Origin of the sequence: Pseudomonas sp. SG20052 (genome assembly GCF_031766055.1) — a bacterium.
In the GTDB taxonomy this organism is placed as follows: Bacteria; Pseudomonadota; Gammaproteobacteria; order Pseudomonadales; family Pseudomonadaceae; genus Aquipseudomonas; species Aquipseudomonas mandelii.
Window position 1 is genome coordinate 228,933 of the sequence record NZ_CP134498.1, and the last position, 57,671, is coordinate 286,603.

Annotated in this window: 50 protein-coding genes, 1 tRNA gene and 1 pseudogene (2 of these 52 cut by a window edge); 25 read left to right on the forward strand and 27 right to left on the reverse strand. The window is 59.9% G+C overall.

The window, feature by feature from the left end; genetic code table 11:
* On the forward strand, window positions 1-229 hold the 3' portion of the coding sequence (locus RHP74_RS00995; protein ID WP_311097243.1) for a hypothetical protein. The gene continues 14 nt to the left of window position 1, outside the view; the window shows 229 of its 243 coding nt (coding positions 15-243); its start codon lies beyond the left edge, outside the window; its stop codon occupies window positions 227-229.
* Window positions 230-258: 29 nt separating this feature from the next.
* On the opposite strand, the gene RHP74_RS01000 is transcribed toward RHP74_RS00995, so the two are convergent.
* A tRNA-Arg gene (locus tag RHP74_RS01000) sits at window positions 259-335 on the reverse strand.
* A 349-nt stretch (window positions 336-684) separates the two neighbouring features.
* Between RHP74_RS01000 and gabD the strand changes: the two genes are divergently transcribed.
* The 3 genes from gabD to RHP74_RS01015 all read left to right on the forward strand — a co-directional run bounded on the left by gabD (window position 685) and on the right by RHP74_RS01015 (window position 4,940).
* On the forward strand, window positions 685-2,127 hold the full coding sequence (gabD, locus tag RHP74_RS01005) for an NADP-dependent succinate-semialdehyde dehydrogenase (protein WP_311097245.1): 1,443 nt from the start codon (window positions 685-687) through the stop codon (window positions 2,125-2,127).
* Between the two features lie 185 nt (window positions 2,128-2,312).
* A complete protein-coding gene (gene gabT, locus RHP74_RS01010) occupies window positions 2,313-3,590 on the forward strand; it encodes a 4-aminobutyrate--2-oxoglutarate transaminase (protein ID WP_010464866.1) in 1,278 nt (425 codons plus the stop codon).
* A gap of 135 nt (window positions 3,591-3,725) precedes the next feature.
* The gene (locus RHP74_RS01015) at window positions 3,726-4,940 is read left to right on the forward strand and encodes a response regulator (RefSeq protein ID WP_077747475.1); all 1,215 of its coding nucleotides are present in this window, start codon (window positions 3,726-3,728) and stop codon (window positions 4,938-4,940) included.
* A 71-nt stretch (window positions 4,941-5,011) separates the two neighbouring features.
* Here the strand turns inward: RHP74_RS01015 and RHP74_RS01020 are convergent, their stop codons facing one another.
* The gene (locus RHP74_RS01020; protein WP_010464862.1) at window positions 5,012-6,001 is read right to left on the reverse strand and encodes a sensor domain-containing diguanylate cyclase; all 990 of its coding nucleotides are present in this window, start codon (window positions 5,999-6,001) and stop codon (window positions 5,012-5,014) included.
* 255 nt (window positions 6,002-6,256) lie between these two features.
* A complete protein-coding gene (desA, locus tag RHP74_RS01025) occupies window positions 6,257-7,441 on the reverse strand; it encodes a delta-9 fatty acid desaturase DesA (protein ID WP_077747476.1) in 1,185 nt (394 codons plus the stop codon).
* 146 nt (window positions 7,442-7,587) lie between these two features.
* On the opposite strand from desA, the gene dibA reads away from it, so the two are divergent.
* The 6 genes from dibA (at window position 7,588) to RHP74_RS01055 (ending at window position 13,746) form a co-directional block, all read left to right on the forward strand.
* Entirely contained in the window at window positions 7,588-9,507 is a 1,920-nt protein-coding gene (gene dibA / locus RHP74_RS01030; RefSeq protein ID WP_311097249.1) for a phosphodiesterase DibA, read from the forward strand.
* Window positions 9,508-9,711: 204 nt separating this feature from the next.
* Entirely contained in the window at window positions 9,712-9,894 is a 183-nt protein-coding gene (oscA, locus tag RHP74_RS01035) for a sulfur starvation response protein OscA (RefSeq protein WP_010464855.1), read from the forward strand.
* Window positions 9,895-9,969: 75 nt separating this feature from the next.
* On the forward strand, window positions 9,970-10,983 hold the full coding sequence (locus RHP74_RS01040) for a sulfate ABC transporter substrate-binding protein (protein WP_311097251.1): 1,014 nt from the start codon (window positions 9,970-9,972) through the stop codon (window positions 10,981-10,983).
* A gap of 69 nt (window positions 10,984-11,052) precedes the next feature.
* A complete protein-coding gene (cysT, locus tag RHP74_RS01045) occupies window positions 11,053-11,871 on the forward strand; it encodes a sulfate ABC transporter permease subunit CysT (RefSeq protein WP_007899634.1) in 819 nt (272 codons plus the stop codon).
* A 12-nt stretch (window positions 11,872-11,883) separates the two neighbouring features.
* Window positions 11,884-12,753, forward strand: coding sequence for a sulfate ABC transporter permease subunit CysW (gene cysW / locus RHP74_RS01050; RefSeq protein ID WP_010464848.1), 870 nt, complete (start codon window positions 11,884-11,886; stop codon window positions 12,751-12,753).
* A gap of 3 nt (window positions 12,754-12,756) precedes the next feature.
* Window positions 12,757-13,746 carry a sulfate/molybdate ABC transporter ATP-binding protein gene (locus RHP74_RS01055; protein ID WP_010464846.1) on the forward strand — a complete coding sequence of 330 codons (990 nt, stop codon included), beginning with the start codon at window positions 12,757-12,759 and terminating at the stop codon, window positions 13,744-13,746.
* A gap of 92 nt (window positions 13,747-13,838) precedes the next feature.
* Here RHP74_RS01055 and RHP74_RS01060 read toward each other — a convergent pair whose 3' ends face one another.
* Window positions 13,839-14,357 (reverse strand): DUF962 domain-containing protein, encoded by a 519-nt coding sequence (locus RHP74_RS01060; RefSeq protein WP_010464844.1) that lies wholly within the window; start codon window positions 14,355-14,357, stop codon window positions 13,839-13,841.
* Window positions 14,358-14,441: 84 nt separating this feature from the next.
* Here RHP74_RS01060 and RHP74_RS01065 point away from each other — a divergent pair, with 84 nt between their 5' ends.
* Window positions 14,442-15,128 (forward strand): Crp/Fnr family transcriptional regulator, encoded by a 687-nt coding sequence (locus RHP74_RS01065; RefSeq protein WP_077747479.1) that lies wholly within the window; start codon window positions 14,442-14,444, stop codon window positions 15,126-15,128.
* Between the two features lie 70 nt (window positions 15,129-15,198).
* The gene (locus RHP74_RS01070) at window positions 15,199-15,564 is read left to right on the forward strand and encodes a response regulator (protein ID WP_311097259.1); all 366 of its coding nucleotides are present in this window, start codon (window positions 15,199-15,201) and stop codon (window positions 15,562-15,564) included.
* A 156-nt stretch (window positions 15,565-15,720) separates the two neighbouring features.
* Here the strand turns inward: RHP74_RS01070 and RHP74_RS01075 are convergent, their stop codons facing one another.
* Complete coding sequence (locus tag RHP74_RS01075) at window positions 15,721-16,725, reverse strand: AraC family transcriptional regulator (RefSeq protein ID WP_010464838.1); 1,005 nt, start codon at window positions 16,723-16,725, stop codon at window positions 15,721-15,723.
* A gap of 100 nt (window positions 16,726-16,825) precedes the next feature.
* Here RHP74_RS01075 and RHP74_RS01080 point away from each other — a divergent pair, with 100 nt between their 5' ends.
* From RHP74_RS01080 to RHP74_RS01110, 7 genes are all read left to right on the forward strand, one after another.
* A complete protein-coding gene (locus tag RHP74_RS01080) occupies window positions 16,826-17,899 on the forward strand; it encodes a fatty acid desaturase (protein WP_102595596.1) in 1,074 nt (357 codons plus the stop codon).
* 384 nt (window positions 17,900-18,283) lie between these two features.
* Window positions 18,284-18,865: an alpha/beta hydrolase gene (locus RHP74_RS01085; RefSeq protein WP_010464834.1), complete on the forward strand. Its 582-nt coding sequence runs from the start codon at window positions 18,284-18,286 to the stop codon at window positions 18,863-18,865.
* A gap of 59 nt (window positions 18,866-18,924) precedes the next feature.
* Entirely contained in the window at window positions 18,925-19,857 is a 933-nt protein-coding gene (locus tag RHP74_RS01090; protein WP_083375298.1) for a sigma 54-interacting transcriptional regulator, read from the forward strand.
* A 174-nt stretch (window positions 19,858-20,031) separates the two neighbouring features.
* Window positions 20,032-20,814, forward strand: coding sequence for a MetQ/NlpA family ABC transporter substrate-binding protein (locus tag RHP74_RS01095; RefSeq protein ID WP_010464830.1), 783 nt, complete (start codon window positions 20,032-20,034; stop codon window positions 20,812-20,814).
* 685 nt (window positions 20,815-21,499) lie between these two features.
* Window positions 21,500-22,603 (forward strand): efflux RND transporter periplasmic adaptor subunit, encoded by a 1,104-nt coding sequence (locus RHP74_RS01100; RefSeq protein WP_083375297.1) that lies wholly within the window; start codon window positions 21,500-21,502, stop codon window positions 22,601-22,603.
* Window positions 22,600-23,667 carry an efflux RND transporter periplasmic adaptor subunit gene (locus tag RHP74_RS01105; protein WP_010464827.1) on the forward strand — a complete coding sequence of 356 codons (1,068 nt, stop codon included), beginning with the start codon at window positions 22,600-22,602 and terminating at the stop codon, window positions 23,665-23,667. Before RHP74_RS01100 ends, RHP74_RS01105 begins: the two co-directional genes overlap by 4 nt.
* The gene (locus RHP74_RS01110; protein ID WP_010464825.1) at window positions 23,664-26,717 is read left to right on the forward strand and encodes an efflux RND transporter permease subunit; all 3,054 of its coding nucleotides are present in this window, start codon (window positions 23,664-23,666) and stop codon (window positions 26,715-26,717) included. The genes RHP74_RS01105 and RHP74_RS01110 overlap by 4 nt, the downstream gene beginning before the upstream one ends.
* 114 nt (window positions 26,718-26,831) lie before the next feature.
* Here the strand turns inward: RHP74_RS01110 and RHP74_RS01115 are convergent, their stop codons facing one another.
* From RHP74_RS01115 to RHP74_RS01175, 13 genes and pseudogenes are all read right to left on the reverse strand, one after another.
* Entirely contained in the window at window positions 26,832-27,461 is a 630-nt protein-coding gene (locus RHP74_RS01115) for a bifunctional 2-polyprenyl-6-hydroxyphenol methylase/3-demethylubiquinol 3-O-methyltransferase UbiG (protein WP_169857473.1), read from the reverse strand.
* 175 nt (window positions 27,462-27,636) lie between these two features.
* Window positions 27,637-27,993 (reverse strand): DUF6124 family protein, encoded by a 357-nt coding sequence (locus tag RHP74_RS01120; RefSeq protein ID WP_311097269.1) that lies wholly within the window; start codon window positions 27,991-27,993, stop codon window positions 27,637-27,639.
* 542 nt (window positions 27,994-28,535) lie between these two features.
* A pseudogene (locus RHP74_RS01125) lies at window positions 28,536-29,181 on the reverse strand (methionine ABC transporter permease).
* Entirely contained in the window at window positions 29,171-30,292 is a 1,122-nt protein-coding gene (locus RHP74_RS01130) for an ATP-binding cassette domain-containing protein (RefSeq protein WP_311097271.1), read from the reverse strand. The pseudogene RHP74_RS01125 and the gene RHP74_RS01130 overlap by 11 nt, the downstream one beginning before the upstream one ends.
* Before the next feature lie 2 nt (window positions 30,293-30,294).
* A complete protein-coding gene (locus RHP74_RS01135; RefSeq protein WP_172792016.1) occupies window positions 30,295-31,104 on the reverse strand; it encodes a MetQ/NlpA family ABC transporter substrate-binding protein in 810 nt (269 codons plus the stop codon).
* 143 nt (window positions 31,105-31,247) lie between these two features.
* Complete coding sequence (locus RHP74_RS01140) at window positions 31,248-32,606, reverse strand: LLM class flavin-dependent oxidoreductase (protein ID WP_311097274.1); 1,359 nt, start codon at window positions 32,604-32,606, stop codon at window positions 31,248-31,250.
* Complete coding sequence (locus RHP74_RS01145; protein ID WP_311097276.1) at window positions 32,606-33,799, reverse strand: SfnB family sulfur acquisition oxidoreductase; 1,194 nt, start codon at window positions 33,797-33,799, stop codon at window positions 32,606-32,608. The genes RHP74_RS01140 and RHP74_RS01145 overlap by 1 nt, the downstream gene beginning before the upstream one ends.
* Window positions 33,800-33,822: 23 nt before the next feature.
* Window positions 33,823-35,064, reverse strand: coding sequence for an SfnB family sulfur acquisition oxidoreductase (locus RHP74_RS01150; RefSeq protein ID WP_077747492.1), 1,242 nt, complete (start codon window positions 35,062-35,064; stop codon window positions 33,823-33,825).
* Window positions 35,065-35,387: 323 nt separating this feature from the next.
* A complete protein-coding gene (locus tag RHP74_RS01155) occupies window positions 35,388-36,152 on the reverse strand; it encodes a hypothetical protein (RefSeq protein ID WP_102593417.1) in 765 nt (254 codons plus the stop codon).
* A gap of 491 nt (window positions 36,153-36,643) precedes the next feature.
* Window positions 36,644-37,399, reverse strand: coding sequence for an L-cystine ABC transporter ATP-binding protein TcyN (tcyN, locus tag RHP74_RS01160; protein ID WP_010464805.1), 756 nt, complete (start codon window positions 37,397-37,399; stop codon window positions 36,644-36,646).
* Between the two features lie 4 nt (window positions 37,400-37,403).
* The gene (gene tcyL / locus RHP74_RS01165) at window positions 37,404-38,069 is read right to left on the reverse strand and encodes a cystine ABC transporter permease (protein WP_010464804.1); all 666 of its coding nucleotides are present in this window, start codon (window positions 38,067-38,069) and stop codon (window positions 37,404-37,406) included.
* Entirely contained in the window at window positions 38,069-38,869 is an 801-nt protein-coding gene (tcyJ, locus tag RHP74_RS01170) for a cystine ABC transporter substrate-binding protein (protein ID WP_010464802.1), read from the reverse strand. Before tcyJ ends, tcyL begins: the two co-directional genes overlap by 1 nt.
* 248 nt (window positions 38,870-39,117) lie before the next feature.
* Window positions 39,118-40,116 carry a D-cysteine desulfhydrase gene (locus RHP74_RS01175; RefSeq protein ID WP_311097285.1) on the reverse strand — a complete coding sequence of 333 codons (999 nt, stop codon included), beginning with the start codon at window positions 40,114-40,116 and terminating at the stop codon, window positions 39,118-39,120.
* Window positions 40,117-40,306: 190 nt separating this feature from the next.
* On the opposite strand from RHP74_RS01175, the gene epsC reads away from it, so the two are divergent.
* A complete protein-coding gene (gene epsC, locus RHP74_RS01180; protein WP_010464798.1) occupies window positions 40,307-41,233 on the forward strand; it encodes a serine O-acetyltransferase EpsC in 927 nt (308 codons plus the stop codon).
* A 427-nt stretch (window positions 41,234-41,660) separates the two neighbouring features.
* A complete protein-coding gene (gene betT, locus RHP74_RS01185) occupies window positions 41,661-43,616 on the forward strand; it encodes a choline transporter BetT (protein WP_169857611.1) in 1,956 nt (651 codons plus the stop codon).
* Between the two features lie 18 nt (window positions 43,617-43,634).
* On the opposite strand, the gene RHP74_RS01190 is transcribed toward betT, so the two are convergent.
* Window positions 43,635-43,895 (reverse strand): hypothetical protein, encoded by a 261-nt coding sequence (locus tag RHP74_RS01190; protein ID WP_311097287.1) that lies wholly within the window; start codon window positions 43,893-43,895, stop codon window positions 43,635-43,637.
* Between the two features lie 135 nt (window positions 43,896-44,030).
* Window positions 44,031-44,771, reverse strand: a complete 741-nt coding sequence (locus tag RHP74_RS01195) for an SDR family oxidoreductase (protein ID WP_083375285.1) — start codon at window positions 44,769-44,771, stop codon at window positions 44,031-44,033.
* Window positions 44,772-44,895: 124 nt separating this feature from the next.
* Here RHP74_RS01195 and RHP74_RS01200 point away from each other — a divergent pair, with 124 nt between their 5' ends.
* On the forward strand, window positions 44,896-45,786 hold the full coding sequence (locus RHP74_RS01200; protein WP_311097289.1) for a LysR family transcriptional regulator: 891 nt from the start codon (window positions 44,896-44,898) through the stop codon (window positions 45,784-45,786).
* A 163-nt stretch (window positions 45,787-45,949) separates the two neighbouring features.
* Complete coding sequence (gene mgrA, locus RHP74_RS01205) at window positions 45,950-46,987, forward strand: L-glyceraldehyde 3-phosphate reductase (RefSeq protein WP_010464790.1); 1,038 nt, start codon at window positions 45,950-45,952, stop codon at window positions 46,985-46,987.
* A 144-nt stretch (window positions 46,988-47,131) separates the two neighbouring features.
* Here the strand turns inward: mgrA and tauD are convergent, their stop codons facing one another.
* The 7 genes from tauD to RHP74_RS01240 form a co-directional block, all read right to left on the reverse strand.
* Window positions 47,132-47,974, reverse strand: a complete 843-nt coding sequence (gene tauD, locus RHP74_RS01210) for a taurine dioxygenase (RefSeq protein WP_010464788.1) — start codon at window positions 47,972-47,974, stop codon at window positions 47,132-47,134.
* 138 nt (window positions 47,975-48,112) lie between these two features.
* On the reverse strand, window positions 48,113-48,946 hold the full coding sequence (tauC, locus tag RHP74_RS01215) for a taurine ABC transporter permease TauC (protein ID WP_304818582.1): 834 nt from the start codon (window positions 48,944-48,946) through the stop codon (window positions 48,113-48,115).
* Window positions 48,943-49,737 carry a taurine ABC transporter ATP-binding subunit gene (gene tauB, locus RHP74_RS01220; protein WP_010464784.1) on the reverse strand — a complete coding sequence of 265 codons (795 nt, stop codon included), beginning with the start codon at window positions 49,735-49,737 and terminating at the stop codon, window positions 48,943-48,945. The genes tauC and tauB overlap by 4 nt, the downstream gene beginning before the upstream one ends.
* A gap of 16 nt (window positions 49,738-49,753) precedes the next feature.
* Window positions 49,754-50,731, reverse strand: coding sequence for a taurine ABC transporter substrate-binding protein (gene tauA / locus RHP74_RS01225; protein ID WP_311097292.1), 978 nt, complete (start codon window positions 50,729-50,731; stop codon window positions 49,754-49,756).
* Between the two features lie 242 nt (window positions 50,732-50,973).
* Window positions 50,974-52,557 (reverse strand): glutamate--cysteine ligase, encoded by a 1,584-nt coding sequence (gene gshA / locus RHP74_RS01230; RefSeq protein ID WP_010464781.1) that lies wholly within the window; start codon window positions 52,555-52,557, stop codon window positions 50,974-50,976.
* A 280-nt stretch (window positions 52,558-52,837) separates the two neighbouring features.
* A complete protein-coding gene (locus RHP74_RS01235) occupies window positions 52,838-53,221 on the reverse strand; it encodes a PaaI family thioesterase (RefSeq protein WP_311097294.1) in 384 nt (127 codons plus the stop codon).
* Complete coding sequence (locus RHP74_RS01240; RefSeq protein WP_311097296.1) at window positions 53,221-55,545, reverse strand: Tex family protein; 2,325 nt, start codon at window positions 55,543-55,545, stop codon at window positions 53,221-53,223. The genes RHP74_RS01235 and RHP74_RS01240 overlap by 1 nt, the downstream gene beginning before the upstream one ends.
* Before the next feature lie 360 nt (window positions 55,546-55,905).
* On the opposite strand from RHP74_RS01240, the gene ompR reads away from it, so the two are divergent.
* Together ompR and RHP74_RS01250 are read left to right on the forward strand one after the other, a co-directional pair.
* Window positions 55,906-56,646 carry a two-component system response regulator OmpR gene (gene ompR, locus RHP74_RS01245; RefSeq protein ID WP_010464774.1) on the forward strand — a complete coding sequence of 247 codons (741 nt, stop codon included), beginning with the start codon at window positions 55,906-55,908 and terminating at the stop codon, window positions 56,644-56,646.
* A gap of 101 nt (window positions 56,647-56,747) precedes the next feature.
* Window positions 56,748-57,671 carry the 5' portion of an ATP-binding protein gene (locus tag RHP74_RS01250; RefSeq protein ID WP_010464772.1) on the forward strand. It continues 390 nt past the right edge of the window, so 924 of the gene's 1,314 nt are visible here — the first part of the coding sequence; its start codon is at window positions 56,748-56,750; the stop codon falls past the right edge of the window.

Genomic DNA, 57,671 nt, shown 5'->3' on the forward strand with positions numbered 1-57,671 from the left:
TATGCTCGTTTGTGAATCTGACACCTTGGTTGCTCAGCGCTCGTCCTACACGGAATCACAGCAGATGGCAGTTCGGTTACAAGCTAAGGCTATTGAAGCTAGCTGTAATGATCCGCGTCCAAATATCGCCGCCGAAACAGTGTTTGTGGAGCTTTATGTGCTCATTGATGACATTGAGGCTAAGCAAAGCAGGACGGGACACCGCCCACAAAAAAGCCCCAGTCCTTAAGGCCTGAGGCTTTCTCGTTTCTACTAGTATGGTGCACCAGGCGGGATTCGAACCCACGACCCCTGCCTTCGGAGGGCAGTACTCTATCCAGCTGAGCTACTGGTGCAAGCGGGCGCCATGATACTCATATGCACTGCGGGCGTCCATGCTGCTGAATCGACTGCGGTTTTCGCAAGCGTAACAACCGTTTGCTACGTTGATCAGAAAAAGTAGGCAAATGCGGCGTTTTCGTTCTTTTTTTCGAACAGACTATTGTCCTTTACCCCCTTTGATCCTAGGATTCGTTTGAGATTTCAAACGCTCTTGTCTGGGTGCTGAACCGCACGAGTTTCGAACAGTGCGCTATTTATGTGCTTCAGCCCGGTGAATGATTTCCCTGACGGCAGCCTACAAGGCGCCTTTCTACAATCATAATTCGCTCCGCGCTGGTCGCGGTGCTGTTAAGGAAAGCCGACATGCAGCTTAAAGACACCCATTTGTTCCGCCAGCAAGCCTTTATCGATGGCGCTTGGGTTGATGCGGACAATGGTCTGACGATCAAGGTCAACAACCCGGCAACGGGCGAAATTCTGGGCACTGTGCCGAAAATGGGCGCTGCCGAAACCCGCCGTGCCATCGAAGCCGCTGACAAGGCGCTGCCGGCCTGGCGTGCACTGACCGCCAAGGACCGCGCGAACAAGCTGCGTCGCTGGTTCGAACTGATCATCGAAAACCAGGACGACCTGGCTCGACTGATGACCCTGGAGCAGGGCAAGCCATTGGCTGAAGCCAAGGGCGAAATCGTTTACGCCGCTTCCTTTATCGAGTGGTTCGCCGAAGAAGCCAAGCGCATCTACGGTGACGTGATTCCGGGCCACCAGCCAGACAAGCGCCTGATCGTGATCAAGCAGCCGATCGGCGTGACCGCAGCCATCACCCCGTGGAACTTCCCGGCCGCGATGATCACCCGTAAAGCCGGCCCGGCCCTGGCCGCCGGTTGCACCATGGTGCTCAAGCCTGCTTCGCAAACCCCTTTCTCCGCATTCGCGTTGGCTGAACTGGCCCAGCGTGCCGGCATCCCTGCCGGTGTGTTTAGCGTGGTCACCGGCAGTGCTGGCGACATCGGCAGCGAGCTGACCAGCAACCCGATCGTGCGTAAATTGTCCTTCACTGGCTCGACCGAAATCGGTCGTCAGTTGATGGCTGAATGCGCCAAGGACATCAAGAAAGTGTCCCTGGAACTGGGCGGCAACGCGCCGTTCATCGTGTTCGACGACGCGGACCTGGATAAGGCCGTCGAAGGCGCAATCATTTCCAAGTACCGCAACAACGGCCAGACCTGCGTCTGCGCCAACCGTCTGTACATTCAGGATTCGGTCTATGACGCGTTTGCCGAGAAGCTGAAAGTGGCCGTAGCCAAACTCAAGATCGGCAACGGTCTGGAAGAAGGCACCACCACTGGCCCGCTGATCGACGAAAAAGCCGTGGCCAAGGTTCAAGAGCACATTGCTGACGCAATCAGCAAAGGCGCAACCGTTCTGGCGGGTGGCAAGGTCATGGAAGGCAACTTCTTCGAGCCGACTATCCTGACCAACGTGCCGAAAAACGCTGCCGTGGCCAAGGAAGAAACCTTCGGTCCATTGGCGCCACTGTTCCGCTTTAAAGACGAAGCCGAAGTGATCGCGATGTCCAACGACACTGAGTTCGGCCTGGCCTCGTATTTCTATGCTCGCGACCTGGGTCGTGTGTTCCGTGTGGCCGAAGCCCTGGAATACGGCATGGTCGGCGTCAACACCGGGTTGATCTCCAACGAAGTCGCGCCGTTCGGCGGCATCAAGGCGTCGGGCCTGGGCCGTGAAGGCTCCAAGTACGGCATCGAAGATTACCTGGAAATCAAATACCTCTGCCTGGGCGTCTAAGCTCGGCAGACGGGAATGCAACAAGCGGAAAGGGCACGAGAGCGCTGTCCCTTTCTGCGCTTCAAACGGAATTTTCTCTGTGGCCGGGAAAGCTGTGGCAGTCGATCATCGCATGCTGCCGTAGTTGCCTCCCCGCCGCATTTTCCTTGAACCACGCCGCCCGATGAGCGGTGAATGAGGACTTTATGAGCAAGACTAACGCATCCCTGATGAAACGCCGCGAAGCCGCTGTACCGCGCGGTGTTGGCCAGATTCACCCGATCTTCGCCGACCATGCGAAGAACGCCACCGTGACTGACGTTGAAGGTCGCGAGTTCATCGACTTCGCCGGCGGTATCGCCGTGCTGAACACCGGTCACGTGCACCCGAAAATCATCGCCGCGGTGACCGAGCAGCTGAACAAGCTGACCCACACCTGCTTCCAGGTGCTGGCCTACGAACCGTACGTAGAGCTGTGCGAAAAAATCAACGCCAAGGTGCCAGGTGATTTCGCCAAGAAAACCCTGCTGGTCACCACCGGTTCCGAAGCCGTTGAAAACGCTGTGAAGATCGCCCGTGCCGCCACTGGCCGTGCCGGCGTGATCGCGTTCACCGGCGCTTACCACGGTCGCACCATGATGACCCTGGGCCTGACCGGTAAAGTCGTGCCTTACTCGGCCGGCATGGGCCTGATGCCAGGCGGCATCTTCCGCGCGCTGTACCCGAACGAACTGCACGGTGTGAGCGTCGACGACTCGATCGCCAGCATCGAACGCATCTTCAAGAACGACGCCGAGCCGCGTGACATCGCTGCCATCATCATCGAGCCGGTTCAGGGCGAAGGCGGTTTCTACGTCGCGCCTAAAGAGTTCATGAAGCGTCTGCGTGCCCTGTGCGACCAGCACGGCATCCTGCTGATCGCTGATGAAGTGCAAACCGGCGCTGGCCGTACCGGCACGTTCTTCGCCATGGAACAGATGGGCGTTTGCGCCGACCTGACCACTTTCGCCAAATCCATCGCTGGCGGCTTCCCGTTGGCCGGTGTGTGCGGCAAGGCCGAATACATGGACGCCATTGCTCCAGGCGGCCTGGGCGGTACTTACGCCGGTAGCCCGATTGCTTGCGCTGCGGCCCTGGCCGTGATGGAAGTGTTCGAAGAAGAGCACCTGCTGGATCGCTGCAAGGCAGTCGGCGAGCGTCTGGTCACTGGCCTGAAAGCCATCCAGGCCAAATACCCGGTGATCGGCGAAGTCCGTGCCCTGGGCGCGATGATCGCGGTCGAGCTGTTTGTCGACGGTGACAGCCACAAGCCGAACGCTGCCGCGGTGGCATCGGTGGTGGCCAAGGCTCGCGACAAAGGGCTGATCCTGCTGTCCTGCGGCACTTACGGCAACGTTCTGCGCGTCCTGGTTCCGCTGACCGCGCCGGATGAGCAATTGGACAAAGGTCTGGCAATTATCGAAGAGTGCTTCTCGGAACTCTGATCTAAAATGTTCATATGAATGTGTGAGCTGATCGACAAAAAACCCGCTTCGGCGGGTTTTTTTGTCCCCGGGACAAACGGCACCGTCCATGATCAGCATTGACTAAGGTACAAGCATCGCAAAGGGAGCGTGCAGATGACCGCTGTGGTTTTACCTGCTGTACCGCGTGTGTTGGTTGCCGAGGCTGACCCTTGGTCTCGTGACCTGATCAAACAAGTGCTGTTGAGCGTGCGCTGCGACGCACGGCTGGATCTGTGTGCCGATGGTCAGGAAGCGTTGCGGCTGTTGGCGGAAAATCCGTATGACCTGGTGATCGTCGACGGGGAGCTGCCCGGCGTCGACGGTCTGAATGTCTTGCGCAACGTCCGCCAGCGTAAACGCAATCCGCCACTGCCTTTCATCCTGATGAGCAGCCGCAACGACAGCGCCAGTGTGCGCGAAGCCTTGCCCCTGGCGCCCACGGCGTACCTGACCAAACCCCTGAACATGGAAAGCCTGACCCAGCGTCTGCAGGATCTGCTGCTGAACGCCGGTGAAGAGGTTTTCTGTGAAATGCCGACACTGGCGGCCGGCATGACCTTGTCGGTGTATCTGCAGCGCCGTCGCGAACTGGCGGAGGGTGCGCCATTGATGGCCGATGTGCAGATGGCGGTCAACGCCAGCCTGAACACCCGCGGTCTTGACCTGGTGCGGCTGGAAGAGGAAATCCGCACCGACCCGCACATCACCGCCGTGCTCATCGCGGCGGCTAACAGCGCGGCGCTGCACGTTGGCGATGCGGTCCAGACCTTGTCTCAGGCGCTGCACCGCTTGGGCTCCGCGCAAAGCATGAACCTGATCCTCGGGTTGGCACTCAAGCACAGTGCCCGGCTCAGCGATCCGTTCCTGGCGGACTATGCCGAGCGCTTCTGGGACTTGTCCCTGCACACTGCCGAATACGCCCGCACGCTGGCGCGGTTGCTGGATCTGGATCAAGAGCGCTGTTATTGCGCAGGCATTCTGCATTGCCTCGGCGACCTTGCGTTGCTGAGGTGTTTGCAGGAATGGAAGCAGGCCGGTGGCGAGCTGGATGAACGGGAGGAGGTGGGCAATGCCTTGGCGGAGTTCGGCGCAGCCTACGGTTCGTCGCTGCGGACTCGCTGGCGGCTGCCGCTGGAGTTGCGGGAGTTGATTGCAGCGGCCTATCAGCTCGGTGGCGGCGTTTATTCTCGCGAAGCGTTGGTGATGAACATGGCCGCGCAACTGGCGCGCCTGACCGAGCACGAGGGCATTGAGGCCTTGGCGAAGAGCCGGACTGCGCGGTTGCTCAAGATCGGCTTGCCGGAGTTGATGCGGCTGCGCAAAAAGTAAACTTCACACAAAAACCTGTGGGAGCGAGCCTGCTCGCTCGCACAGGAGTTGTGTTGGATTTTGGATGGGCGTCACCCGGAAATAATGCGGTTTTTACCCTGGCGCTTGGCTTCATACATGGCGGCATCCGCGCGGGCGAACACGCTGTCGAGGGAGTCGTCCTCCGGCGTCAGGCTGGTCAAGCCCTGGCTGACGGTGATGCCGAACGTCTGGTCATCATGGCTGAAGCTCAGTTGCTGAATCTGCCATTGCAGGCGCTCGGCGACTTGCATGGCCATGTCGGGTGCACAGCCGGGAAACACCGCTGCGAATTCCTCGCCTCCGATCCGCCCGAATACATCTCCCCGGCGTAATGCAGCTCGACCGCTCTCGGCGATTCGTTGCAGTACGTTGTCGCCCGCTTGATGACCGTAAGTGTCGTTGACCCCTTTGAAGTCATCTATGTCCAGCAACAGGAACGCCATCGGTGCGCCTTGCTTGCGCGCCTGAGCAAACTCGCGTTGGGCGCATTCGAAGAAGTGTCGGCGATTGCTGCTTTGCGTCAGCACATCGGTGGTCGCCAGGCGCTGCAACTCGGCTTCCATCCGTTTCTTTTCGGTGATGTCTTCGGCAATGCCGACGATGATCACCGGTTGGCCCGGCTCGGCCTGGCGGTTGATGAAGCATTTGTCGCTGAGCCAGCGCACCTGGCCGTCGGCGGCGATGATGCGGTATTCGCGGTCTTCAACGGCGCCTTTGACCAGCACTTCGGCGAGGCTGCGCTCGGCGTAGTCGAGGTCATCGGGGTAAATGCTGTCGCGCCATTCGTTGTAGTCGGACAGCAAGCTGCCAGCCGATCGGCCAAAAATCCGTTCATACGCCGGACTGACGTAGAGCACCTGACGGGTTTCCCAGTTGAAGGCCCAAAGCACAGCGTTGACGCTCACCAGCAGGGAGCTGAACAGCTGTTCGCGTTCGCTCAGGCGCGCGACTTCGCTCTGGGCGTGCATTAGCGCCATCAGGGTTTGAGCAGTGTCGGGCGATTGAGCGAAGGATGCGTCTTGCAGGTTTTTTGGGACCATTGGGACAACTCTCAAAGGGCGTGCGCCGCTTGAGGTTCGAAAGCAGCAACAACGAAGCCCGCCGGGGTATGGCGAAGTGTCTTTGAGATAGGGGATTTGGAGATTGGTTCCCGCACTACGTGGCGAGGAGGCTTGCTCCCGCCGGGCGGTATCTGAGGCGCGTTTTTTCAGTTAAAACGCGTCGTCAGATTTTGCGGCGACGTCGTCGCCGCACGGGGGCAAGCCCCCTCGCCACAGGGAAGAGCTTCGGCAGGGTCAGACAGCGGCAGGGCGCAGGGAGTAGGTTTTCAGCTGGTCGGCGAAGTCGCGCAGGGATTGAATCCCGCTGGCTTCCGCTTCGTGTACCCAATCCTTGATGGCAGCCAGCATGTCGTGACCATTTGAGCTGGTCTTGACCCAGATCTGCTGCAAGGCCAGGCGTTTCTCGTAAATTACCTTCAGCGCCTGGCTGTGCTCGAGCATGGTCTGGATGCGCAGGTGGTGCTTATCGTCCAGCAGACTGGTTTCCCGCGAAAGCAGACGCTTGGCCCGGTGGAACTGGTGACGGACCGAGTGATCGACCTTTTCCAGCTCTTGCTTGACCAGCGGCGCGATGACCAATTTGCGGTATTGGGCCATGATCTGGAAGCGGTTGTTGAGGATCGCCATGGCGGTGTCCATGTCCAGGCTGCCTTTGCCTTCGACGCGGTGGGCGATCGGTGCAACCCGCTGGACCTTGGCCAGGCGGAAGAAACTGAAGACCTGGATCCAGGCCCAACCGAGGTCGAACTCCCACTTCTTCACCGACAGTTTTGCCGAGTTAGGGTAGGTGTGATGGTTGTTGTGCAGTTCTTCGCCGCCGATCAGGATGCCCCAAGGCACCAGGTTGGTCGCCGCGTCGCGGCATTCGAAGTTGCGGTAGCCGATGGCATGGCCCAGGCCATTGACCACGCCGGCGGCCCACACCGGGATCCACATCATCTGGATCGCCCAGATGGTGATGCCGATGGTGCCAAACAGCAGCAGGTCGATGACGCCCATGATCGCCACACCCAGCAGCGGGAAACGGCTGTAGAGGTTGCGCTCGATCCAGTCTTCAGGGCAGTTCTTGCCGTAGATGCGCAGGGTCTCCGGGTTCTCCGCTTCGGCGCGGTACAGCTCGGCACCTTTGCGCAGAACGGTGGACAGGCCCTTGATGACCGGGCTGTGCGGGTCATCGACGGTTTCGCATTTGGCGTGATGCTTGCGGTGGATAGCGGTCCACTCGCGGGTGTTCTGCGCCGTGGTCAGCCACAGCCAGAAGCGGAAGAAATGTTTCAGGCCAGCATTGAGCTCAAGCGAGCGATGGGCTGAATAACGGTGCAGATAGACCGTGACGCCGATGATCGTCACGTGGGTCATCAGCAGGGTGACTGCCACCAGTGACCAGGGCGACAAGCCGAGAAAACCTTCGTACCACATAGGCTATAGGGCCCTCGATAAAGAAAAAAACAGCCGTTGCATTATCACTAAGCCCACAGATAAAACCAGTCACCCTTTCAGATAAGAGTGGCTGGATGTTTCTTTAACCTATAATCCCATCCTTTTCGCAGGGACAAGGACGGCTAATGTCTGCCACCTATCGCGACGCGTCGCGAGCAGCGCTGCTCTATCTATTGATTTCCATCGTCTGGTTGCAGCTCAGCGGCTATTTATTGAACAGTTTCTTCGATGGCTCCGACGAGCTGGTACGTTGGCAACTGATCAACGGTTATGCCTGGATCCTGCTGAGCACCGGCCTGATCTTCGTTGCCAGAGCGCGATTGCTCCGTTGCCTGGGGATCGGCAACACATTGAGTGAGCGTCATGAAGAGCGCGAGCGTTTGCGCCAGGCGGCTGCGGTGTTCGATTGCACGCGTGAAGGTGTGCTGGTCACCGATAGCAACGGGCTGATCGTCCACGTTAACCGGGCGTTCATGGAAATCACCGGCTACTCGCAGGCGGAAGTGCTGGGTCAGCGACCGAGCCTGTTCAAATCGGGCCATCACCCCGCGGATTTTTACCAGACGATGTTCGTGACACTCAAGAGCCTCGGCGAGTGGAGCGGGGAGATCTGGAACCGCCGCAAAAGCGGTGAAATCTACCCGCAATGGCAGACGATCCGCGTCATTCGCGACGATCAGGGCCAGCTCAGCCATTACGTCGCGGTGTTTTCCGACATTAGCGCAATCAAGAATTCCGAACATGAGCTCAAGCACCTGGCTCATCACGATCCGCTGACGGATCTGCCTAACCGCTTGCTGTTCACCGACCGTACCGAGCAGGCGCTGACGTCAGCGCAACTGCACAAGCGTGGCTGTGCATTACTGATGATCGACCTGGATCATTTCAAAATGATCAACGACAGCCTTGGGCACACCATCGGTGACGAACTGCTCAAGGCCGTGGCCGAGCGATTGCAGGCCATGCTCGGGCCGGAGCTCACGCTGGCGCGGCTCGGTGGCGATGAGTTCGCGGTGCTCGCCGAAAGCTGTCCGCAGTTGATGCAGGCGGCGGCGCTTGCGCAACGGATCATTGATGCTCTCAAAGAGCCGTTCCTGATCGGCGGGCATCAACTGTTCATCAATACCAGCATCGGTATCAGTCTGTTCCCCGGCGATGCCTTGAGTGCCGAACAATTATTGCGTAACGCCGACTCGGCGCTGTTCAAGGCCAAAAGCGCCGGTCGCGACGGCTACGCCTTGTACACCGAAGAGCTGACCGCCCATGCCCAGAATCGGGTCGAGACGGCTGTTGAGCTGCGCCGAGCGCTGGAGCACCAGGAGCTGCGCGTTTATTACCAGCCGGTTCACGACCTCAGAACCCGTCGCCTGGTGGGCGCCGAGGCGCTGGTGCGCTGGGAGCATCCGCAACGGGGGCTGGTGCCGCCGGCAGAATTCATTCCCATCGCCGAACGCACCGGGTTGATCGCGGAGATCGATGCGTGGGTGATGCGCCAGGCTTGTCAGCAAATGTGCTCGTGGCAGCAGGCCGGTGTGGTGTTGTCGTTTATCGCGGTAAACGTCTCGTCTCGACTGTTCGCTCGCCGTGAGCTCTTTCAGCAAGTGGCGAAAGTGCTTCACGAAACCGGGCTCGATCCAGCGTTTCTGGAACTGGAAGTCACCGAGAGCGCGGTCATGGAAGACCCGGAAGTGGCCTTGGAGCAGATGCATCGACTGCGCGAGTTGGGTGTGCGGCTGGCCATCGATGATTTCGGCACCGGCTATTCGTCGCTGCTGCGGCTCAAGCGTTTGCCGGTGCAGAAGCTCAAGATCGATCAGGGCTTCGTCGCAGGATTGCCATGGGATGAGGACGACGTGGCGATCGTGCGGGTGATTATCGCGCTGGCGCAAAGCATGGGGATGCAGGTGCACGCCGAAGGGATCGAGCAGGTCGAGCAGGCGCGTTTCCTGCTCGAACACGATTGCGATCTGGGCCAGGGCTACTGGTTTGGGCGACCGGTTCCGGCCGAGCAGCTCGATTGGGCGCATGCGCCGGAAATTCGCTAAGCGCAGGTCCCCCCTAAATCCGTGACGCAAAGCGTCACCGGATACTTCCCCCCTTCGCGCATAGCGCCGAAGCGATCTGCTTTCTGGTTATATAAACATTCTTAAATAGTCTTTTTAAGAATATCTACGCGTCTCTAGTATTGCTCTCACGCCGCAAGCAGTGCCGCCACTGCCAGGCAATCTCTCAGTTGAAGGAGCAGCACCATGAGCGCATCCCTACGTAGCGTTGAGGGTCAAGACGAAGCCACCATCTTGCGTGAGATCCAGAGCGCACTGCGCGACCTGCGTTTTGGCGCAGTCGAGATCACCGTGCACAACGCCCAGGTGGTCCAGATCGAACGCAAAGAAAAATTCCGTCTGCAAAGCCCGAGCAACAAACCGAGCTGAAAAAAACCGGCAGCCCGCGCTTCCAGCACTCCATAAAAAAAGCCAACACATCCAAGAATTCCAGGAGCTTTCACCATGTCGTCGATTCGTCATTTCGCTTTGGCCGCCCTGGCCAGTGCATTTTTTGCTGGTTCTGCGGTTGCCAAGGATTACGAGTTGCTCAACGTGTCGTATGACCCGACTCGCGAGCTGTATCAGGATTACAACGCCGAGTTCGTCAACTTCTGGAAGAAGGACCACGCTGGCGATAACGTGAAAATCCAGCAGTCCCACGGTGGTTCCGGCAAACAAGGCCGTGCCGTGATCGATGGCCTGCGCGCCGACGTGGTGACCCTGGCCCTGGCCGGGGACATCGACGAGATCGCCAAGCTCGGCAAGACCCTGCCGGCCGACTGGCAGAAGCGTCTTCCCGAGGCGAGCACGCCTTACACCTCGACCATTGTGTTCCTGGTACGCAAGGGCAACCCTAAAGGCATCAAGGACTGGGGCGACCTGGTCAAAAACGACGTGTCGGTCATCACTCCTAATCCGAAAACCTCCGGCGGTGCGCGCTGGAACTTCCTCGCGGCCTGGGCCTACGGCCTGAAAGCCAGCGGTGGTGACGAAGCCAAGGCCAAGGAATACGTGCAGACCCTGTTCAAGCATGTGCCGGTCTTGGACACGGGCGCTCGCGGTTCGACCATTACCTTCGTCAACAACGGTCAGGGTGACGTGTTGCTGGCCTGGGAAAACGAAGCGTTCCTGGCTTTGAAAGAAGACGGCGGCGCGGACAAGTTCGAAATCGTTGTGCCTTCGCTGTCGATCCTCGCCGAACCACCGGTGGCTGTGGTCGACAAGAACGCCGAGAAAAAAGGCAACGCCGAGATCGCCGAGGCGTACCTCAAGCACCTGTACAGCCCTGCCGGCCAGGAAATTGCGGCGAAAAACTTCTATCGTCCACGTGACAAGGATGTGGCCGCCAAGTACAGCAAGCAGTTCCCGACCCTGGACCTGGTGACCATCGACAAGGATTTCGGCGGCTGGAAAAGCGCTCAGCCGAAATTCTTCAATGATGGCGGTGTGTTCGACCAGATCTACCAGGCGCAGTAGTTTTAAATAGCCATCAACGAGCCCCGGATTTAAGTTCGGGGCTTTGCGCGTTCTCAACCAAGGACTTTTATGTCGCGTCGTATCTCCCCCGTCATACCCGGCTTCGGGCTGACGCTGGGCTACACCTTGGTGTACCTCAGCCTGATTGTGCTCATTCCACTGGCGGCGATGTTTGTGCATGCCGCTCAACTCACCTGGGATCAGTTCTGGGCGATTATCTCGGCGCCACGGGTGCTGGCGGCGTTGAAGCTGAGCTTCGGCACCGCGCTCTATGCCGCGATCATCAACGGCATCATCGGCACGCTGCTGGCCTGGGTGCTGGTGCGCTATACCTTCCCAGGACGCAAAGTCATCGATGCGATGATCGACTTACCCTTCGCTTTGCCCACCGCCGTGGCCGGTATCGCGCTGACTGCGCTATACGCGCCCAATGGTTGGGTGGGTCAGTTTGCAGCGGACCTGGGTTTCAAGATCGCGTATACCCCCCTCGGCATCACCCTCGCCCTCACTTTTGTGACACTTCCATTCGTAGTACGTACCGTACAGCCAGTATTGGCTGATATCCCGCGTGAAGTGGAAGAAGCGGCAGCGTGCCTGGGTGCAAAACCGCTACAGGTTTTCCGCCATATTCTGGTGCCCGCGCTGCTGCCAGCCTGGCTGACCGGTTTCGCGTTGGCCTTTGCCCGCGGGGTCGGCGAGTACGGTTCGGTGATTTTCATCGCCGGCAATATGCCGATGAAAACCGAGATCCTGCCGCTGCTGATCATGGTCAAACTCGACCAGTACGATTACACCGGCGCCACGTCCATTGGTGTACTGATGCTGGTGGTTTCCTTCGTCCTGTTGCTGCTGATCAACCTGCTGCAGCGGCGCATCGAAACCCCATAAGGAGGCGCAGAAATGTCCCAATCGTCTATTGCTGCTGCTTCCTCGAACGCCGCCCGCCGTGGCAGTGCTTCGTCGCGGCGAATCCTGATCGGCCTTGGCTGGCTGGTGTTCGTCCTGTTCCTGTTGCTGCCGCTGGTGATCGTGGTCTCTCAGGGCCTGAAGCTCGGAATCGGTGCGTTCTTCACCGCGATCTTCGAACCCGACGCGCTGTCGGCCTTGAAACTCACGGTGATTGCTGTGCTGATATCAGTGCCGCTGAACCTGGTGTTCGGTGTCAGCGCTGCATGGTGCGTGAGCAAATACTCTTTCCGTGGCAAAAGTATGCTGGTCACGCTGATCGACCTGCCGTTCTCGGTATCGCCGGTTATCGCCGGTCTGGTCTACGTGCTGATGTTTGGCGCCCAGGGCCTGTTCGGGCCGTGGTTGCAGGATCACGACATCCAGATCGTCTTCGCCTTGCCGGGCATCGTGCTGGCGACGATTTTCGTCACCGTGCCGTTCGTGGCGCGTGAACTGATCCCGCTGATGCAGGAACAAGGCACCCAGGAAGAAGAGGCTGCGCGCTTGCTCGGGGCCAATGGCTGGCAGATGTTCTGGCACGTCACCGTTCCCAACATTAAATGGGGCCTGATCTACGGCGTGGTGTTGTGTACCGCGCGGGCCATGGGTGAATTCGGTGCGGTGTCGGTGGTTTCCGGGCACATTCGCGGGGTGACCAACACCCTGCCGCTGCACGTCGAGATCCTCTACAACGAATACAACCACGTGGCCGCGTTCGCTGTGGCGAGCCTGTTGCTGATCCTGGCGCTCTGCATCCTGCTGCTCAAGCAGTGGAGCGAAAACCGTATTAACCGCCTGCGCGCCAGCGCCGCGGAGGAATAAGTCATGTCGATCGAAGTGCGTAACGTCAGCAAGAATTTCAATGCGTTCAAGGCGCTGGACAACATCAGCCTGGACATCCAAAGCGGCGAACTCGTGGCCCTGCTCGGCCCTTCGGGTTGCGGCAAGACCACGCTGCTGCGGATCATCGCCGGCCTGGAAACCCCGGATCAGGGCAACATTGTGTTCCACGGTGAAGACGTCTCCGGCCACGACGTGCGTGATCGCAATGTCGGCTTCGTGTTCCAGCACTACGCGCTGTTCCGTCACATGACGGTGTTCGACAACGTCGCGTTCGGCCTGCGCATGAAACCGAAAAACCAGCGCCCGAGCGAAAGCCAGATCGCGGTGAAGGTTCATGAACTGCTAAACATGGTGCAACTGGATTGGCTGTCGGATCGCTACCCGGAGCAACTCTCCGGCGGCCAGCGTCAGCGTATCGCGTTGGCCCGTGCCTTGGCGGTGGAGCCGAAAGTCCTGCTGCTCGATGAACCGTTCGGGGCGCTCGACGCCAAGGTCCGCAAGGAGCTGCGTCGCTGGCTCGCACGGCTGCACGAAGACATCAACCTGACCTCGGTGTTCGTGACCCACGACCAGGAAGAGGCCATGGAAGTCGCCGACCGTATCGTGGTGATGAACAAAGGCGTGATCGAACAGATCGGCTCACCGGGCGACGTCTACGAAAACCCGGCCAGCGATTTCGTTTATCACTTCCTCGGCGATTCGAACCGCCTGCATCTGGGCGAAGACAACCACGTGCTGTTCCGCCCGCATGAAGTGTCGCTGTCGCGGCATGAGCTGGAAGACCATCACGCGGCGCAAGTGCGGGATATCCGTCCGTTGGGCGCGACCACTCGGGTGACGTTGAAGGTCGAAGGCCAGAGCGAGTTGATCGAAGCTGAAGTGGTGAAGGATCACGACAGCCTGATCGACCTGGCGAAGGGCGATACGCTGTTCTTCAAGCCCAAGGTCTGGCAGAAACTCGCCAACATCTAAGGCAAAAGCTTCGCGGGCAAGCCTCGCTTCTACAGGGGATCTATGGCGTACATAGATCCCCTGTAGAAGCGAGGCTTGCCCGCGAAAGCAATCTACGCAGCAGCGCGCTTCGGATTGACCCGCACCCCACCCACCCGCGCCTCGATCTGCTCTTTCAAATCCCGCCGCATCCCTAGCAAAAACGCAAGTTCAACCACCACAAACAGTGGCCCGACAATCAACCCCGTCACATCATCGACAAACGCCGGTTTGCGTCCTTCATAGTGATGACCGACAAACTGAATCGCCCAGCCCACCACAAACATCCCGATCCCGCTCGAGAGCCACACCAGCGTACTTTGCTGCGCGAGAACCTGACCCGCCCAGACGCACAGCCCCAGCAGCACCGTCATCAACACCCCGAGGCGTACCTCCAGGCGCAGGTAAAACCACGCCGAGGCCAGTGCCAGCAGCACCGCCGGCGACACCCAGCCTCCAACCCATTGCGGCCGCGACAGCAGCACCGCCACCGCCACCACAATCAGCGGAATCCCGATAAAGTGGCTGGCGATATTGCGCGGGTCACGGTGGTAAGCGGCGTATTGACTGAGATGGTCAACGAGGCTTTTCATTGTTATTCCTCCTATAGGGTGATTGATCATGCCTCGGGTTCACCTTTCGCTCTGTCAGGCAGGCGACAATCTCCAGGAGTTTTCATGAGCATGCAGGTTTGGCGTTCGCGCCTGGAGTCGGGGCAGTGGTTCAGTCATTTACCGGTTCCCTTACAGGATAGTCTGCTGGCTGCGGCCCGGGTGCGACGGTTGTCGACCGGGCAGCTGTTGTTCAAACGCGGTGACCCGCCGTGCGGGTTGTATGCGGTGATCGAAGGCGCGGTACGCATCGGCGCGGTCAGCGAGCAGGGCAAGGAAGCGCTGTTGAGCCTGGTGGAATCGCCCCATTGGTTCGGCGAAATCTGCCTGTTCGACGGCCAGCCACGCACCCACGATGCGTTCGGCGTTGGCCAGTGCACCCTGTTGCACATCCCGCAGGCGGCATTGCTGGCGTTGCTCGACGAACAACCGGTGTATTGGCGGCAGCTGGCATTGCTGATGAGCCACAAACTGCGCCTGACCTTCATCAACCTCGAACAGCTAAGCCTGATGCCCGCCCCGGCACGCCTGGCTCACCGCCTGCTGATGATCGCCGAGGGCTACGGCGAATACGATCCGCCGCGCCGAGTGCTGCAACTGCCGCAGGAGCAACTGGCGTCAATGCTGTCGCTGTCGCGCCAGACCACCAACCAGATCCTCAAGGACTTGCAGGGGCAGGGCATTCTGAATTTGAAGTATGGCGAGATCGAAATCCTCAACGCCGAGGGCTTGCGGGCATTGGCGATTTTCTGAAACTCAGCGTTTTTGATGGGCTTTGCCCGCGAACGCGCCTAGCCTGTGATGACGACAATCGAGGTGTGCCATGCGTGTGCTGCTAGTAGAAGACGAACAGGAGATCGCCAAACGCCTGGCCAACGGCCTGAACGAGGCGAGTTATTCAGTCGATGTGGCGCTCAACGGTATGGACGGGCGTCGCTTTATCGAGTCCGGCGAATACGAACTCATCATCCTCGACGTGATGCTGCCGGGGCTCAACGGCTGGCAGTTGCTGCAACAGATCCGCAAGCTCGGCGACACGCCGGTGCTGTTGCTGACCACCAAGGACGGCATCGAAGATCGCCTGCGTGGGTTGGAGCTGCATGAAGATGATTACCTGCTCAAGCCGTTTGCTGTGAGCGAACTGGTGACGCGGGTGCGCAAGTTGTTGCGGCGGGATCGGGGGCGTTAGGGCGTTACTGCGGTGTCTGGCCTGGCCCCTTCGCGGGCAAGCCTTGCTCCTACAGGTTTTTCGATTTGCCGCGATATTGTGGTCCATATGGAACCACTGTAGGAGCGAGGCTTGCCCGCGAAGAGGCCGGTTCTGGCAAACCATCTTTCCGATGTTTCACCGCAACCCATCCCGAAACTGCCCCGGTGTCATCCCGGTCCAGCGCTTGAACGCGCGGCTGAAGCTGCTGGTATCGGCGAACCCCAGCATATAACTGACTTCACTCAACGAGCATTGCGGGTCACGCAGGTGCAGCAGCGCAAGGTTTTCGCGGCTTTCATTGAGCAACGCGTCGAATCGACAACCTTCGTCCGCCAGATGCCGTTGCAGGCTGCGCAAGCTCAGGTGCAGGGCCTTGGCGATGTGTTCGGCGCTCGGTTCGCCTTCGGGCAATTGTTCTTCAATGGCATCGCGGACTTTGCGCTCCCAGGTCAGCGGTTTGAGTTGCGCCAGGGTGCGCTTGAGCACTGCTTCGTTGTGTTCAGCCAGTTCCGGGTTGGCATCGTCCAAGTGACTGTCGAAGTCCACGAGGGCAAATTCCAGTCGGTCCTCGTCGGCAGCGAAGTGCACCGGCGAACGAAAGACTTTGTGCCATTGATGCGGGTCGGCCGGTTCCGGGCGGCGCAGATACACCGCCAGCGGGGCATATTCGCGGCCCAGGCGATTGCGGCAGGTGCGCACGTAAATCGCGGCAAACGCGTCGATGGCCTCCAGCGCCGGTGCGGGATTGCCTTGCGGAATTTTCAGACGGAAGCGGTAGCGATCTTCAGCGCGGGTCAGTTCCAGTTCCAGCGCATCGCTGACCACCTGGTGATAACGCACGATGCGCTCGAACACTTCGCGCAGGCTGCCACTGGCCACCAGCGCATAACCGAGCGCATGGAACGTGGTCGGGCTGACAAAACGCGACACCCGCAAGCCAATCGCCGGGTCGCCGCTGACCTGCACCGCGATTTCCCACAGGCGCGTGGTGCCCGACAACGGGTAACGGGCGTTCGGGTCGTCCATCAATTGCGGGTCGAGCCCCGCCTGCTGGCACAGAGCGGTGCTGTCGAGGCCCAGCGCATCGAGTTGCTTGCGCAGGGCGCGGGTCCAGCTGGCGAGGGAGGTCGGTTCAGTCATGCTGATTGGCGCTTCCGGTCAACAGGTTGGCGTTCACGGCTACCACGGTGTGAGGGTTCACAAGGCAGGATGCGAACATCAATAACCAGAGGATGGAAGCATGGACGGTACTTCTGCAAGTCCCCAGCGACTGAATGCAGCCCAACGATCAGCGCATATTCGCGAAGTGGTGCTGGCCAGAGGGGTCGAACTGCGCAAACGCTACCCGATTCTCAACCATCAGGACGCCTTGGGCGCGGGCATTCTGGCCTTCGCGCTGGCCGGAATGATCGGTTCAGCGGCGCTCTACCTGACCGGGCACCTGGCCTGGTGGGCGTGCCTGTTGCTCAACGCGTTTTTCGCCTCGTTGACTCACGAGCTGGAACACGACCTGATTCATAGCATGTACTTCCGCAAACAACGGGTGCCGCACAACCTGATGATGGGCCTGGTGTGGCTGGCGCGCCCGAGCACGATCAATCCATGGATTCGCCGGCATCTGCACCTCAATCACCACAAGGTGTCCGGTACGGAAGCCGACATGGAAGAGCGCGCGATCACCAACGGCGAGCCTTGGGGATTTGCGCGGTTGTTGATGGTCGGCGACAACGTGATGTCGGCGTTCATTCGCATGCTGCGCGCCAGGACCTGGGCGCATAAATTCAGCATCATCAAACGCTCGTTGAAGGTCTACGCGCCGCTGGCGCTGGTGCATTGGGGCGCCTGGTACATGTTCCTCGGTTTCCATGGGGCGAATGGCATTGCCTACCTGATGGGGTCACCCATCGAATGGTCGGCGACCACGCTGTCGGTGATGACGGTCATCGACATCGCGGCGGTGGTGATCATCGGCCCGAACGTGTTGCGCACGTTTTGCCTGCATTTTGTCAGCTCCAACATGCATTACTACGGGGACGTGGAGCCGGGGAATGTGATTCAGCAAACCCAGGTGCTGAACCCTTGGTGGATGTGGCCGATGCAAGCGTTCTGCTTCAACTTCGGCAGCAGCCACGGGATTCATCACTTCGTGGTGAAGGAACCGTTTTACATCCGCCAGATGACCGTGCCGGTGGCGCACAAGGTGATGCGCGAGATGGGCGTGCGGTTCAATGATTTCGGGACGTTTGGGCGGGCGAACCGGTTTGTACGCGAGGAAACAGCAGAGGCGCAGGAGGTGCGTGCCGCTCAGGCTTGATCGATGTTCTCGGAAACTCAACACGGCAAAGGCGCCCGTCATCAATCTGACCCAAAGGGGCGGTACGTTATGACCCAAACAGGATGACTTGGTAGTTGCTGTATCGCGATCCACTTATGCGTTTAGGATCTAATAAGGTAATTAAATATTCCTTTATTGGATAAGTATTTAAGTTAATCATCGCATCCAGTGATGTTGATTAGCGCTAGCAGATTTTGAGTTTCCGGGGCCGTCTCCTTGGCAGGGTGCGGTCCCTTTTTTTGTCTTTTCAAAACCACCGCATATTCCTAATAGGTCTTAATAAATAGCTTCTTATTCCTTAACGGATATAGCTCTCCTCCCTATACTCGACCGGGAACAGACACGCAGCAGGAGAGCTCCCCCATGCGCAACGAATCAATTCGCTACCTGATTGTGCCGGGCTGGCAAGGATCGCCGGAAGATCATTGGCAAAGTCACTGGCAGAACAGCCTGCCCAATAGCGCTCGGGTGGAGCAGGCCGACTGGCTGACGCCGCGTCGTGAAGACTGGGTTGCCGCGCTGGCAGAAGCGATTGCTGCCGACAGCACGCCGGTGATCTTGATTGCGCACAGTCTGGGTTGCATTACGGTCGCCCATTGGGCGGCCACGGCATCGCTGCATTTTTTGCGACAGGTTCGCGGTGCCTTGCTGGTCGCGCCGGCGGACGTTGAACGTCCGGCATGTGCTCCGGCCTTGCGCAACTTCGCACCGATTCCCACAACCCTTTTGCCCTTCCCGAGCCAGGTCGTCAGCTCCGACAACGACAGCGCCGTGAGTGCGCCGCGAGCCCTGGAGCTGGCTCGCAACTGGGGCGCCGAGGCGGGGATTCTGCCGGGTGCCGGACACATCAACGTGAAGTCCGGTCACCAGCGCTGGGAGCAGGGATTTGCCTATCTCTATCGCCTGCAAAATCGAATGGAACACCACGCCCTGCGACGTGCTTGAACCTTTTTCTTTTTTAGAACGCCAACCCGTCTCCCGGCGGTTCAGGGCGGGAGTCTGCCATGAGTTTCGAAGCCTTCGGTCAGCCACTGCTGACCTTTCCCGACGCAGAAAAAAGTCCCCTGAGTATTCGCGCCAAGGCGCTGGTGTTTGTCGATCCACGTTCCCGGCAGTTGCGCCTGGAGCTGGAACAACTGGCGCCGCGCTCGATCTCGGTGTTGATCCGTGGTGAAACCGGCAGCGGCAAGGAATTGCTTGCGCGGCACATCCATCGTGCCAGTGATCGCGGCGGGTTATTCGTCTCGGTCAACTGCGGCGCCATCAGCCCGACCTATGCTGACGCCGAACTGTTCGGCTATGCCGCCGGCAGTTACAGCGGATCGGCCAGCAGCCGCGCGGGGTGGTTCGGTTCGGCCAATGGCGGCACGCTCTATCTGGATGAGATCGGCGACTTGCCGCTGCCGATCCAGATCAAATTGCTCGCCGCCCTGGAAAACCACGAAGTCACCCGCGTTGGCGCTCAGCAACCGAGCCCGGTGGACGTGCGCCTGGTGGCGGCCACCAGTATCGATCTGGCCCAGGCGGTGGCGGCCGGGAAATTCCATGAGCGGCTTTATCACTACCTCAGCGAAGGTCAACTCGAACTGCCGGCATTGCGTGACAGGGTCGGGGATATTTTGTCGCTGTCAGAATATTTCCTCGGCATCTACAGCCAGCGCCTCGACCTGCCGGTGCCGCTGATCAGTGAGGCCGCGCAGTTGGTGCTGGAGCGGCACAGTTGGCCGGGCAATACCCGGGAGCTGGAGAATGTCATTCACTTTGCGCTGCTGGTCAGTACCGGCGACGAGATTTTGCCGGAGCATTTGAATCTGCCTGAAGTGCCTGTGTCGTTGGTGCAGATAGAGCAGCAGATCGCTCAAGTGAGCAAAAACGGCACGGCTGACGAGCGTTCGGCGCTGAAGGATCTGCTCGAAAGCTTTAGCCGAATGCTGTAACCCGTGTGGGTTAGAGCTGTATGAACAAAATGGAATATGAGAGTGAATAAAAGATATTGTTCGGGAATAAAAAATCCCGGTATTGTCCGCCTCACGCCAGCGATAGCACTTCACTGGCACACGTACTATTTAGCCGTCGTCGCTGACGACCGTGATTTTCGATAAGGACACTGCATGAAAAAGGTTCTGTTGTTCACCGCACTGGCGGCTGCCCTGACCGCGGGCCTGGCCCAGGCTGGCGAGAAACTGGTGGTGGCGGCGACCCCGGTTCCACACGCCGAGATTCTGGAACTGATCAAGCCAACCCTCGCCAAAGAAGGCGTGGACCTGGAAATCAAAGTGTTCACCGACTACGTTCAGCCGAACGTACAGGTCGATCAGAAGCGTCTGGACGCCAACTACTTCCAGACCCTGCCGTACCTGAAAAGCTTCAACGAAGGCAAAGGCACTAATCTGGTAACCGTGATCGGCGTGCACGTCGAACCATTCGGCGGCTACTCGAAGAAAGTCAAAACCCTGGCTGAGCTGAAAGACGGCGCGACCATCGCCATCCCGAACGAAGGCAGCAACAGCGGCCGTGCCCTGATCCTGCTGCAGAAGGCTGGCCTGATCGAGTTGAAAGACCCGAAAAACGCTCTGGCTACGCCGAAAGACATCGCCAAGAACCCGCACAACTTCAAGTTCAAGGAACTGGAATCGGCCATGCTGCCGCGTGTGCTGGATCAGGTCGACCTGGACATGATCAACACCAACTACGCGCTGGAAGCAGGTCTGAACCCGGCTAAAGATGCGCTGGTGATTGAAGGTGCCGATTCGCCTTACGTGAACTTCCTGGTGGCTCGTCCGGACAACAAGGACAGCGTTGCCATCCAGAAACTGGCCAAAGCCCTGACCAGCCCGGAAGTCAAAGCATTCATCGAGAAGAAGTACAGCGGCGCGGTACTGCCGGCGTTCTGATTCGCGAGGTAAACCCCTTCAAGGTTTCGAACGCCGACGGCTGGTAAAGCGTCGGCGTTTTTTTTGCCTGCGAGAAACCTGTGGCGAGGGCGCTTGCTCCCGCTGGGTTGCGACCCTAAATCCTGCACATGCGCTTCTTCAGGCACACCGTTTCGACTGATTTTGCGACTGCTGCGCAGTCGAGCGGGACGGTGCGGCGGTCCGACAAGCTCCCTCGCCACAAAAGCGCCCGCGCATTCAGGCTACCCTGGCCTCCAGCGCCCGGCGCAATGCCACCAATAACTTCACGATTTCCTGCGGATCCAACCGCTGTGGCACTTTCATCTCAGCCATTTTTCTCTTCCTTGTGAGGGTTCAGCCAGGGAGTCTGGCCAAAAGCTGTGCGTCCTTGGAGGGGCTTTTTGAAAAAAAGATCCCTCCTACAGCTGCAAGGAAAATAGTCGTCTTCTTTCGCCGCGACAAATCCGCGAGATAGTTTTTTGCGTGATGCGACAAGGTCGACGTGAAGCTGGCCAACACGACCGTCATCCGAACCTCAGGCTGGCTCTCAGTGGGCTCCGCCGCGTGCTACAAGATTTGTGACTTGATGGCTTTATTTGAGGGCGTCAGGTGCACCCATGGAACCCTGTTCTAAGCTCACAGTCGTATCGCCATTGGCACGTCCGTACAACGCAAAGGAGTCTGCATGGCTGGTCCCGGATTGAAAATAGCGGTTGGTCTGAGCCTCCTTGCACTACTGACCGCGTGTGGCGATAAAAAACCGGTCGAGAAGGACCGTCCACGGGTCTTCGTCCAGGAGGTCAAACCCTTGGATTACGCCGCGTCGGTGACGCTCACCGGCGATGTTCAGGCCCGGGTCCAGACTGAGTTGTCGTTCCGCGTGGGCGGCAAGATCATTCAGCGCATGGTCGATGTCGGTGACCGAGTGTCGGCCAAACAAGTGCTGGCCAGACTCGATCCCAAAGACCTGCAGACCAGCGTCAATTCGGCCCAGGCCCAAGTCACCGCCGAGCAGGCCCGGGTCAAACAGACCGCCGCCGCGTTTGTCCGCCAGCAAAAACTCCTGCCCAAGGGCTACACCAGCCAAAGCGAATACGATTCCGCGCAAGCCGCCTTGCGCAGCAGTCAGAGCGCGCTGACCGCTGCTCAGGCGCAGCTTGCCAACGCTCGCGAACAACTCGGCTACACCGCGCTGATTGCCGAGGCGCCAGGCGTGATTACGGCGCGTCAGGCCGAGGTCGGCCAGGTGGTGCAGGCGACGGTGCCGATTTTCAGCCTGGCGCGCGATGGTGAGCGTGACGCGGTGTTCAACGTTTACGAATCGCTGCTGGCCGAGGCGCCGGAGGATAAAACCATCGTGGTCAGCCTGCTCGACAACCCGTCGATCAAAACCACTGGCACCGTGCGGGAGATCACCCCGGCGGTGTCCGCGCAGACCGGCACCGTGCAAGTCAAAGTCACCCTCGACAGCCTGCCCGAGGGCATGCAACTGGGCTCGGTGGTAAGCGCTACGGCCAAGACACCGGGCAAGTCCGCCGTGGAATTGCCGTGGTCGGCCCTGACCAAAAACCTCAGCGATCCGGCGGTATGGCTGGTGGATGGCGAGGGCAAGGCGCAACTGCACAATGTTACGGTCGGTCGTTACCTGACCGGCAAAGTGATCATCAGCGCCGGCCTGCAGAGCGGCGAAAAAGTCGTCATCGCGGGCGGTCAGTTGCTGCACCCCGGCGTGAAAGTTGAAATCGCCGAAAACACCTACAAGGATCTTGCTGTGGAAGCTCAGCCATGAAGCGTCTGTTATTGGTGTGCACGGCGATGATGCTGGCGGCTTGCTCGAAAGAGGAACCGCCGCCGGAGCCGATACGTCCGGTGCTGTCGGTCAAGGTCGAATCGCTGGACGAGGAACATCTCGGCCGCTTCGCCGGCAGCATCCAGGCCCGCTATGAAAGCAATGTCGGGTTCCGCGTGCCGGGGCGCATTGCCAGCCGTAACGTCGATGTCGGTGCCGAAGTGGAAAAGGGCGCGCTGCTCGCCACCCTGGACCCTACCGATCAGCAGAATCAGCTGCGTTCCGCTCAGGGCGATCTGGCCAGCGTCCAGGCGCAATACATCAACGCCCAGGCCAGCGCCCGGCGGCAGCAGGAATTGTTCGATCGCGGCGTCGGCGCCCAGGCGCAACTCGATGTCGCGCAGACCGACCTGAAGACCACCCAGGCCTCTCTCGATCAAGCGAAGGCGGCGGTCGATCAGGCCAAGGATCAGCTCAACTATGTCGAATTGCGCTCGGACCACAAAGCCATCGTCACCGCGTGGAATGCCGAAGCCGGGCAAGTCGTCACCGCCGGCCAGCAAGTGGTGACCCTGGCGCAGCCGGACATCAAGGAAGCGGTGATCGACCTGCCGGACACCCTGGTCGACCAACTCCCGAGCGACGTCGTCTTTCAAGTTGCGGCGCAACTGGACCCGAGTATCAACACGACGGCCACTGTTCGTGAAATCGAGCCCCAGGCCCAGAGTGCGACCCGTACCCGTCGAGCCCGCCTGACCCTGACAGACACACCGCCCGGTTTTCGCCTGGGCACAGCGATCAGCGTCACCCTCAGCTCCGCGATCAAGCCCCGCATCGAACTGCCCTTGAGTGCGCTACAGGAGGTCGGTGGGCAATCGCGCATCTGGGTCGTCGATACGCAGACCCAGACCGTTGCCCCACGGGACGTCAACCTTCTCAGCCGCACCGATTCGACCATGGTCCTGGCCAACGGTGTGAAGTCGGGTGAGCGGGTGGTCAGCGCGGGTGTGAACAGCCTGAAACCCGGACAGAAAGTGAAAATCGACGAGGACAGCCCCCAATGAAAGGGAGTTTCAACTTATCCGAATGGGCCCTCAAGCATCAGTCGTTTGTCTGGTATTTGATGTTCGTCGCGCTGCTGATGGGCGTGTTCTCGTACATGAACCTGGGGCGCGAGGAAGACCCGTCGTTCACCATCAAAACCATGGTCATACAGACCCGCTGGCCGGGCGCGACCCAGGAAGAAACCCTCAAGCAGGTCACGGATCGCATCGAGAAAAAACTCGAAGAGCTGGACTCCCTCGATTACGTGAAAAGCTATACCCGGCCCGGCGAGTCCACGGTGTTCGTCAACCTGCGCGACACCACCAGTGCCAAGGACATCCCGGAAATCTGGTACCAGGTGCGCAAGAAGATCAACGACATTCGCGGTGACTTCCCCCAAGGCCTGCAAGGGCCGGGATTTAACGACGAATTCGGTGATGTGTTCGGTTCGGTCTACGCCTTCACCGCCGACGGCTTGTCGATGCGCCAGTTGCGCGATTACGTGGAACAGGTTCGCGCTGAAATTCGTGAAGTGCCGGGGCTGGGCAAGGTCGAGATGGTCGGTGAGCAGGACGAAGTCCTCTACCTGAATTTCTCCACTCGTAAACTGGCGGCGCTGGGTATCGATCAACGCCAGGTGGTGCAAAGCCTGCAAACCCAGAACTCGGTGACCCCGGCCGGTGTGATCGAGTCCGGTCCGGAGCGCATCTCGGTGCGCACCTCGGGGCAGTTCGCTTCCGAGAAAGACCTGGCCAACGTCAACCTGCGGCTAAATGACCGCTTCTACCGCCTGGCCGACATCGCCGACATCAGCCGTGGCTACGTAGACCCGGCGACCCCGGAGTTCCGTTTCAACGGTCACCCGGCCATCGGCCTTGCCATCGCCATGAAGAAGGGCGGCAACATCCAGGAGTTCGGCAAGGCGTTGCACCAGCGCATGACCGACCTGACCGCAGACTTGCCGGTGGGCGTTGGTGTGCACACTGTGTCCGATCAGGCCGAAGTAGTGGAAAAAGCCGTCGGCGGCTTCACCAGTGCCTTGTTCGAAGCGGTGGTGATCGTGCTGATCGTCAGCTTCGTCAGCCTCGGTGTGCGCGCCGGGCTGGTGGTGGCGTGCTCGATCCCGCTGGTGCTGGCCATGGTGTTCATCTTCATGGAATACAGCGGCATCACCATGCAGCGGATTTCCCTCGGCGCATTGATCATCGCCCTCGGCCTGCTGGTGGACGACGCAATGATCACGGTCGAAATGATGGTCACACGCCTGGAAATGGGCGAGACCAAGGAGCAGGCGGCGACGTTTGCCTACACCTCCACGGCGTTCCCCATGCTCACCGGCACATTGGTGACAGTCGCCGGGTTCGTGCCGATTGGTCTCAACGCCAGCTCGGCGGGCGAGTACACCTTCACCCTGTTTGCCGTTATTGCGGTGGCGATGCTGGTGTCGTGGATTGTCGCTGTGTTGTTTGCCCCGGTGATCGGCGTGCACATTCTCAGCGCCAAGGTGAAACCCCATGACGCCGAGCCCGGGCGCATCGGCCGTGCATTCAATTACGGGATGTTTTGGGCCATGCGCAATCGCTGGTGGGCGATCGGTATCACCATTGCGCTGTTCGTGGCCTCGGTGTTTTCCATGCAGTTCGTGCAGAACCAGTTCTTCCCGTCGTCGGACCGCCCGGAAATCCTCGTCGACCTCAACCTGCCGCAAAACGCCTCGATGGCCGAAACCCGCAAGGCGGTGGACAAGCTCGAAGCGACGCTCAAGGATGACCCGGATATCGTGCGCTGGAGCACTTACATCGGCGAAGGCGCAATCCGTTTCTACCTGCCCCTCGACCAGCAATTACAGAACCCGTACTACGCGCAACTGGTGATCGTCAGCAAAGGCCTGGAATCGCGCAACGCCCTCAGTCAGCGCTTGCGCGAACGGCTGCGCAAGGATTTCGTCGGCATCGGCAGCTACGTCCAGGCGCTGGAAATGGGCCCGCCGGTGGGTCGCCCGATTCAGTACCGGGTCAGCGGCAAGGACATCGATCAGGTACGCAAGCACGCCATCGCCCTGGCCACCGAGCTGGACAAGAACTCGCACATCGGCGAGATCATTTACGACTGGAACGAACCGGGCAAAGTCCTGCGCATCGAGATCGCCCAGGACAAGGCGCGGCAACTGGGGCTGTCGTCGGAAGACGTGGCCAACCTGATGAACAGCATTGTGGTTGGTTCGCCGGTGACTCAGGTCGATGACGATATCTACCTGATCAACGTCGTGGGGCGCGCGGTGGACGCGGAACGTGGCACGCCGGAAACCCTGCAAAACTTGCAGATCGTGACCCCGAGCGGCACGTCGATTCCGCTGCTGGCGTTCGCCACGGTGCGCTATGAACTCGAGCAACCGCTGGTCTGGCGCCGTGACCGTAAACCGACCATCACCATCAAGGCGGCGGTGCGTGATGAGATTCAGCCGACTGACCTGGTGAAACAGCTCAACCCCGCCATCGATAAATTCGCCGCCGGTTTGCCGGTGGGTTACTCGGTCGCCACGGGTGGCACGGTGGAGGAAAGCGGCAAGGCCCAAGGGCCGATTGCCAAGGTGGTGCCGCTGATGCTGTTTCTGATGGCGACCTTCCTGATGATCCAGCTGCACAGCGTGCAGAAACTGTTCCTGGTGGCGAGTGTCGCGCCGCTCGGGCTGATCGGCGTGGTGCTGGCGTTGATCCCGACGGGCACGCCAATGGGCTTTGTGGCGATCCTGGGGATTCTGGCGTTGATCGGCATCATCATCCGCAATTCGGTGATCCTGGTGACCCAGATCGACGCCTTGGAGAAAGAGGGCGTTTCACCTTGGGATGCCGTCGCGCAGGCCACGGAGCATCGACGCCGACCGATTCTGTTGACCGCTGCGGCGGCCAGCCTGGGGATGATCCCGATTGCCCGGGAAGTGTTCTGGGGGCCGATGGCTTACGCCATGATTGGCGGGATCATTATTGCGACGTTGCTGACGCTGCTGTTTTTGCCAGCGCTTTATGTCGCCTGGTACAAAATCCGCGAGCCGCAGAAAGAGGTGCAGTAAGGCGAGCGCTACGCGCTCATCGCGAGCAGGCTCGCTCCTACAGGGGGACCGCGTCCGTCTGGACAACTCGGTCAACTGTAGGAGCGAGCCTGCTCGCGATGGCGTCCTGTCAGGCTACACCGGCTTGCGCCACACACTCGCCAACCAAGGCTGCTGCTCCCGCGGCAGCCCCGCCGGCCGGTAGTAATGCTCCAGCTCCACAAACCCCGCCTCAGTCAGTAATTGCTGCCACGCCGCAAGATCGTGGTAAGCCCCATAACGCGGCCCATTCCACCCTTCCTGATTCTCGCCGCGAGGATTGGAACTGAACAACACGCCACCTGGCTTCAACGCCCTGCGCAACTCCTTCAACACCCGAGGCAATTCCTGGCGCGGGATATGAAACAACACCGCATTGGCAAAAATCCCGTCGAAGCGTTCATCCGGCAGGTCCAGCTTCAGAAAGTCCTGCTGCCATACTTCGCATCCACTGTCCTCACGCGCCATCTGCGCAAACTTTTCCGAACCATCGAGCCCGACAGCCCTGTGGCCCATGCGCGTGAACGTCTGCAAATCCCGCCCCGGCCCACAGCCGAAATCGAGAATGTCGAACGGCGCCTCGCCCTGAATATGCCGCAGCAGGGCATCGATGTTCTGGCTGACATCATGATCGCGAGTCCCCTCGCGAAAACCTTCGGCCACCGAGTTGTAATGGCCCAGGGTGGTGGCGGTGATCTTCTGGAGGTCGTCGGGGGTTTGCTTCATGGTCGGCTGCGCAGGCAATGGGGATATGGCCGAATATACGCCATCAGACGTGGGGCTGCTTCGCAGCCATTCGCGGGCAAGCCTCGCTCCTACAGTTGATCGAGTTGTTTCGACAGACGCGTACTCCTGTAGGAGCGAGGCTTGCCCGCGAAGGCGATTTCACTGCCGACCGATGTCAGCCCTGCTTCATCCCCAAACAATCAATGGAGCGATCAATCATGGCTTTGGCAATCTCCAGCAAATGCCAAACGGAAAACACCATGGCTCGATCCGCCCCCTTGAGGTGATCGCCACACTGATACGCGGTGACTGAAGCGCAGCGCAGCAAATCCGCAACATAGAGTTGGGTGTCTTCAAAGCTCACGTCTTCACTGACGTTGTAGAACCGCAGTTCATCGGGGGCCGAAGGCTGTTCTCCGGTGAGGTAGAAATCGATCGCACGATAAAGGGCGGAACGATCTCTGAGTGGATCGTCGGTGGGTTTGTCTTGGGTGGATGTTTCGGGAGGTGGATCGGGGACAGATCTTTTCATTGGCGTTGCTCCTATTGCTGCAGGGAAGCCGACACCTTCGCCTACTAAGCGGTGGGTGGCAGCTGTACGCAGGTAGTAGGCCGGTCAATAGGAAAACCGGTGCACCCGAGAGTGCCCCACGTACAGCCACCATTTTCTGCACGCGGCAAGCAACACCGGGCATGAGCATGGAACCGCCATACGCCTATTGTTCCGGGCTACTAAACCCGATCACTGATGAGCAGTGACGGACCGAGACTAGCCACCGAATTTGGCAGGCGCAAGCGAGCGGAATGATCTAGGAAATGTCCTGCAAATGAAAGGGACCAGGCCTGTAGGCACACTGATTTTCCTGTGGGAAATGTTCCCCCTGTTGCGAGGGAAATTGCCCGTGTCGAGGACACTTTTGTGGCGAGGGAGCTTGCTCCCGCTGGGCTGCGAAGCAGCCCCCAGCCATTCAATGAGGTGTGTCAGATAAACCCGGTCTAAAGATCTTGCGATTGCTGCGCAATCGAGCGGGAGCAAGCTCCCTCGCCACAAAAGCGCTACAACCTTGACCGTGTTCAGCGCTTGTTGAGCCCCCGAGCCAAGCGATCCCCACCCAGCTGGATGATCGCCACCAATACCACCAGCAACACAATCACCGTCAGCATGATCTGGCTGTCAAACCGCTGATACCCATACCGATACGCAATGTCCCCCAACCCCCCCCGCACCAATGGCCCCGGCCATGGCCGACGAGTTGATCATGGTCACCAACGTGATGGTGAAACCACCGACAATCCCCGGCAGCGACTCGGGCAACAGCACATGCCAGACGATGTGCCAGCGCCGGCAACCCATCGCTTGGGCCGCTTCGATCAAACCGTGATCCACCTCGCGCAAACTGACTTCGGCTATGCGCGCAAAGAACGGCGTGGCTGCAATCGTCAGCGGCACCACCGCGGCCCAGACCCCGTAAGTGGTGCCGACGATCAACCGGGTGAACGGAATCAGCGCCACCATCAGAATCAGAAACGGAATCGAGCGGAACAGGTTCACGAAGGCGCCCAGTGCACGGTTCAGCGCCGGTGCTTCGTAGATGCCGCCTTGGGTGCTGGTGACCAGGATGACCGCCAGCGGAATCCCCGCCAGCAGCGCAATCAGCGACGACACGCCCACCATCAGAAACGTGTCGATGAAGCCTTGCAACAAACGATCAAACCACATAACCGAGCACCTCCACCTGTTGCGCCCAGTGGCCGGCGCGCTGACGCAGTTGCTCGGCGCCCAAGGACGACCCCGTCACCGCCAGCAGCAATTGCCCCAGCGCGTGGCCCTGAATGCGTTCCACGCCACCTTGCAGCAACCTCACGCGACCGCCGAGGGCGCTGAACAGCGCTGCCAGATCCGGTTCGTCTGTGGCGCTGCCGGTGAAGCGCAAACGCAACACAACCGCCGCGTCCGAGGACTGAGGTTGTGGGCGCAAACCGCTTTGCAGTTCTTCCGGCAGAGCGTGTTGCAGCGGCGCGAGCAGGGTCTTGCTGACTTCATGCTGCGGGTCGCCAAAGACTTTCCAGACCGGCCCTTGCTCGACGACTTTTCCGTGTTCCAGCACCACCACCCGATCACAGATATCGCGGATTACCGCCATCTCGTGGGTGATCAGTACGATGGTCAAACCCAGCCGCTGATTGATCTCGTGTAGCAGGCCGAGGATCGATTGCGTGGTCTCCGGGTCCAGTGCCGATGTGGCTTCGTCACACAGCAGGATCTCCGGGTCATGCACCAACGCGCGGGCGATGCCAACACGCTGTTTCTGTCCGCCGGACAGCTGCGCCGGATACGCCTTGTGCTTGCCTTGCAGGCCGACCAACTCCAGCAGTTCGCGGACTTTCTGATCGCGTTTTTCCTTGGGCACACCAGCGACTTTCAGTGGCAATTCGACGTTCTGCCAAACGGTCTTGGCCGACATCAGATTGAAGTGCTGGAAGATCATGCCGATCCGTCGGCGCAGCGCGACCAGGCGGTCTTCATCGAACTCGCCGATGTCCACTTGATCGATCAGCACCCGGCCGCTGCTCGGTTGTTCGAGACGGTTGATGGTGCGGATCAGCGACGACTTGCCAGCGCCGCTGCGACCGATGATGCCGAACACTTCACTGCGCTGGATCGCCAGGTCGATGCCGTGCAACGCCGCCACTGGACCCTGCTGACCGGTGTAGGTTTTGCCCAGGCCGATGAAGCGCACATGAGCGCGGTTCAGGTCCGGGTGCAGTTCGGTCTGTTCGGCTTTATGTGGCTCTGGAATCTCCAGTCGCCGTTGGATCGCGGCCGTCATCCTCAGCTTTCCCAGCCGGCTTGATAGAGCTTGCCGTGAGCTTTATCCAAGGCTGCACGAACAGCCGGCGAGTGCTGGTAGATATCGACAAACTTGATCAGGCGCGGATCGGTTTTGCTCTTGGGCTGGATCACGAACTGAATCACGTATTCCTTGTGATCGAGACCGTCGAACAGCAACGCCGAACCGGCATCGAAGGTCTTCGACAGCCGGATATACGCCGGGTAGCCCTGCACCAGATCGGCATCGTCATAGGCGCGCACCAGCTGTACCGCTTCAACCTGGAGGATTTTGATGTTCTTCGGGTTGGCGATGATGTCTTCTTCGGTGGCCTTGTAGCCGACACCCGGCTTGAGGGTAATCAGGCCAGCCTTGGCCAGCAGTTGCAGGCCGCGACCGCTGTTGATCGGGTCGTTGGCGATGGCGACGCTGGCGCCTTGCGGCAGTTCGTCGAAGCTTTTGTATTTTTTCGAGTAGAGGCCGACGTTGTTGATGATCCCCGGCGCAAACGGCACCAGGTCAAAACCGGCGGCAGCCTTGGCGTTTTCCAGGAACGGGACGTGCTGGAAATAGTTCACGTCGATGTCGCCGGCCGCGAGGCTGACGTTGGGGGCGATCCAGTCGCTGAACTCCACGAGGTCGACTTGCAGGCCTTGTTTTTTGGCTTCCTCGACGGCGGCTTCCAGCGGGATGGCGAAGGCCGCGGTGGTGCCGACTTTCAGCGGCGCGTCGGCGGCGAAGGTGACAGAGCTGAAGAGGCCGAGGGCCAGGGCCAGTGCTTTGACTGGGTGGGAGAGGCAGGTCTTTTTCATGATGGGGTTTCCAGTCAGTGCATAAATTTTGGGTGTTTGGGCGGGCCTCTTCGCGGGCAAGCCTCGCTCCTACAGGTTCAGCGCCGTACCGGACATTTGTGAACGACCAATACCTGTAGGAGCGAGGCTTGCCCGCGAAGCTTTTAGCGCCGAAACGCCGAGCCCGTATGTTGCTCAGGCAAATGCGCTTCGCCGTGAAACAGCTTTTCCCGCAGGCTGCCGTTGTCATAAGCCGTTTTGTACGACCCACGCCGCTGCAGCTCCGGAATCACTAGCTCAATGAAATCCACATAGCTTTCCGGCGTGACAATCCGTGTCAGGTTGAAGCCATCCAGCCCGGTCTCGGCGATCCACGATTCCAGTTCGTCCGCCACTTGCTCAGGCGAACCCACCACCGTGATGTAGCGGCCGCCGAGGGCGTGTTGCTCGAGCAATTTGCGCCGGGTCCAGTCGTTGTTTTGCAGGTTTTTGGTCGCCGACTGGATCGCATTGCTCTTCACGTACTGGATCGGCTCGTCGATCTCGTATTCGGAGAAGTCGATGCCGGTCGACGCCGAAAAATGCGCGACACCGGCCTCCGCGCTGGCATAACTCAGGTATTCGGCGTGCTTGGCCCAGGCCAGCTCCTCGGTGGCGCCGACAATCACGTTCAAGCCCATGAACACCTTGATGTCTTCTGGATTGCGCCCGGCTTCAATAGCGCTGGCGCGAACCTTGTCCACCTGAACCTTGGTCGACGGTTTGTTCTGCCCGCTGATGAACACGCACTCGGCATGACGCCCGGCGAACAGCAAACCGCGATCGGAACTGCCGGCCTGGAACAACACCGGCGTGCGCTGCGGCGATGGCTCGCAGAGGTGATAACCCTCGACCTGATAGAACTCACCCTTGTGTTCGACCTTGTGCACTTTTTCCGGTTGGGCGTAGATCCGCTGTTGCGGGTCACTCAACACCGCGCCGTTTTCCCAGCTGCCTTCCCAGAGTTTGTAGAGCACTTCGAGGTATTCATCGGCCTGGTCGTAACGGCGGTCGTGCTCGACTTGTTCGCTCAAGCCCATGGCCTTGGCGGCGCTGTCGAGGTAACCGGTGACGATGTTCCAGCCGACCCGGCCGCGACTCAGGTGATCGAGCGTCGACAGGCGGCGGGCGAACAGGTACGGCGGTTCGTAAGTCAGGTTGGCGGTGAGGCCGAAACCGAGGTTTTTCGTCACCGCCGCCATGGCTGAAACCAGCAGCAGCGGGTCGTTGACTGGCAGCTGGATCGATTCTTTCAGAGGCACGTCCACCGAGTTCTGGTAGACGTCGTACACGCCGACGATATCGGCGATGAACAGACCGTCGAACAAGCCGCGTTCCAGCAACTGCGCCAGTTCGGTCCAGTATTCAATCGTTTTGTACTGGGTGGAGGTGTCCCGTGGATGCGTCCACAAGCCGTGGTTGATGTGCCCGATGCAGTTCATGTTGAACGCGTTGAGCAGGATCTTCTTTTTCGCCTCGGCCATCAGATGGTCCCTCGCAACGGAGGGTTTTCATCGTTGAGGTAGTAGTTGCCGACGGCGTGATACTTCCAGCGCACCGGGTCGTGCAGGGTATGCACCCGCGCGTTGCGCCAGTGGCGATCGAGGCCGTGTTCGATCAGCGTTGCCTGGCTGCCGGCCAGTTCAAACAACGTGCTGCCGGCGGCGAGGGAAATGTCGGTGCTGATGGCGCGGGCTTCGGCAACGGCAATCGAGGCCGCAGCGACGGTCTCGGCGTTGGTGTTGGCCTGGGCTTTGTCGAGGAATTCGCCGGAGCGTTCCAGCAAGGCTTCAGCGGCGTGCAGGCGAATGCTCAGGTGGCCGAAACTCTTGAGGGTGAGCGGGTCGTCAGTGGCTTTTTCATGGGTGGCGTCGATCCACGGTCGGGTTTTGGTGCGCACGAAGTGCAGGGCATCTTCATAGGCGGCGCGGGCGATGCCGGTGTCGATGGCGGCGTGAAGAATCTGTGCCAGCGGGCCAACGGTGGTCGCTCGCTCGAACGCACTTTGAAACGGGATGACGTCTTCGGCGGCGACGTAGACGTCTTCGAACACCACCGAACCGCTGCCGGTGGTGCGCTGGCCGAAACCGCTCCAGTCGTCGATGACGGTCAGGCCTTTGCTGTTGTGGGGGACGAACGCCAGTTGCTGCACGCCGTTTTCATCCACCACCGACGTCGGAATGCGTTGCGCATAGATCGCGCCGGTCGCGTAGAACTTGCGCCCGTTGATGCGATAACCGTCAGCGTCGCGGGTCAGGCTGGTGACGCGGTCATGGGCGGTTTTGGTGCCCAGTTCCGCCAAGGCATTGCCGAAGCGCTGGCCGGCGAGTACTTCGGCGTACAGGCGTTTTTTCTGCTCTTCGCTGCCGTTCACGCGCAGCACTTCGAGGGCGTAGAAATGGTTCTGCGGGATCTGTCCGAGCGAGCCGTCAGCCTGGGCAATCAGCGCGATGACCTTGGCCAGGGTCACGTTGGAAACCCCGGCGCCGCCGTATTCCTTGGGCACGCTGATGCCCCAAAGACCCGAGCGGGAAAACACTTCCAGCTCCGGGTGCGGCAAACGGCGTTCGCGGTCGCGCAGGGCGCTGTCGCGTTTGAAATCTTCGGCCAGATCGGTAGCGACGATCAGGGCTTGCTCATCGCTGGTTATGACCGCGACGTGGTGAGAATGAGTCATGTGTTTCTCCAGAGATCTGGTCGTTAAATCCAGGAGTGGCGAGCGGGCAGCGTGCCGTTCAGGTGATAGCTGCCGATGGCGTGGTATTTCCAGCGCACCGGGTCGTGCAGCGTGTGCACGCGGGCGTTGCGCCAGTGGCGGTCGAGATTGAATTCGGCGAGAGTCGCGCGGCTGCCGGCCAGTTCGAAGAGTTTTTCGCTGGCGAGCAGCGAGATCTCGGTGGTCAGCACTTTTGCTTCAGCGACGGCAATCGACGCGCGCGCGGCGGACTCGGCAGTGAGTGGCGCGGCGCTGACCTCATCGAGTACTTGTCCGGCCTTGCGCAGCAGTGCCTCGGCGGCGTGCAGTTCAATTTTCAACTTGCCAATATCGGCGATGACGTAGAGGTCGTCGCTGGCCCGCTCGACCTTGGCGTCGATCCACGGACGGGCACGGGTTTTCACGAACTCGATGGCGTCGTCGATGGCACCGCGAGCGATACCGGCGTCAATGGCCGCTTGAATCAGTTGCGACACGGCACCCTGGATGTTCGGGCTGTCGTTGATCTTCCAGTTGTCTACCACCAGCTCGGCGTCGACCCGCACGTTGTTGAGCAAAATAGTGCCGCTGGCGGTGGTGCGCTGACCGAAGCCTGACCAGTCATCCACAATGCGCAGGCCCGGTGTGCCGCGACGGACGAAGGCCAACACTTGCTTGCCGTCGTCGTTCAGCGCCTTGACCGCCACCCAATGGGCGAACAGTGCGCCGGTGGAGTAAAACTTCTGCCCGCTGATGACAAAACCATCCCCGTCAGCGGTGATTCGTGCTTTGAGTTCGAGGGTGTTTTTGGTGCCGCGCTCCGGCCCGGCATTGCCGATGCGCCAGCCTTCGAGCACGCTTTTGAACAGCTGTTTTTTTTGCGCCTCGGTGGCGCTGCCGAGTACCAGGTGCAGGATGCCGAACTGGTTCTGCGGGATCTGTCCCAGTGCCGGGTCCGCCGCAGAAATGATCGCGAAAACCTCGGCCAGGGTGACGAACGAAACCTGCGGGCCACCGTACTCGCGCGCAATGGAAATGCTGCCCAGGCCGCTGCGGGTGAACTGTTCGATTTGCGACCATGGCAATTTGCGCTGCCGGTCACGTTTGGCCGCTTGCAGGCGGGCGACTTGCGCCAGCTCATGGGCGGCCTTGATGGCTTGTGCGTCGTTGCGCAGGACCTGCGCGGGCAACAACAGGGGGGCGATGTCCAGATCACTCTGAACGATTGCATCTGCCAGACTGGACATCAGTGCCGCTCCTTGGCTGCACGCAATGCCCTGGCGATCTGCACTGGGGTGATTGTGTTCCGGACCATACCTACCTCACATCTCATGGAGTCGCCGCGAGGGTTGCGGCGAACGAAAATCAAGAATGTCCGGTGGTCCGGTGCATATACCCTAAGCGTGTATAAAAAATTAATAAACTAACTTTTGGGAATATGCATAGAAGGGTGTTGCTTCCCCTGTAGGAGCGAGGCTTGCCCGCGAAGGCGGTGCGTCAGCCAACATCAAAGGTGCCCTACACTCCGCCTTCGCGGGCAAGCCTCGCTCCTACAGGGACGGCGGTGTTTTTACTTTTTGCGCGTTTCGGCGGCTTTCAATTGCTCTTTGAACGGCACTTTCAGATAGGGATTGTTGCAACCGATCTTGAGCCAGCGCGGTGGTGCCCAGCCAGAGTTGTTGCCCACGCGATCGAGGATGCAGTAAGTCACCTCCAGCCGAAGGTCTTCGCCGGCTTCGAGAATGATCGCCGGCGGCACCCAGACCTGAACCGGCTGGCCCACCTCGTCGGCCTTGAGCTGCGGCAGGTCCATGCGCACATCACCCCAGCGCAGGGTGATTTCATCGTCGACGGCCATGTTCAGGTAAGGCTCGATGGTCAACGGCACGCCCCGCTTGATCTGGTTCGGATTGACCCCCTGACGGCGAATGGTTTCGGGGATGCCCACTGGCGCCAGGTGCTCGTTTTCGTGGCCGCACAGCGTGAGTGGCTGACCGCCCGGGCAATCGAGCTTGATCTGTACCCGTGTGGCGAGCGACAGCGCCGGCCCCTGTCCGACTTGCATGACGCGGTAGTGAATGCAGGAGGAGCCATTGGCAATGAAGCTTTGCGGCACACGCAGACTGACGACTTCGCCGACATCGTCGGCCATGAGGACGCGGGAGGCGACGTAGCAGTTGTCCCAGAACAGTTCGATCAGGTCGCCTTCGTCCATGCCGGGGTAGGGCGCCACATCGATCAGCAGATGGGCCGCCGAAGTGACATTGATGCCAGTCTTGTGGGATTGCGCCAGGGTAGGGGCCGCAAGTCCGGATTTATTCGAGGTGCTTGTCATGGGTTTCTCCTTGACGCCTTGCAGCGAAGTCCGTTTCTGAAAAAATCAAAAGGCGTGTATTACCGAGCAACAAAGTTGTTCACTATTTGCAAGTTTCAATAATGGTTTTTAACGATGGTTGACGCCTGCTGGGGACTAGATAAGAGTGCGCCTGAATAGGTGTCAATAGAACTGACTAGTTAAGTAGGGTATTCAGTGCTATTCAGAAAAATCCTACGCCTTGAAGTTAATATGCCGCACCGCTCTGTCGAATTTCGCCGCGTATTTATTGATTTTCGGGCGTGGGTGGCGGCGACGGTGTGCTCATTGATGGCACTGGATCTGGCGGATTTTAGGCGCGTTGAATCTGTTGCAGAACATATATATGTACCGCATGCAGTTGTAAAAATTGATCTATTGTTCGAATGAACGAGAAGAGAGAATCGAGCGATGTGGGTGGCGGGGTAAGTTGTCACTTCCATCCATGGAAGTTGACAAATAGTGAAGCGATATTAAGGGTTGGTGTTATTCAGGAACTTGCTGAGAAACTGCTTCGTCCGTTCTTCTTTCGGGTTGGCAAACAACGCCTTGGCTTCGCCTTGCTCGACGATCACACCCTTGTCGAAAAACACCACACGGTTGGCCACGTCCCGGGCAAAGCCCATTTCGTGGGTAACGATCACCATGGTGCGCTTCTCTTCCGCCAGGCTGCGGATGGTCGCCAGCACTTCACCCACCAGCTCTGGATCAAGCGCTGAAGTGGGTTCATCGAACAGGATCACTTCCGGCTCCATCGCCAGTGCGCGGGCAATTGCCACACGCTGCTGCTGACCACCGGAAAGGCGTCGCGGGTAAGCGTCTTCCTTGCCCGCCAGGCCAACCCTGGCCAATAGCTTTTTACCCAGGGCAACGGCGTCGGCGTGCGGGATCTTCTTCACGATGATCGGGCCTTCGATGACGTTTTCCAGGGCGGTGCGATGGGGGAACAGGTTGAAGTTCTGGAACACGAATCCGACGTGCTGACGCAAGCGCCGCACCAGGTTCTGCTGCTGGTTCAACGGGCGGCTGCCATCGATCTCGATGTCACCGACCTTGATCCGGCCGCTGGTGGGTTCTTCCAGAAAATTCAGGCATCGCAGGAAGGTGGTTTTACCCGAGCCGCTAGGCCCGATGATCGCGACGACCTCACCTTCCTTCACTTCCAGATCGATGCCGTTGAGCACCACTTGACCCTTGAACTGCTTTGTCAGTTTTTCCACGACAATCATTGGGTCAGGACTCCTGGTCGTGCCGATTGACCCGCTCTTCCAACTTGTTCTGCAGGTGCGAGAGCACCGTGGCCAGAATCCAGTAGATCAGCGCGGCGGCAAGGTACATGGTGAACACTTCGAAGGTGCGTGCTGTGATCAGCTGCGCCTGGCGGAACAGTTCCGGCACCTGGATGGTGGCGGCCAGCGCGGTGTCCTTGACCAGCGAAATGAAGCTGTTGCCCAGCGGCGGTAATGCGGTGCGCATCGCTTGCGGGATAATGGCCCGGCGAAGGGTTTGCGCACGGGTCATGCCGATGCTGGCGGCAGCTTCCCACTGACCGCGCTCGATGGAGCTGATCGCGGAACGCAGGATTTCACAGGCGTAAGCGGCCATATTCAGCGAGAAGCCGATCAGGGCCGCCGGCAGCGGATCGAGTTCCATGCCCAATTGCGGCAAGCCGTAATAGATCACGAACAGTTGCACCAGCAACGGCGTGCCGCGAAAGAACGACACGTAGATGCGGGCGATCCAGCTGACCAGCTTGAAGCGCGACAGGCGCATCAGTGCCAGGCCGAAGCCCAGCATGAGGCCGAAGAACATCCCGCCCAGGCTCAAGATGACCGTGTAGTAGGCCCCCTTGAGCAGGAAAGGCAGGGAGTCCAGTGCGAGTTGAAAAGCTTCTTCCATTATTGAGTGACGTCAGCGCTGAAGTATTTTTCCGAAAGCTTTTTCAGCGTACCGTCGGCACGCAGCTTGTCGATGGCTTTGTTCACCGCAGCCAGCAACTCAGGCTCGCCTTTGCGCAGGGCAATACCGGCTTCCTGACGGGAGAACGCTTCGCCGGCGGCGGTGGTGTCCTTGGCTTTCTTGGCGTATTCCAGGGCGGCCAGACGGTCGATCAGAATGGCGTCGATGCGGCCGACGCGCAGGTCCTGGAACTTGGTCGGATCATCGTCATAGGTCTTGATGATGGCTTTTGGCTGATTGTCTTTGAGCCACTGCTCGTAGTTGGTGCCCAGGCCTACGCCGACTTTCTTGCCGGCCAGATCGGCGGCAGACTTGATGTTCAGCTCCGCGGCCTTCTTGGTCAGCACCAGCGCCTGAATCCCGGAAACGGTGTACGGCTCGGAGAAGTCATACTTCTTCTTGCGCTCTTCGGAGATGGTCACCTGGTTGATCACTGCGTCCAGACGTTTGGATTCCAGCGCCGCGAGGATGCCGTCCCATTTGGTCGGTTGCAGTTTGACCTTCACACCCAGTTCTTTGGCCAGGGCTTCGGAGAACTCGACTTCGAAACCGGCCAGTTTGCCGTCGGCGTCAACGAAGCTGAACGGTGGGTAAGTGCCTTCCAGACCGACGTTGATCACGCCCGCGTCCTTGATTTTTTGCAGCTGCTCACCGGCAACCGCCTGCCCCAGCAGACCGGCGCTCAGCGCCAGGCCCAGCGAACCGACCAGCAGATTTCGACGTAGTGCGGAAAAATTCATGACAAGCCCCTGTGTTTTCTTATGAAGACGCTTTTAGGAATGTTGGCAAAATCGGGATTTGGACGACTGCGATATCCTGCCCTAAAGCAGCGTATGCGTCTCGCTGCAAATTCGCCTGCGGCGTGACTATATGATGGTGCTTTTAGATAGGAAAATAATAAATATAGTGTTTGTTATTCTTTTATTTCATATGAGATACACGCGATTCCCTGTGGCGAGGGAGCTTGGTCCCTCGCCACAGGAGTACTTCAACTGGTCAGCGAGTCCTTGTAGGCAAACAACGCTGGTGCCCCGCCGGTATGCAGGAAAATGATCGGGCCATCGTTGAACCGTTGACGACCGATGCCATCCAGCAACCCGGCCATGGCTTTACCGGTGTAAACCGGGTCCAGCAGCAACCCTTCCTGACTCGCCACCAGCTTCACCGCCGCCAGCGTTCCGGCATTCGGCTCGCCATACCGAGGGCCAAAATATTCGTCCCACAGTTCGATCTTGAAACTCTCCGGCAGGCTCACGCCCAGCAACTCGGCAGTGCGCTCGGCCAGGCTCTGGACTTTCGGGCGCTGATCTTCATCGCTACGGGACACCGTGACACCAATCACTGGCAAATCCGGCAGTACTTCACTCAGTGCCAGCGCCAGACCACTGTGGGTCCCGGCACTGCCCGAGGCCAGGACCACGGCGGCGAATTGCAGGCCGGTGTCCTTGATCTGTGCGGCCAGTTCCAGCCCGGCGCGCACATAACCCAAAGCGCCCAGCGCATTGGAGCCACCAATCGGCACCACATACGGTTTCTTGCCGTTATTGCGTAAACGGTCGGCCAAGGCTTGCAGTTGCTCGTCGGCATTGTCGAGGTTTTCCACCAGCTCGACCTTGGCATCGAACAGGTCGAGCAGCAGCCGATTGCCGTTGCCCAGGTAGTTGGCGTCGTCGGTGCCCAATGGATTTTCCAGCAGCGCGACGCAGCCCAGGCCAAGCTTGGCCGCAATGGCGGCAGTCTGGCGCACGTGGTTGGACTGAAGCGCACCCGCGGTGATCAACGTGTCGGCGCCCTGGGCCAAGGCATCGGCCGCCAGGTATTCGAGTTTGCGCAGCTTGTTGCCGCCCATGGCCAGCGGTGTCAGGTCATCGCGTTTGACGTACAGATCACGGCCGAGCCAGGTCGACAGCCGTTCGAGTTTTTCAAGCGCGGTAGGGTGGCCGAGGAGGTCGAGGCGGTTAAAGCGGGCAAGCTGTTGTTTGATCATGGGTCCGTACTGGCCAAGGAAGATGTCAGGACTATAGGCACGGCTATATGCATGGGCAACCGTCAATCGCTTATAGCCAAAAGAACTGAACACAGCACAATTGGTTCTTAATTCGGCCTCCAGACCTTGCCGTAAAGTAATCGCCGACAACGCGGCCAGACACTCCGGCCGCCCGTGAGGAGTTTTTACCGTGAGCGAGCGTTCCAGCCATTGGCAATTGCAGACCATCGTCAGTCAACTGCGTACTGCGCGGGACCAGTGGCGCGCACAAAACGGCCGAGTCAGCGGCGAGCAGGGCGGTCGCGAATTGCCTTCCCGGGCCGCCATGGCGGAGATACTGGAAGCGCTGTGCGGTGCCTTGTTTCCGATGCGTCTGGGACCGGTGGATTTGCGTGAGGAGAGTGAAGACTTCTACGTCGGGCACACGCTGGACGTCGCGTTGAACGCGTTGCTGGCGCAGGCTCGACTCGAACTGCGTTACGCCGCTCGTCACAGCGCCGAAGCTGACACCGAAGTGGAGGCCAAGACTATTGCGATCATTCAGGATTTCGCCCTCGCGTTGCCGGGGCTGCGCAGCTTGCTGGACACCGATGTGCTGGCGGCCTATCACGGTGACCCGGCAGCTCGTAGCGTCGATGAAGTGCTGTTGTGCTATCCCGGGATTCTGGCGGTAATCCACCATCGCCTGGCGCACCATTTGTACCGCTCGGGGCTGCCGCTGCTGGCGCGGATCAGCGCAGAAATCGCCCACTCGGCCACCGGTATCGACATCCATCCTGGGGCGCAGATCGGTCGCAGCTTCTTTATTGATCACGGGACGGGTGTCGTGATCGGCGAGACGGCGATCATTGGTGAACGCGTGCGGATTTATCAAGCCGTGACGTTGGGCGCCAAGCGCTTCCCTTCGGATGAGGACGGCCAGTTGCAAAAGGGCCATCCGCGGCATCCGATCGTTGAGGATGATGTGGTGATCTATGCCGGCGCGACGATTCTGGGGCGGATCACCATTGGCAAGGGCTCGACCATTGGCGGCAACGTCTGGCTGACCCGTAGCGTACCGCCGGGGTGCAACCTGACGCAGGCGAATTTGCAGCATGATGACGGGACGCAGAAGTAAGCTTCGAAATTTCTGCTGACTGCACCGGCCTCATCGCGAGCAGGCTCGCTTCCACAGTGGATAGGTGTTGGACCACAGATTTTTGAACGACACATCTCCCTGTGGGAGCGAGCCTGCTCGCGAATGGATTTCAAGGCGCACGGTAATCATGGCATTTAGCTAATTTCCCGCTGAACGAATCCCCCCAATCCCACGTCATACCCATCCTTGAGCTAGCGTACAGAACGTACCGCCGAGCCCTGCGATTAGTCCTTAGCACCCTATTCATGTTTAACTTGAACGCTCATTCAAGTTAAACCGCCGGTTTGCTGCCCGTTCACAACAGGAGGCTTGCCTTGCCGAGTCCGTTATTGATTGCCCTGTTTCACCCCCTTGAGGTGCACCTTTCATGAGTGCATCGTCCCTCCCTCCAAGCGGCCAGGTCCGCATGAATCCGCCGGTGTTTTATTTCGCGGCGACCTTCATTCTGCTGTTCGGCATCGTCGTCATTGCCATGCCTGAACAGGCCGGCGCCTGGCTGCTGGAAGCGCAAAACTGGGCGGCCAATACGGTCGGCTGGTATTACATGCTCGCGATGACGCTGTATCTGGTCTTCGTGGTGGTCACCGCCTTGTCTGGCTACGGCAAGATCAAGCTCGGTGCCGACCACGACGAGCCCGAATTCAGTTACCTGTCCTGGGCCGGCATGCTGTTCGCCGCCGGGATCAGCATCACGCTGTTCTTCTTTTGCGTGTCCGAACCGCTTACTCACTTGGCCCAACCACCGCAAGGCGAGGCCGGCACGGCGGATGCGGCGCGTCAGGCGATGCAGATTCTGTTTCTGCACTGGGGCCTGCACGGCTGGGGCGTGTTCGCCTTTGTCGGCATGGCGCTGGCCTACTTCGCCTACCGCCACAACCTGCCGCTGGCCTTGCGTTCGGCGCTCTATCCGCTGATTGGCAAGCGCATCAACGGCCCGATCGGTTACGCCGTGGACGGCTTCGGCATCATCGCCACGGTGTTCGGCCTCGGCGCCGACATGGGCTTTGGCGTGTTGCACCTCAACTCGGGCCTGGACTACCTGTTTGGCATCGCTCACACCCAGTGGATTCAGGTCGGCCTGATCACGTTGATGATGGGCGCGGCGATCATCGTTGCGGTGTCCGGCGTCGATAAAGGCGTGCGGGTGATGTCCGACATCAACATGCTGCTGGCCTGTGCGCTGTTGCTGTTCGTGTTGTTCGCCGGTCCTACGCAGCATTTGCTCAACACCCTGATCCAGAACATCGGCGACTACCTCGGCGCGTTGCCGATGAAGAGTTTCGACCTGTACGCCTACGACAAACCCAGCGACTGGCTGGGCGGCTGGACCGTGTTCTATTGGGCCTGGTGGATTGCGTGGTCGCCGTTCGTGGGCCTGTTCATCGCACGGATCTCCCGTGGCCGTACCATTCGCGAATTCGTCTTCGGCGTGTTGCTGATTCCGCTCGGTTTCACCCTGGCGTGGATGTCGATCTTCGGCAACAGCGCCATCGACCAGGTCCTGAACCACGGCATGACCGCACTCGGCATGTCGGCCGTCGACAATCCGTCGATGACCCTCTACCTGCTGCTGGAAACCTACCCGTGGAGCAAAACCGTCATCGCGGTGACGGTGTTCATCAGCTTCGTGTTCTTCGTCACCTCGGCCGACTCCGGCACCGTGGTGCTGTCGACGCTCTCCGCCAAGGGCGGCAACCCGGATGAAGACGGGCCGAAATGGCTGCGGGTGTTCTGGGGCGCGATGACCGCGCTGGTGACCAGTGCGTTGCTGTTCTCCGGCAGCATCGATGCGCTGAAGTCAGCGGTGGTGCTGACGTCGTTGCCGTTCTCGATGATCTTGCTGCTGATGATGTGGGGGCTGCACAAGGCGTTCTATCTGGAGTCGCAAAAGCAGATCGCGCAGCTGCATTCCCTGGCGCCGGTGTCCGGCTCGCGGCGGGGCGGTTGGCGTCAGCGCTTGACCCAGGCCGTGCATTTCCCGTCCCGCGATGAGGTCTATCGCTTCCTCGACACCACGGTGCGCCCGGCGATCGAAGAAGTGAGCGCCGTGTTCGTCGAGAAAGGATTGAACGTGGTCACTCAGCCCGACCCGGCCAACGACAACGTCAGCCTGGAAATCGGACACGGCGAAGAGCATCCGTTTATCTATCAGGTGCAGATGCGTGGCTACTTCACGCCATCGTTTGCCCGTGGTGGCATGGGTTCCAAGGAACTCAACAACCGCCGCTATTACCGGGCCGAAGTGCATTTGAGCGAGGGCAGCCAGGACTACGATCTGGTGGGTTACACCAAGGAGCAGATCATCAACGACATCCTTGATCAGTACGAACGGCATTTGCAGTTCTTGCACTTGGTGCGTTGAACGTAGTGGCGGTGCTGTTCACGTTTCGGTGGTCAACACCATGAACAGCACCAGCGCCGCCACCGGTACACCGAACACGGCGCTGCCAACGACCAGTTCCGTGCTCAACGGCTGGCCGGCATAGACCATCCCGACCGCGCCGTTGATCAGTGTCAGGGCCAGCCACAGGACCACAAAACTATAGGCCAGGGTCTCGCGGCTGAAGTCGATTTTCTCGCCGATGAACAGCATCAGCGCCAGCAGGATCAGGCCGAAGGTGATGATGATCGTGGTGTGCATGATGCATTCCGTCCTTTAGATGTGTGCTGCCCTCAAGACCGCCTTCGCGGGCAAGCCTCGCGCCTACAGATTGCGCGCAACCCCTGTAGGCGCGAGGCTTGCCCGCGAAGGCGTCGGGCCTGCCTGCAAACCAGCTTAAACCAATCCACCATTCACCCGCAGAATCTGCCCATTGACCCAAGCCGAATCCGGCCCGACCAGAAACGACACCACACGAGCAATGTCCTCTGGCTGACCGAGACGCTCCAGCGGAGGCATCTTGGCGAAGGTCTGGATCTGCTCTTCGCTCTTGCCGTGCAAAAACAATTCGGTCGCTACCGGCCCGGGGGCGACTGCGTTGACGGTGATGTTGCGCCCGCGCATTTCTTTGGCGAATACCTGGGTCAGGGATTCCACGGCCGCTTTGCTGGCGATGTACACCGCGTACCCCGGCAGGTTGAGCCCGACGGTGCTGCTGGAAAAGTTGACGATCCGCCCGCCGCTGTTCAGACGCGTCGCCGCCTCACGCAAGGTGTTGAAGGTGCCGCGCGCGTGGATGTTGAAGGTCTGGTCGAACAGTTCGTCTGTGTGTTGCGCCAGCGGCATCACTTTGAGAATGCCGGCGTTGTTGATCAGCACATCGACCTTGCCCAGTTGCGTTTCGGTCTCGTCGAACATCCGGCGCACGTCGTCGGCATTGGCCACATCGGCCTTGATCGCTATGGCTTGATGGCCGGCCTGACGCAACTCCACCACCCGTTTTGAGGCTTCGATGGCGCTGCTGGCGTAGTTGATGGCGACGGCGAACCCTTCGCTGGCCAGTTGTCTGGCGATCACGGCACCGATGCCACGGGAGGCGCCGGTCACGAGGGCAACTTTCGAAGTTTGAGTAGTCATGGCGAACCTATGAAGGTGTTTGTTGGGGTGAAGCCAGATTCACATGTTTACCGAAGCCGATAAATGCACGAAAGTTGCCTTGACTGTTCAATAATCGCCAACAATCGAGGCGCAGGAGCCAAGCGTGGATCAAGTCAAAGCAATGAAGGTTTTCGTGCGGATCTACGAGCGCAGCAGCTTCACGCTGGCCGCCGAGGACCTGAATCTGCCGCGGGCGACGCTGACCCATACGCTGAATCAGTTTGAAGCGTGGCTCGGTACGCGCTTGTTGGAACGCAGCACCCGCAGGGTGCGTCCGACGCTGGACGGCGAGGCCTACTATCAGCGTTGTGTGCACTTGCTGGCGGAACTGGAAGAAGCCGAACTGGCGTTTCGCGGTTGCGCACCCAAAGGCCGCTTGCGCGTGGACTTGCATGGCACCCTGGCCAGGCATTTTGTGATCCCGGCATTGCCACAATTCATGGAGCGTTACCCGGATATCGAGTTGTCCATCAGCGAGGCAGACCGTTTTGTCGACCTGATCGCTGAAGGCGTCGACTGCGTGCTGCGCGCCGGCACCTTGAGTGATTCGGCGCTGATCGGAAAACGCATCGCCAGCCTGCGCCAGATCACCTGCGCCAGCCCCGCCTACTTGCGCAAACACGGCGAACCGCAAAGCCTGGAAGACCTGAAGCATCATCGCGCGGTGAACTACGTCTCGCGCACCACCGCCAAGTTGTTCCCCTTCGAATTCATGGTCGATGGTGAGCTGAAAGAAGTCGCTATCGAAGGCGCGGTTTCCGTATTCGGTGCGGAAATTTATGCGGCGTCGGCAATTGCCGGGCTCGGCTTGATCCAGTGTCCGCATTACCGAATGGAGGCGCAGATTTCCCAAGGCCTGGTGCAAGAAGTCCTCATCGACACGCCGCCACCGTCAATGCCGGTTTCGGTGCTGTACCCCCACAACCGACACATGTCGCCACGGGTTCGGGTGTTTGTGGATTGGTTGGGGGAGCTGTTTACGGGCGCTGTTTGACCTTGCTGTTCTTGATCGTTCCCACGCTCCGCGTCGGAACGATCATCTGTGAAACGTTTCAGCTTTTTCTCGAGTCCGAGGTTTATCGGCGTTTGTCTGGGCGTATGCTGGGCAACTTGCGAAGCAGTCGATACCAACTTCAAGACAGACAAGAGAGGATTCGATGACTTACACCGCTGCCGAAAACCGCTACGACTCTATCCCTTACCGCCGCGTAGGCCGCAGCGGTCTGGTGCTGCCGGCGCTGTCCCTGGGGCTGTGGCACAACTTCGGTGACAGCACGCCGATCGACACTCAGCGCTCGCTGTTGCGCACCGCCTTCGACCTGGGCATCAACCACTTCGACCTGGCCAACAACTATGGCCCGCCGTATGGCAGCGCCGAGATCAACTTCGGTCGTTTGCTGCGTGAAGACTTCAAGCAGTACCGCGACGAGCTGATCATTTCAAGCAAGGCCGGTTGGGACATGTGGCCCGGCCCTTATGGCCAGGGCGGCGGTTCGCGTAAATACGTGCTGGCCAGCCTCGACCAGAGCCTGCAACGCCTGGGCCTGGACTACGTGGACATCTTCTATTCCCATCGCTTCGACCCCGACACCCCACTGGAAGAAACTGCCAGTGCGTTGGCCACCGCCGTGCAGCAGGGCAAGGCGCTGTACATCGGCATCTCGTCCTATTCCGGGGTGAAAACCCGTGAGATGGCGGCGCTGCTGAAAGAGTGGAAAGTACCGTTGCTGATTCACCAACCAGCCTACAACCTGCTCAATCGCTGGGTTGAAAAGGATCTGCTGGACGTCACCGACGAACTCGGCACTGGCGTGATTGCGTTCACGCCGTTGGCGCAGGGCTTGTTGACCGACAAGTACCTCAATGGCATTCCGAAGGATGCGCGGGTCAATCGCCCGGGCGGTGGTTCTTTGCAGGAATCTCATCTGTCCGAAGCCAACATCGCTCACGTGCGCGGGCTCAACGAAATCGCCAAGCGTCGCGGTCAGAGCCTGGCGCAACTGGCGTTGGCATGGACGCTGCGCGATCCGCGCGTGACCTCGGCACTGATCGGTGCGAGCCGGCCGGAGCAGATTATCGAGAACGTCGCAGCGTTGAAGAATCTGAGTTTCAGCGCGGAAGAACTGGCGGAAATTGACCGGTTTGCCCAGGAAGGCGGGATCAATCTTTGGGAGAAGCCTTCGACGGCTGAATAAGTGTTCGGCACGGGGTCTTGCTGCGCCTGTTCCTGCCTCTTCGCGAGCAGGCTCGCTCCCACAGTGGATTTGTGTCAGGCACAGACCCTGTGGGAGCGAGCCTGCTCGCGATGGGGCCAGAACAGGCAGTAAAGAACTCAGGACTCACCGAAAGAAAGGCACATCCCCCAACACCGTAGCCCGCTGCATCACCCGCCGCGCCGGTCGGTAATCATCCACGGCGTAATGCTGTGTCACGCGGTTATCCCAGAACGCCACGTCATCTTTTTGCCAACGCCAGCGAATGGTGAATTCCGGCCGCGTCGCATGAGCAAACAACAGCTTCAAAATCGCTTCACTCTCGGTGTCCGACAGCTCATTGATCTTCGACGTGAAGCCTTCATTGACGAACAACGCCCGGCGCCCGCTCACCGGGTGTGTGCGAATCACCGGGTGCGACAGCGGTGGATTTTTGCGGCGTGCTTCTTCCCACTGGGCCAACGCTTGCGGCGTGTTGCCATATCGCTCCAGCGGGAACGAGCGGGTGAAATCGTGTGTGGCCGTCAGGCCTTCGAGCAAGCTTTTCATCGGCGCGGACAACGCTTCATACGCCGCGATGCCACTGGCCCACAGCGTGTCGCCACCAAATTCAGGCAACAGCTTGGCACTCAGCACCGCTCCCATGGCCGGGGTCGGCAGGAAGGTCACGTCGGTGTGCCAGATCGCGTTGTCGCGCACGTCGGTGACGGCGGTGTCGAGGATCAGCACTTCGGGCTGTTCCGGCACGTTCGGGTAGATCGGATGGATGTGCAGGTCGCCAAAATTCGCAGCGAATCGCGCCTGCTGTTGCGGTGTGATCGGCTGGTCGCGGAAGAACAGCACTTGATGCTTGAGCAGCGCTTGCTCGATGGCGTCGCGCTGTTCCAGGTTCAGTGGCTGGCTGACGTCGATGCCGCTGATTTGGGCGCCGAGGGCCGAGCTGAGGGGGACGATGGTCAGGTTGCTCATGGTGATTCTCTTTAATCCGGGGTGCCGAGCTTTTGTAGGAGTGAGCCTGCTCGCGATAGCGGAGAGTCAGACGACAGGGTGGTGGCTGATGCACCGCCATCGCGAGCAGGCTCGCTCCCACATTAAGATCCCAAAAACTCAGTGGGCCTGGCCGTGCCACGGCACCAGTTTGCGTTGCAGGGCGCGCAGGCCCATTTCCATGGCAAACGCGATCAGGGCAATCACCAGAATCCCCAGCACCACCACATCGGTGACCAGGAATTGCGCGGCCGACTGCACCATAAAACCCAAACCGCTGGTGGCGGCGATCAATTCGGCGGCAACCAGCGTCGACCAACCCACACCGAGGCCGATGCGCACGCCAGTCAAAATATCCGGCAAGGCGCTCGGCAGAATCACATGGCGAATCAACTGCGCCCGGGTCGCACCCAGCGACTGCGCGGCGCGCAGTTTGGCCGGGTCAACCGTGCGCACGCCAGTTGCAGTGGCAATGGCAATCGGGGCGAAAATCGCCAGGTAGATCAGCAAGACTTTCGACAGCTCACCGATGCCGCACCAGATCACGATCAGCGGCAGGTAAGCCAGCGGTGGAATCGGCCGGTAGAACTCGATCAACGGATCGAGCACGCCGCGGGCGATGCGGTTATGGCCGATGGCGATGCCGATGGGCACGGCGGTCAGCACCGCGAAACCAAGGCCCAGACCGATACGGCTGAGACTGGCCCCCAAATGCTGCCACAACGTTGAATCCATGTAGCCGCTGGTCACCAGCAGCCAGCCCTTTTGCAGCACGGCGGACGGTGGTGGCAGGAACAGCGGTTCGATCATCCCTGTGGCGGTGACGGCCCACCAAATGACAACCAGCGCCACCAGCGTCAGCACGCTGATCCACCGAGTGCTGAGGCTGCGACGTGCCGGGATGTCCGTGGAACCCGGTTTAACCGCGACGGCGGGAACTTGATAGCTGCTCATGCGCGCTCCTGCCGCTGGGCGGTGCTGCGTTGGGAGAACACTTTGGCGAGTACGTGTTCGCGAGTTTCGATGAAGCGCGGGTCGGACTTGATCGAGCGAGCGGACTCACCGGCCGCATACCGCTGACCGAAATCCAGGCTCAGGCGCTCGACGATTTGTCCCGGATCAGGCGCCAGCAGAATCAGGTCCGTGGCGAGGAACACCGCTTCTTCGATGTCGTGGGTAATCAGGAAAACCGGTTTGGCGGTGCGCTGCCAGACTTGCAGCAGCAGCTCCTGCATCTGTTCGCGGGTGAAGGCGTCGAGGGCGCCGAAGGGTTCGTCCATCAGCAAAACGCGCGGGTCGGCGGCCAGCGCGCGGGCCAGGCCGACACGTTGCTTCTGGCCACCCGAGAGTTGCCAGATGCGGCGACTTTCGAAGCCGGAAAGGTCCACCAGTGCGAGCATTTCCTGAGCGCGCAGTTCACGTTTTTCCCGCGCAATGCCGGCCAGCTCCAGGCCGAAACCGACGTTGGCCAACACGTCCTGCCAAGGCAGCAGGGCGTCGTCCTGGAACACCACGCCGCGTTCGGCGCTCGGGCCTTTGACCGGCACACCGTCAAGGGTGATGCGCCCGGCGCTGGGTTCGACGAATCCGGCAATCAGGTTCAACAGCGAGGTCTTGCCACTGCCGGACGGGCCGAGAGCTACCAGCAACTGCTGGGGGCCCAGGCTCAGGGAAATATCCGCCAGTACCGGTTCGGCGGCGCCGGGGTACTGTGCGCTGATGCGCTCCAGCTGTAGCAAAGCCATCGCAGTTAACTCCCGATCAGTTGGTGATGTACTTGGCGCTGACGTAAGGGGCGTAGTCCGGCAGCACGGCCTCGACCTTGCCTTGTTCTTTCAGGAACGTGGCGGTATCGGTGATGGCCTTGGTGGTCGGTGCGCCGAGGGTGATCACTTGGTCAGCCGCCAGCGGGAAGACGTTGCCTTGCAGCAACAACGGAATGTCGCTGGCCTTGGCGCCCGACAGTTTGACAAGCTTGTCCACGTTGCTTTGATTGGCCAGCCAGGCTTTCGGGTCTTTGCGGTAATCGGCGTAGGCGTCGAGGGTCACTTTGGCGAACGCAGTGACGATTTCCGGGTGCTTCTCGGCGAAGTCCTTACGCACGATCCAGGCATCGAAAGTCGGAGCGCCGAACTTGGCCAGTTCGCCGGAGGTAATCAGCACTTTGCCGTTTTCCTTGGCGACTCCGAGGGCTGGGTCCCACACGTAAGTGGCGTCGATATCACCGCGTTTCCACGCAGCGATGATGGCGGGCGGAGCGAGGTTGAGCACGGTGACCTTCGACGGATCGATGTTCCAGTGCTTGAGCGCCGCCAGCAGGCTGTAGTGGCCGGTGGAAACGAACGGCACGGCGATTTTTTTGCCGATCAGGTCTTGCGGAGTCTTGATCCCGGAGCCGTCGCGGGCGACCAGGGCTTCAGCCGCGCCGATCTGGGTGGCAATGAGGAAGGTTTCTACCGGGACTTTGCGGGTGATGGCCGCCGTCAGGGGGCTGGAACCGAGGTAGCCGATCTGCACGTCGCCGGAAGCGATGGCGGCGATGATGTCGGCGCCGTTGTCGAATTTGCGCCAGTCGATCTTGGCGTTGGTGGCTTTTTCGTAAGCGCCGTCGGCCTGGGCGACCTTTGCCGGGTCAACCGTGGTCTGGTAGGCGACGGTCACGTCAGCCGCCTGGGCAAACAAACTCGCAGCAGCCAGCGACGCGGCCGCCAAGAGGCGAAGAGAGAAATTCAGTTTCATTGAGAAGCTCCTTGTCAGGCGACCGAGAGTCGGCGTGAAAGGAGACTAAATGATCTAAGAATCCGAAAATAAATAACTTTTTCGAATGAGCTTATGAGCGGAAAATTCTAAGGGAGACCGCAGTGCGGCCATCGCGGGCAAGCCTCGCTCCTACAGATTCGGGGTCGAGTCACAAATGGGGACCGACACAAAACTGTAGGAGCGAGGCTTGCCCGCGAAAAGGTCTGAAGGACCTTCTGATGTTAGTTGCTGATCGCCAGAATGCTCGCCTGATACGACCCGACAAACACATCGAAATCGCCGACTTCGTTCTGCTCCAGCGCCACCTGCTCAGCCAGCGAGGAGCGTGCGCGTTCTTCAAACTTCGCCTGATCTTCGCTATTCAACGGCTCGCTGCGGAAAAACTCCGCATGCGCCTGGCTCTGGCGCAGGGAGAACTGGGCAAAGCTCTCCTTGTGTTCAGCCATGGCCGCCAGCACTTGTGCTGAAGGTGTGCGCGACGAATCCTTGACCTTCTCCATCTGCACGTCCAGCGCCTTGCTGTGGGCATCGCCACCATGGCTTTGATCAAGCAGCGCCGCGAGCGGAGCTATTTTTTCCAACAATTCGCCGGCCCATTCCTTCAGGTCGACCGGTTGACCGTCACGCTGCAGTTGCAGGCCCGGACGACGACCTTCCTTGACCACGCTGAGGAAGTTCGAGGTCGCGTTGCCGCACGAAGTATTGGTCAGCAGCGGGCTGTCGTTCAGCGCGCAATACAGCAGGAACGCGTCGAGGAAGCGCGACTCTGGCAAATCGATGCCCATCGGCAGGAACGGATTGATGTCCAGGCAACGCACTTCGACGTACTGAATGCCGCGGGCCACCAGCGCCTGGATCGGCCGTTCGCCGGTGTAGGTCACGCGCTTCGGGCGGATGTTGGAGTAGTACTCGTTTTCGATCTGCAGGATGTTGGTGTTGAGCTGAACCCATTCACCGTCCTGATGCGTACCGATTTCGACATACGGTGCATACGGCGTGGCGACCGCTTTGCGCAGGCTGTCGGTGTAGCTGGCCAGATCGTTGTAGCACGGCGTCAAGCCGGCCTGGGCGTTGCTCTGGTAACCCAGGTCACTCATGCGCAGGCTGGTGGCGTATGGCAGGTACAAGGTGTCCGGGTCCAGTTGCTCCAACTGGTGCGAACGACCGCGCAGGAAACCGGCGTCCAGCGCAGGGGAGGCGCCGAACAGGTACATCAGCAGCCAGCTGTAGCGGCGGAAGTTGCGGATCAGCGCAATGTAGGCTGACGACTGATAGTCGCGGTCGGTGCCGACAAAGCCTTCAGCCTCTTTAAGCAGTGGCCAGAGCTTTTCCGGCAGGGAAAAGTTGTAGTGAATCCCGGCGATGCACTGCATGGTCTTGCCGTAACGCAGGGCCAGGCCCTTGCGGTAGACGTACTTGAGCTGACCGATGTTGGACGTGCCGTAATAGGCGATCGGGATGTCTTCCTCGGCCGGCAACGGGCACGGCATCGATGGACTCCACAGAAACTCGTTGCCGAGCTTGCTGTAGGCAAAACGGTGAATCTTGTCCAGGCTCGCCAGCGTATCGGCCGGGTCTGGCAGGGCCGGGGTAATGAATTCCAGCAGCGACTCGGAATAGTCGGTGGTGATTTGTTCATTGGTCAGCGCGGAACCCAATGCTTCCGGGTGCGGCGTTTGCGCCAGGCGACCTTCGCCGGTCACGCGCAGGCATTCACGTTCGATGCCGTGAAGGCACTGTTCGAGCAGAGAGAGGTTAGCGCGCTCGCCGAGCAGAGCCAGGCGGCGGTTGAGAAGTTCGCTCAAGTTGGATTCCTTCACGCGTCAGTCGCCCCAATATGGGGGTGGGCAAGACGGTCTACAAGGGTGAAGTTGAAACTGGCGTTTTCGCCTGGTTTTTGGACCGTACACGGCTGCTGACAGCAGCCAAGGAATTCCCTGTGGGAGCGAGCCTGCTCGCGAAGAGGGCGTGTCAGTCAACATTGATGTTGTCTGATACACCGCCTTCGCGAGCAGGCTCGCTCCCACAGGAAACTTCGGCACTGCAGTCACAGCGCCGAAATTAACTCAAATCGATGACTTCTAGCTACAGGACAGCGAACGTGCCTTGTGCTTTTGCGACGAGTTTGTCGTCTTGCATCACGTCGGCTTCGACCACCAGCGTGCGCCGGCCCGGGTGAATCACCCGCGCCGTGCACATCACTTCACCGTCGGAAACGGCGCGAATGTAGTTGATCTTGCACTCGATGGTCGCGCTCTGCTGGTCAAAGCCGTGGGTGCTGGAACAGGCCAGCCCCATGGCAATGTCCACCAGACTGAACAAGGCCCCGCCGTGCAGCTTGCCGCCGCGATTGCGCAGCTCTGGCGCAAGCCCCAGGGCGACTTGCGCCACCCCGGCTTCCAGACTGTGCAAGCGACATCCCAGCAGCTTGAAAAAAGCGCTTTCGGTCAGCCCGGCAGGGATCTCCATCAGCGTTTCTTCAACTGCTTGGCGTTGGCAAACAACGACGCCATGGCGTTGTTGGCCGGGGCCGCCGCCGTGGTTTCCTTACGCGGTGCGTTGTTCTGGGACTGGCGTGGCGCCGACCCCGGACGTGCACCACGAGCGCCGTCGATTTTCTCGCCCGGGGTGTCGCTCATGCGCATCGACAGACCCACGCGTTTACGCGGGATATCGACTTCCATGACCTTCACTTTCACCACGTCTCCGGCCTTTACCGCTTCGCGCGGATCCTTGATGAACTTCTCCGAAAGCGCAGAGATGTGCACCAAACCGTCCTGATGCACGCCGATGTCGACGAACGCGCCGAAGTTGGTCACGTTGGTGACGACGCCTTCGAGGATCATGCCCAGTTGCAGATCCTTGAGGTCTTCGACGCCTTCCTGGAACTCGGCGGTCTTGAACTCAGGACGCGGGTCACGGCCCGGTTTTTCCAGCTCTTGCAGAATGTCGGTGACCGTTGGCAGACCAAAGGTTTCGTCGGTGTACTTCTTCGGGTCGAGACGCTTGAGGAAGCTCGCGTCGCCGATCAACGAGCGAATGTCACGGTCGGTCTCAGCGGCAATGCGCTGCACCAGCGGATAGGCTTCCGGGTGAACCGCCGACGAATCCAGCGGATTGTCGCCGTTCATGACGCGCAGGAAACCGGCCGCCTGTTCGAAGGTTTTCTCGCCCAGACGAGCGACTTTCTTCAACGCCGCACGGGTTTTGAACGCGCCGTGCTCGTCGCGGTGGCTGACGATGTTCTGCGCCAGGGTCGCGTTGAGGCCGGAGATGCGGGCGAGCAGCGCCACGGAGGCGGTGTTGACGTCCACGCCCACGGCGTTCACGCAGTCCTCGACCACGGCATCCAGGCCACGCGCCAGTTTCAGCTGCGACACGTCGTGCTGGTACTGGCCGACGCCGATGGATTTCGGATCGATCTTCACCAGTTCGGCCAGCGGATCCTGCAAGCGGCGGGCAATCGACACGGCGCCACGGATCGACACGTCGAGGTCCGGGAATTCCTTGGAAGCCAGTTCCGACGCCGAATAAACCGATGCACCGGCTTCGGAGACCATGACCTTGGTCATCTTCATCGCTGGGTATTTTTTGATCAGCTCAGCGGCGAGCTTGTCGGTTTCACGGCTGGCGGTGCCGTTGCCAATGGCGATCAGGTCCACGGCATGCTTGGCGCACAGGGCCGCCAGAATCGCGATGGTCTGGTCCCATTTGTTGTGCGGTACGTGCGGGTAAACCGTGGCGTGATCCAGCAGCTTGCCGGTGGAATCGACCACGGCGACCTTGCAACCGGTGCGCAGGCCCGGGTCGAGGCCCAGGGTGGCACGCGGGCCGGCCGGGGCCGACAGCAGCAAGTCGTGCAGGTTGTGGGCGAACACGTTGATCGCTTCGGTTTCCGCGCCATCGCGCAGTTCGCCGAGCAAATCGGTTTCGAGGTGGGTGTAGAGCTTGACCTTCCAGGTCCAGCGCACCACTTCGCCCAGCCATTTGTCGGCGGCGCGGTTCTGGTTCTGGATGCCGAACTGCTGGCCGATCATGCCCTCGCACGGGTGCATGGCGCCCGGCAGCTCGTCGCCGACTTTCAGCGCCGAACTCAGGATGCCTTCGTTGCGGCCACGGAAAATCGCCAGCGCGCGGTGCGACGGCATGCTTTTCAGCGGTTCGTCGTGTTCGAAGTAATCGCGGAACTTGGCGCCTTCCTCTTCCTTGCCGGCGATGACGCGGGCACTGAGGGTCGCTTCCTGCTTGAGGTAGCTGCGCAGCTTGTCCAGGAGGCCGGCGTCTTCGGCGAAGCGCTCCATCAGGATGTATTTGGCGCCTTCGAGGGCCGCCTTCACATCGGCCACGCCTTTTTCGGCGTCGACGAAGCGTGCGGCTTCGGCGTCTGGCGTCAGGGTCGGGTCGTTGAACAGGCCGTCGGCCAGCTCGCCGAGGCCGGCTTCCAGGGCGATCTGGCCCTTGGTGCGGCGCTTCTGCTTGTACGGCAAGTACAAGTCTTCCAGGCGGGTCTTGGTGTCGGCGAGTTTGATGTCGCGTTCGAGTTGCGGGGTCAGCTTGCCTTGCTCCTGAATGCTGGCAAGGATGCTGATACGCCGTTCGTCGAGTTCTCGCAGGTAGCGCAGACGCTCTTCCAGATGACGCAACTGGATGTCATCGAGGCTGCCGGTCACTTCTTTCCGGTAACGGGCGATGAAGGGAACGGTAGAGCCTTCATCGAGTAGCGCGACGGCCGCTTCGACCTGTTGTGGGCGTACACCGAGTTCCTCGGCGATGCGGCTGTTGATGCTGTCCATAAAACCACCTGACAAATTGTGAAAGCAGGCTCGCAGGCGCAGGGAGAAAGGCTCGGCGAGTCTGGTTGAGCGGCCTGGCGTGCGCCGCTACCTGGATCAACAGGTATCCCATTGACCCGTGAAATCGAACAATGACTGCCGGCGCCATGAAAATAAAAAGCGGCCAACTGCAGCCATGATCAGACGTTGCCTGACACAAAAGGCCGCGCATTATAACCAGCGTTCTATCATTCAGGGGCATCGCAGGCATTAGCGCGAGGGCCGGATTTCTGGCAGTGAAGGAAAAATCTGCTAACAATGCACACGGTGCGTATAACGGCAGCTACGCCATAATGCGCGCCGAGATCAAAGGAGCATCCAATGAGCAGCACTGCAAACAATGCTGAAGGCGAAAAAATTCTTATTGTTGACGACGATCCAGGGCTGAGCAGCCTGCTGGAACGCTTTTTCGTCAGCAAGGGCTACCGCGCCCGCGCCGTGCCGAACACCGAACAAATGGATCGCCTGCTGGCGCGTGAAGTGTTCAACCTGGTCGTCCTCGACCTGATGCTGCCCGGCGAAGACGGTCTGACCGCCTGCCGCCGGCTGCGCACGGCGAACAATCAGATCCCGATCATCATGCTGACTGCCAAGGGCGATGAGCTGAGCCGCATCAAGGGCCTGGAACTGGGCGCCGACGATTACCTGGCCAAGCCCTTCAACCCGGATGAGCTGATGGCCCGTGTCAAAGCGGTCCTGCGCCGTCAGTCGACGCCTGTGCCGGGCGCACCGGGCAGCGAAGACGAAAGCGTGACCTTCGGTGACTACGAACTGTCCCTGGCCACCCGCGAACTCAAGCGCGGTGACGAAGTGCACATGCTGACCACCGGTGAATTCGCGGTGCTCAAGGCCTTGGTCATGAACGCGCGTCAGCCACTGACTCGCGACAAGCTGATGAACCTGGCTCGTGGCCGTGAATGGGATGCGCTGGAGCGTTCCATCGACGTGCAGATTTCCCGTCTGCGCCGGATGATCGAGCCTGACCCATCCAAACCGCGTTACATCCAGACGGTCTGGGGCGTGGGCTACGTGTTCGTTCCGGATGGCGCCGCCACCAAGTGATCGGCGATTTGTAGGAGCGGGTCTTGCGGACAATCGTCCGCAGACTCGCGATCCGCAATATGCGAGCATCGCTCGCTCCTGCAAGTGTGTAGCGGTTATTCATGAAAACCCCCGTTTGGTTCCCCCAGAGTTTCTTCTCCCGCACCCTGTGGCTGGTGCTGATCGTCGTCCTGTTTTCCAAGGCACTGACCCTGGTTTATCTGTTGATGAACGAAGACGTGCTGGTGGACCGCCAATACAGCCACGGTGTCGCCCTGACGCTGCGCGCTTATTGGGCCGCTGATGAAAAGAACCGAGAGAAAATCGCTGATGCTGCCACCCTGATCAGGGTCGTGGGCGCGGGTGTGCCGGAAGGCGAGCAACATTGGCCTTACAGCGAGATCTATCAGCGTCAGATGCAGGCTGAGTTGGGTGCCGACACCGAAGTGCGATTACGCATGCACTCACCGCCGGCCCTGTGGGTTCGGGCACCTAGCCTGGGCGATGGCTGGCTGAAAGTGCCGCTGTATCCGCATCCGTTGCGCGGCCAGAAAATCTGGAACGTGCTCGGCTGGTTCCTTGCTATCGGCTTGCTGTCCACCGCCTCGGCGTGGATCTTCGTCAGCCAGCTCAATCAACCCTTGAAACGTCTGGTGTATGCCGCACGGCAACTCGGCCAGGGGCGCAGCGTGCGCCTGCCGATCAGTGACACGCCGAGCGAGATGACCGAGGTGTATCGCGCCTTCAACCAGATGGCTGAAGACGTTGAGCAGGCCGGTCGCGAGCGCGAGCTGATGCTGGCCGGGGTGTCACACGACCTGCGTACACCGCTGACCCGTTTGCGCTTGTCCCTGGAATTGATGGGCGACCACAACGACCTCACCGACGCGATGGTGCGTGACATCGAAGACATGGACGCGATCCTCGACCAGTTCCTCGCGTTTATCCGCGATGGTCGTGACGAGTCTGTCGAGGAAGTGGACCTGATTGACCTGGTTCGTGAAGTCGCTGCGCCGTATAACCAGAACGAAGAAAAAGTGCGTCTG

Coding starts and splice junctions, on each gene's coding strand:
- gabD (WP_311097245.1), top strand. CDS start 685: ATGCAGCTTAAAGACACCCATTTGTTCCGCCAGCAAGCCTTTATCGAT.
- RHP74_RS01040 (WP_311097251.1), top strand. CDS start 9,970: ATGTCGTCGATTCGTCATTTCGCTTTGGCCGCCCTGGCCAGTGCATTT.
- RHP74_RS01060 (WP_010464844.1), bottom strand. CDS start 14,357: ATGAAAAGCCTCGTTGACCATCTCAGTCAATACGCCGCTTACCACCGT.
- RHP74_RS01090 (WP_083375298.1), top strand. CDS start 18,925: ATGAGTTTCGAAGCCTTCGGTCAGCCACTGCTGACCTTTCCCGACGCA.
- RHP74_RS01100 (WP_083375297.1), top strand. CDS start 21,500: ATGGCTGGTCCCGGATTGAAAATAGCGGTTGGTCTGAGCCTCCTTGCA.
- RHP74_RS01240 (WP_311097296.1), bottom strand. CDS start 55,545: ATGGACAGCATCAACAGCCGCATCGCCGAGGAACTCGGTGTACGCCCA.
- tcyN (WP_010464805.1), bottom strand. CDS start 37,399: ATGATTGTCGTGGAAAAACTGACAAAGCAGTTCAAGGGTCAAGTGGTG.
- RHP74_RS01155 (WP_102593417.1), bottom strand. CDS start 36,152: ATGACAAGCACCTCGAATAAATCCGGACTTGCGGCCCCTACCCTGGCG.
- RHP74_RS01135 (WP_172792016.1), bottom strand. CDS start 31,104: ATGAAAAAGACCTGCCTCTCCCACCCAGTCAAAGCACTGGCCCTGGCC.
- tauC (WP_304818582.1), bottom strand. CDS start 48,946: ATGAGCAGCTATCAAGTTCCCGCCGTCGCGGTTAAACCGGGTTCCACG.
- RHP74_RS01235 (WP_311097294.1), bottom strand. CDS start 53,221: ATGGAGATCCCTGCCGGGCTGACCGAAAGCGCTTTTTTCAAGCTGCTG.
- RHP74_RS01095 (WP_010464830.1), top strand. CDS start 20,032: ATGAAAAAGGTTCTGTTGTTCACCGCACTGGCGGCTGCCCTGACCGCG.
- RHP74_RS01130 (WP_311097271.1), bottom strand. CDS start 30,292: ATGACGGCCGCGATCCAACGGCGACTGGAGATTCCAGAGCCACATAAA.
- RHP74_RS01120 (WP_311097269.1), bottom strand. CDS start 27,993: ATGAAAAGATCTGTCCCCGATCCACCTCCCGAAACATCCACCCAAGAC.
- RHP74_RS01190 (WP_311097287.1), bottom strand. CDS start 43,895: ATGCACACCACGATCATCATCACCTTCGGCCTGATCCTGCTGGCGCTG.
- tcyJ (WP_010464802.1), bottom strand. CDS start 38,869: ATGAATTTTTCCGCACTACGTCGAAATCTGCTGGTCGGTTCGCTGGGC.
- RHP74_RS01150 (WP_077747492.1), bottom strand. CDS start 35,064: ATGTCCAGTCTGGCAGATGCAATCGTTCAGAGTGATCTGGACATCGCC.
- RHP74_RS01105 (WP_010464827.1), top strand. CDS start 22,600: ATGAAGCGTCTGTTATTGGTGTGCACGGCGATGATGCTGGCGGCTTGC.
- RHP74_RS01015 (WP_077747475.1), top strand. CDS start 3,726: ATGACCGCTGTGGTTTTACCTGCTGTACCGCGTGTGTTGGTTGCCGAG.
- tauD (WP_010464788.1), bottom strand. CDS start 47,974: ATGAGCAACCTGACCATCGTCCCCCTCAGCTCGGCCCTCGGCGCCCAA.
- RHP74_RS01085 (WP_010464834.1), top strand. CDS start 18,284: ATGCGCAACGAATCAATTCGCTACCTGATTGTGCCGGGCTGGCAAGGA.
- RHP74_RS01175 (WP_311097285.1), bottom strand. CDS start 40,116: ATGATCAAACAACAGCTTGCCCGCTTTAACCGCCTCGACCTCCTCGGC.
- RHP74_RS01145 (WP_311097276.1), bottom strand. CDS start 33,799: ATGACTCATTCTCACCACGTCGCGGTCATAACCAGCGATGAGCAAGCC.
- cysT (WP_007899634.1), top strand. CDS start 11,053: ATGTCGCGTCGTATCTCCCCCGTCATACCCGGCTTCGGGCTGACGCTG.
- RHP74_RS01065 (WP_077747479.1), top strand. CDS start 14,442: ATGAGCATGCAGGTTTGGCGTTCGCGCCTGGAGTCGGGGCAGTGGTTC.
- betT (WP_169857611.1), top strand. CDS start 41,661: ATGAATCCGCCGGTGTTTTATTTCGCGGCGACCTTCATTCTGCTGTTC.
- RHP74_RS01020 (WP_010464862.1), bottom strand. CDS start 6,001: ATGGTCCCAAAAAACCTGCAAGACGCATCCTTCGCTCAATCGCCCGAC.
- cysW (WP_010464848.1), top strand. CDS start 11,884: ATGTCCCAATCGTCTATTGCTGCTGCTTCCTCGAACGCCGCCCGCCGT.
- mgrA (WP_010464790.1), top strand. CDS start 45,950: ATGACTTACACCGCTGCCGAAAACCGCTACGACTCTATCCCTTACCGC.
- RHP74_RS01075 (WP_010464838.1), bottom strand. CDS start 16,725: ATGACTGAACCGACCTCCCTCGCCAGCTGGACCCGCGCCCTGCGCAAG.
- tauA (WP_311097292.1), bottom strand. CDS start 50,731: ATGAAACTGAATTTCTCTCTTCGCCTCTTGGCGGCCGCGTCGCTGGCT.
- oscA (WP_010464855.1), top strand. CDS start 9,712: ATGAGCGCATCCCTACGTAGCGTTGAGGGTCAAGACGAAGCCACCATC.
- RHP74_RS01070 (WP_311097259.1), top strand. CDS start 15,199: ATGCGTGTGCTGCTAGTAGAAGACGAACAGGAGATCGCCAAACGCCTG.
- dibA (WP_311097249.1), top strand. CDS start 7,588: ATGTCTGCCACCTATCGCGACGCGTCGCGAGCAGCGCTGCTCTATCTA.
- RHP74_RS01055 (WP_010464846.1), top strand. CDS start 12,757: ATGTCGATCGAAGTGCGTAACGTCAGCAAGAATTTCAATGCGTTCAAG.
- tauB (WP_010464784.1), bottom strand. CDS start 49,737: ATGGCTTTGCTACAGCTGGAGCGCATCAGCGCACAGTACCCCGGCGCC.
- gabT (WP_010464866.1), top strand. CDS start 2,313: ATGAGCAAGACTAACGCATCCCTGATGAAACGCCGCGAAGCCGCTGTA.
- RHP74_RS01195 (WP_083375285.1), bottom strand. CDS start 44,771: ATGACTACTCAAACTTCGAAAGTTGCCCTCGTGACCGGCGCCTCCCGT.
- RHP74_RS01110 (WP_010464825.1), top strand. CDS start 23,664: ATGAAAGGGAGTTTCAACTTATCCGAATGGGCCCTCAAGCATCAGTCG.
- tcyL (WP_010464804.1), bottom strand. CDS start 38,069: ATGGAAGAAGCTTTTCAACTCGCACTGGACTCCCTGCCTTTCCTGCTC.
- RHP74_RS01115 (WP_169857473.1), bottom strand. CDS start 27,461: ATGAAGCAAACCCCCGACGACCTCCAGAAGATCACCGCCACCACCCTG.
- RHP74_RS01080 (WP_102595596.1), top strand. CDS start 16,826: ATGGACGGTACTTCTGCAAGTCCCCAGCGACTGAATGCAGCCCAACGA.
- desA (WP_077747476.1), bottom strand. CDS start 7,441: ATGTGGTACGAAGGTTTTCTCGGCTTGTCGCCCTGGTCACTGGTGGCA.
- RHP74_RS01140 (WP_311097274.1), bottom strand. CDS start 32,606: ATGGCCGAGGCGAAAAAGAAGATCCTGCTCAACGCGTTCAACATGAAC.
- ompR (WP_010464774.1), top strand. CDS start 55,906: ATGAGCAGCACTGCAAACAATGCTGAAGGCGAAAAAATTCTTATTGTT.